A 57671-nucleotide genomic window follows, 5' to 3' on the forward strand; every position below is an offset into this window, starting at 1 on the left:
ATGGAAAGAAGTCGTTACCGATTCCGGTAACGGCTTTTTTTTGTTTGGGGAAAAAGAGAGTAGTAACCAATAAAGGTTTAGATGAAATTTAGGATTGAATATGTATTGGAATGGGAAAAGCAAGAGAGAGGTGAAAATTATGAAGCCAGGTATATATAAAGTAGAAGCTATTGATAAAAGAACAGTCTTATTAAAGGGTATAGAAGAAAGTGAAGAACAGTATACCTTTCCTTTAGTTGATTTTACCCATAATGTCTCTGTTGGGGATGTGGTGGAAATTTGGCAAGAGGGGATTAAGTGGAAAACTAAATATGTAGAAGAAAAGACAGAGTCAGTATCTAGTCATGCTAAGGATTTTGTGAAACGAATATTAGATCAAGAATAAGGTTGAAAAGTCTTTTAGCATCTTAGCTTTGAGGCTTTTTTTATTGATCAATGCTTTCGATACATACTATTTGATATCTGTAAAAACCTTGGTGTATAATTAAGTCAAATATAGTCAAAGTCAATTTTGACATATTATGTATCGAAGAGGTGAAGGCGATGCGCAATATTTCGGACGTAATTGAAGGTTATTTGAAACAGGTTATCGAATTAAGCGAGAGAGACCATATTGAAATTAAACGCAGTGAAGTAGCCGAAAAATTTCAATGTGTTCCATCTCAAATAAACTATGTCATTAATACTCGATTTACTGTTGACCGTGGATATTTGGTAGAGAGTAAACGCGGGGGTGGCGGGTATATTCGTATCAAAAGAATTAGGCTACATCAAAAATCAGATGTCATCGCAGAAGTCATTCAACGTTTGGAACATGGTGCTACCCAAGTAATGGCGGAAGATATCGTTTTCAGACTATTGGATGAAGAGATCATTTCTAGGCGAGAAGCGAAGCTGATTTTAAGTGCTGTTGATCGTGCCACGCTGCTTTTGCCTCTTCCGACACGTGATGAAGTCCGGGCACGCATTCTTATAGCGATGCTTTTCACGATTAAATATCAATCGAACACATAAAGGGGTGAAAAGATGATTTGCGACCAGTGCGGAGAACGTTCTGCATCAGTAGTAGTTAAACAACAGCAACAAGGACAGATAATAGAGCTTCATTTGTGCCATATCTGTGCTGCTGAAAACCATAGTATTAATATTGCTTTTGAACAGGATCCATTGGCTATTCATCAGCTATTATCAAATTGGTTCCCTAATTCGCAGGCATCCATTAACCCAGTTAGAAAGGACGTAGCTACATGCCCTTCCTGCGGTTTCTCTTTCCCTAAATTTTTACAACTAGGAAAATTCGGATGCGCTTCTTGTTACGATGCGTTTTCACCACAGCTCAATGAAATATTCAAACGTTTCCACAATGGGAATACAGAACACACCGGTAAAATACCTGCTTCCTATGGTACTACCTTAAAAATAAAAAAAGAAATTGAAGAACTTCGTAAACAAATGCAGGTGTCAATTCAAGGAGAACACTTTGAAGAAGCTGCAAGATTAAGAGATGAAGTAAAAGTATTGAGTTCTAAGCTCGAGGGAGGTGCTCCAGATGGCAGTTGAACGGTTTCTCCAACCTCGAGCAAGCAGCTGGATGGCAAACGACGGAGAGAATGTCGACATAGCGATGAGTACTAGAATCCGGCTGGCGAGAAATTTGAATGATTTTAAGTTCCCATATTCTTTTACAGAAGACGAAGCGCTTAAAGTCGATAAAGAGATTTCATCTGTATTACTGGATAAAGGCAATGAATTGAACTATACTTTCAGCCATATCAGTATAGAAGAACTTGCTAAATTGCAAAAGGAAGTACTGGTGGAAAAGCATCTAATCAGTCCTTATCTCGCCAATAGCCAACATTCCAGTTCTGTTTTATTGTCTGAGAACGAAGAGCTGAGTATTATGGTAAATGAAGAGGATCATTTGCGGATTCAAAGTCTGCAATCAGGGTTTCATCTTCAAAACGCCTATAAGCTAGCCAACGAGTTAGACTCTCTATTAGAAAAGAATTTGTCGTATGCATTTCACGAAAAATACGGCTACTTAACCAGTTGTCCCACTAATGTAGGTACAGGGATGAGAGCATCGGTCATGCTCCATTTGCCTGCTTTGACGATGTCACATCAAATTCAGCGAATCATACCTGCAATTTCAAGGCTCGGTATGGTGGTTCGCGGTATCTATGGTGAGGGCAGCGAGGCATTAGGGAATGTTTATCAAATATCGAACCAATTGACGCTTGGTAAATCCGAGTACGAAATTCTTCAGGACCTAGAGAATATGACGGAACAGATTATCCAGCAGGAACGCAAGGCGCGGGAGGCAATTGTTCTGAATTCGCCGTTGGTGTTGGAAGATCGTGTCTATCGTTCTCTTGGTACTCTTACCCATTCAAGACTGCTGACGACGGAAGAAGCTGCTACTTGTTTGTCAGATGTTCGATTGGGTATTGATTTAAAGATGATCCAAGATGTAGACATGTCGATTTTGAATGAATTGATGATTTTTATGCAGCCGGCATTCCTGCAGCAATATGCAGATAAGCCGCTGCAGCCGAAAGAACGCGATTTTGCCCGGGCGAAGCTGTTCCGGGAGCGATTGAATAAAGAAGGTATAAATAGTGAAGGAGAGGATCTTGCATGATGTTTAATCGATTTACACAACGCGCACAAAAAGTTCTTCAGTTAGCTCAAGAAGAGGCCATTCGTATGAAACATGAATCAATCGGTACAGAGCATATTCTTCTTGGTTTAATTCGCGAAGGTGGCGGTATTGCCGCTAAAGCTCTGGAAGCGATTGAAGTAAATACACAGTTGATCGAAGAAGGCGTGAAGGAGCTTGTCGGAGTCGGCGAAAAAGATGTTGGCCCGATTGTCCATTACACGCCGAGAGCGAAAAAAGTGATTGAATTGTCAGTTGATGAGTCTCGTAAATTGGGGCATTCTTATATTGGTACAGAGCATTTGCTGTTGGCGTTGATCCGTGAAGGTGAAGGCGTTGCAGCGCGTGTGTTAGGAAATGCGGGTGTCAGCTTGAATAAGGCGCGCCAGCAGGTGTTGCAGCTTTTAGGCAACAATGAGCAGGCATCTACAGGCACAAGCCCAAATGCTTCGGCAAATACGCCGACATTGGATGGTTTGGCACGTGATTTGACGCAGGTAGCCCGTGAAGGCGGATTGGATCCGGTCATTGGCCGTAGTGATGAAATTACGCGTGTGATTGAAGTATTAAGCCGCAGAACAAAAAACAACCCTGTATTGATCGGGGAACCTGGTGTTGGTAAAACAGCGATTGCTGAAGGATTGGCTCAACAGATTGTCAACAATGAAATTCCGGAAACCCTGCGCGACAAACGCGTTATGGTACTGGATATGGGTACAGTGGTTGCCGGAACGAAATACCGTGGTGAGTTCGAAGATCGCTTGAAAAAAGTGATGGACGAAATTCGCCAGGCAGGCAATGTTATCCTTTTCATTGATGAGCTTCATACATTAATTGGGGCAGGTGGGGCAGAAGGTGCGATTGATGCATCCAATATCCTGAAACCGTCGTTGTCTCGCGGTGAGCTTCAATGTATCGGTGCTACGACTTTGGATGAGTACCGCAAGTATATTGAAAAAGACGCGGCTCTTGAACGCCGTTTCCAACCGATTCAAGTGGACGAGCCTACTGTGGACGAGTCCATTCAGATTATCCGTGGACTGCGTGATCGCTATGAAGCACATCACCGTGTGAAAATTACGGATGAAGCGATTGAAGCTGCAGCTAAAATGTCAGACCGCTACATTTCGGATCGTTTCTTGCCGGATAAAGCGATTGATTTGATTGACGAGGCGGGCTCCAAAGTAAGACTTCGTTCGTACACGACTCCACCGGATTTGAAAGAGTTGGAAGAGCGCCTAGAAGCTGCACGTTCAGAAAAAAATGAAGCGGTGCAAAGCCAGGAATTTGAAAAAGCAGCGTCGCTTCGGGATGCAGAACAGAAGCTGCAGAACCAATTAGACAAAACGAAGAAAGAATGGAAAGAAAAACAAGGAAAAGAAGAGTCTGAAGTGACAGTGGAAGATATCGCGAAAGTCGTTTCCATGTGGACCGGCATTCCGGTTTCGAAACTGGCGCAAACAGAGTCCGATAAATTGTTGAACTTAGAGTCCATTCTCCATAACCGTGTCATCGGCCAGAATGAGGCTGTCACATCCATTTCAAAAGCCATTCGCCGTGCACGTGCAGGGTTGAAAGATCCAAAACGTCCAATCGGATCATTCATTTTCCTTGGTCCAACTGGAGTTGGTAAAACCGAGTTGGCTCGAGCGCTGGCTGAATCCATGTTCGGGGATGAAGAAGCGATGATCCGTATCGATATGTCCGAGTATATGGAAAGACATTCGACTTCACGTCTGGTCGGGTCGCCTCCAGGATATGTAGGTTATGAAGAAGGTGGACAGCTGACAGAGAAAGTTCGCAGAAAACCATACTCAGTTGTGCTGCTTGATGAAATTGAAAAAGCTCACCCTGACGTATTCAATATTCTCCTGCAGGTTCTTGAAGACGGACGATTAACCGATTCAAAAGGCCGCAGAGTCGATTTCCGCAACACTGTCATCATCATGACTTCAAACGTTGGTGCAGAAGAGTTGAAATACAACAAATATGTTGGTTTCAATTTAGATGATGCAAAATCGGATTATAAAGACATGAAGGGCAAAATGCTTGCTGAATTGAAAAAAGCATTCCGCCCAGAATTCTTGAACCGTGTAGATGACATGATCGTCTTCCATTCTCTTGAAAAAGAGAACTTAAGAGAGATTGTGAACTTGATGACGAAACAATTGGTTGATCGCTTGAAAGAGCAGGATATCGATTTGGAGTTGACTGACGCAGCGCTTGAAAAAGTGGCCAAAGAGGGATATGACCCAGAGTACGGGGCACGCCCACTTCGTCGTTCTCTTCAAAAAAATGTTGAAGACCGTTTGTCAGAAGAGTTGTTAAAAGGTACAGCATTATCGGGCCAACGTATTATCTTCGATGTAAAGGACGATGACTTCATTGTTCGCACAAAAGAGACAGAAGAAGCGAAAGAAGCGGTAGTGGAAAAACAATAAGAACATTCCGCTCGCCGGGGTTGCTCTCCGGCGAGCGGTTTTTCTATTTAAGGAGAGGTACACTTGGCTAAGAAAAAGACAAAGTTTATTTGTCAGTCGTGTGGCTATGAATCGGCTAGATGGATGGGGAAATGTCCAGGTTGTGCAGCGTGGAATACAATGACTGAAGAAGTCGAAATGGCTGCTCCTAAAGGAACACGCGGTGCTTTTCAGCATAGTGCATCGGTTCCTCAAAAAGCGACCCCGATCAATGCGATTGAAACACAGGATGAACCACGCGTAGAAACAGAATTGAGTGAATTGAACCGGGTGCTTGGCGGCGGTATTGTTCCGGGGTCACTGGTTCTGATCGGAGGGGACCCAGGAATAGGGAAATCCACTTTGCTTTTGCAAGTTTCTGCAATGCTTGCAAATAGTGGGAACCGGGTATTATATATTTCCGGAGAAGAATCCATCCGCCAGACCAAGTTGCGGGCGGAACGTCTGGATGCTTCGTCTTCAGAGCTGTTCATCTATGCAGAAACGAATCTTGAATTAATTCATCATACGATCGAGGATGTAGCACCTGATTTTGTGATTGTCGATTCGATTCAGACGGTTCATCATCCTGAAGTGACTTCTGCACCCGGCAGTGTGACACAGGTCAGGGAAAGTACGGCAGAATTGATGCGGATTGCAAAAACAAAAAATATTGCGATCTTCCTCGTTGGCCATGTTACGAAAGAAGGCCAAATTGCGGGACCACGTATTTTGGAGCATATGGTGGATACGGTTCTGTATTTCGAAGGCGAACGCCATCATACGTACCGGATTTTACGCAGCGTGAAAAACCGTTTCGGCTCAACCAATGAAATTGCAATTTTTGAGATGCTTCAAGGTGGACTCAAAGAAGTGTTGAATCCGTCCGAGTTATTCCTGCAGGAACGGTCAAGCGGTTCAGCGGGCTCGACTGTTGTAGCGTCAATGGAAGGAACGCGTCCAATCCTGGTTGAAATCCAGGCTTTGGTGACACCATCAAGTTTCAACTATCCAAAGCGCATGGCAACAGGCATCGATGTCAACCGAGTGTCGCTGTTGATGGCAGTGCTGGAAAAACGTGTGGGCATGCTGTTGCAGGCTCAGGACGCCTATATTAAAGTTGCGGGCGGGGTTAAGCTCGATGAACCTGCAATCGATTTGGCTGTGCTTGCAAGCATTGTCTCCAGTTTCCGAGACAAGGCGCCGAATGTCTATGACTGTATCATCGGAGAAGTGGGCTTGACTGGTGAAGTCAGACGCGTATCGCGCATCGAGCAGCGTGTTCAGGAAGCAGCGAAGCTTGGATTCAAACGGGCCATTGTTCCCGCGTCGAATTTGGGCGGCTGGGATTATCCGGAAGGGATTCGCGTAGTCGGTGTAGAAAGTGTTAATGATGCATTAAAAGAAATTTTCCCACAGTAAGGAGGCTACATGCCTCCTTTTCTTTCTAAATAGGGGTCATTAAAGCGTTTCAGATTTAAAATGTGTATAATTATAAAAAGGAGGTGGAGCGCGTGTTAAGACCTATTATTCAAATTATGTTTTTGCTTATTGGTGCGACAGTCGGAATTTTATTATTGCCATCTGCATTTGAACTTATTCCCCTTCTCGACAATCCATGGATCAGTAATCCTTACGTAGCAGCAATTGTTGGTGCTCTTGTCTTTTTCCTGTTATCTTTATTATTTGTAGATTCGTTGATCAACTTCATGAAGTGGATGGAAGAGAAATTGCTTCATGCACCAACGCCCGATTTGTTGTTTGGTACAGTCGGAATGATCATTGGTCTTGTAGTGGCGTTCCTGATTGGATTTGCTTTAAGTACGGTTGATATTCCATTGGTAGCGACAATAGCTCCCTTGGTACTTTCAGTAATGCTTGGCTATTTGGGGTTCCAGGTAGGATTCCAAAAACGCGAAGAGATGTTGACCATGTTGACACCTTCCAAATTCACACCGGTGAAAAAGCTGGAAGTTGAAGAACCAGTTGAAAAAGTTTCTTATAAATTACTTGATACCAGTGTCATTATTGATGGGCGGATTGCCGATATCTCGGCAACCGGTTTTATGGAAGGCACGTTTGTGGTGCCGCAATTCGTTTTGTCTGAGCTACAGCATATTGCGGATTCTTCAGATACACTGAAACGGACACGCGGCAGGCGGGGCTTGGATATTCTAAAGCGTCTTCAAAGTGAACGGGTGGATGCCATTATGATCACCGAAGAAAATTTTGATGAAGTCAGCGAGGTCGATCTGAAATTGATGCGCGCTGCGAAAAAAATGGGCGGCCAAGTTGTGACTAATGATTTTAACTTAAATAAGGTATGTGAACTTCATAATGTTCCAGTATTGAATATCAACGACTTGGCGAATGCAGTGAAACCAGTTGTAATCCCAGGAGAAGACATGCATGTAGTGGTCATCAAAGACGGCAAAGAACAAAATCAGGGTGTGGCCTATTTGGATGATGGGACAATGATTGTGATTGAAGACGGCAAAGGGTTTATCGGCCAGGCGATCAATGTCACTGTTACCAGTGTTTTGCAGACTTCTGCAGGCCGGATGATTTTCGCGAAGCCGCGCGACGGCAAACAAATTGCAACAAATTGATAAAGGATGTTATCCAATGAATTATACAGTCGTCTTGCCTGCTGCCGGCAGCGGGAAACGGATGAAAGCAGATAAAAACAAATTATTGCTCGAACTTTTCGGCAAGCCTATTTTTCTCTATACCCTGGAAGTTTTTCAAAAGGACCCGAACTGTGAAGCTATTTGGCTGGCAGTGAAAGAGCAGGAGCGGCAATTGATCGAAGAATATGTAAAACGTTATAACATCACAAAAGTACAAGGTTACGCTGCAGGGGGAACGGAGCGGCAGGATAGTGTCAGAGCCTGTCTTGAAGCGATTCCACCTTGTGGCGTTGTTTTGGTTCATGATGCAGCACGGCCTTTCATCGATAGGGAAGTCATTGCACGTCTTGTGGAAACAGCCAATGCTTCTGGAGCTGCGATTGCTGGTGTGCCAGTCAAAGATACCATTAAAAAAGCGGAAAACGGAGTCATTTCAGAGACTGTAGACCGCAATCAGTTGTGGACGATCCAGACGCCGCAGGCTTTTCGCTATTCATTGATTTTGAAGGCAGCGCAGGCAGCCCGCAATGATGGATTTATGGGAACAGATGAAGCGATGCTCGTTGAGCGCTTAAATTATCCCGTGGCTATCGTTGAAAGTACATACGAAAATATAAAAATGACGACACCGGATGACTTGATCTATGGAAAAGCTATTCTGGAAAGTCGATTACAGGAGGAACAAAAATGATTCGAATCGGACAAGGTTATGACGTACACCAGTTGGCAGAAGGACGCCCTTTTATATTGGGGGGAGTTGAGATTGAGCATGATAGAGGGCTTCTTGGCCACTCGGATGCGGATGTTCTATTGCATACGATTACGGATGCAGCACTTGGTGCAATAGGCGGAGGCGATATCGGCAAGCATTTTCCTGATACGGATCCGGAGTTTAAAGACGCCGATTCCCGCAAGTTATTGACGCATATTTGGGAATATGTCAAAGAGCAGGGCTATGAGCTTGGCAATGTTGATTGCACGGTAATTGCCCAAAAGCCGAAACTGGCCCCTTATATTGAACAGATGCGTGAATCGATTGCAGGCCTATTGGAAGCAGATATTTCACAGGTCAATGTTAAAGCGACAACTTCAGAGCATCTTGGATTTACCGGACGTGAAGAAGGGATTGCTGCATTAGCGGTGATCCTATTGAATAAGCGCCCAGTTTCGCTTGATGTCCCAGAGTGATAGAATAACAAAAGGATACGATAATTTAGGAGGAACTCACATGACACAAGAAGTACGCGTACGTTATGCACCAAGCCCGACAGGTCATCTGCACATCGGCGGCGCACGTACAGCATTATTCAATTACTTATATGCACGACACAATAACGGCAAGTTCATCGTTCGCATCGAAGATACGGACACAGCACGTAATATCGAAACAGGGATCATGTCACAGCTGGATAACTTGAAATGGCTGGGCATCGAGCATGATGAATCGATTGATATTGGCGGGGAGTACGGTCCTTATCGCCAAATGGAGCGTTTGGATACGTATAAAGAGCATTCGGATAAGATGCTCGAAAAAGGCCTTGCCTATAAATGCTTCTGTACACCTGAAGAACTTGAAACAGAACGCGATGCCCAAAAAGCATCGGGCATCGCTGCGCCTCAATACAGCGGCACTTGCCGCAATTTGACTGCTGAAGAAGTTGCTGAAAAAGAAGCGGCAGGCAAGTCGTTTACAATTCGGGCGAAAGTTCCTGCTGCTGTTACGTATGAATTCAATGATTTAGTGCGTGGTCCGATTTCATTCGAATCCAAAGACGTCGGCGATTGGGTGATGGTCAAAACCAATGGTATTCCAACATACAATTTCGCTGTTGTCATTGATGATCATTTGATGAAGATCTCTCATGTGTTCCGGGGAGAAGAGCATTTATCGAATACACCGAGACAGATGATGATCTATGATGCGTTCGGCTGGGATTATCCGGGTTATGGCCACATGACGTTGATCATCAACGAAGACCGCAAAAAACTATCGAAACGTGACGAGTCGATTATCCAGTTTATTTCACAGTACAAAGACCTGGGCTATATTCCAGAAGCTTTGTTTAATTTCTTTGCGCTTCTTGGCTGGTCTCCAGAAGGCGAAGAAGAGATTTTCTCGAAAGAGGAATTGATCCGTATTTTTGATGTGGAACGTCTGTCTAAATCGCCATCAATGTTCGATAAACAGAAATTGATGTGGATGAATAACCAGTACATTAAGCAATTGCCGCTTGAAGAAGTGGTGAAATTATCGCTTCCTCATTTGCAAAAAGCAGGCAGATTACCGGAAGAAATGACACCGGAACAAGCGGAATGGGCGAACAAGCTGATTGCGTTATACCACGACCAACTGAGCTATGGTGCAGAAATCACCGAGCTTTCCGAACAGTTTTTCACGGAGGAATTGTCCTACGGGGAAGCTGAAAAAGAAATTTTAGCAGCTGAGCAAGTGCCTGAAGTGATGACGGCATTCAAAGAGCAATTGGCTTCACTGGAAAACTTCGAACCGGCTGAAATCAAAGCGGCTATCAAGGCAGTCCAGAAATCGACCGGCCATAAAGGCAAAAACCTGTTCATGCCGATCCGTGTGGTCATCACCGGACAAATGCACGGACCTGAGTTGCCGGACTCCATTTCTCTATTAGGGAAAGACAAAGCCATTGCCCGCGTTTCCCAATATGCAAGTGCGTAGCATTGACTTATTGCGCTAACGGTGTAAAATGAATTTACCATTAATAAAACGTTGACGGGAAGAAGTACATGCAGCAAGTTCTCTAGAGAAGATCCCCACCGGCTGAAAGGGATCTGGGCCGCTGCTGCATCGAAATGCCTCTCCGAGTGCTGAGTCGAATCAAGTAGACCAGACGTCTTGCCTGCGTTACGGGCCTTCGAGAGAAAAGGATGGACTATCCTTTTAATCAGAGTGGAACCGCGCAACTATGCGTCTCTGTCATTTACATGACAGGGACGCTTTTTATTTTGGAATAGAAAGGGAGCGATAGAAATGTTCAAATTATTGAAAGACGATGTTGATGTTATTTTCGAACAGGATCCGGCAGCAAGAAATTATTTAGAAGTCATCCTGACCTATTCCGGTCTGCATGCCATCTGGGCACATCGGTTGGCACATTTTTTCTTTAAGAACAAACTGTTTTTCATCGCCCGCCTCATTTCGCAGATCAGCCGCTTTTTCACAGGAATTGAAATTCATCCGGGCGCAGTCATTGGGCGTCGCTTCTTTATTGACCATGGAATGGGTGTTGTGATCGGAGAGACGTGTGAAATTGGCGACAACGTGACGTTGTACCAAGGTGTAACACTAGGCGGTACTGGGAAAGAACGGGGCAAACGCCACCCGACATTGGAAGACAATGTGCTGGTTGCGACCGGCGCCAAAGTTTTGGGTTCCATCGTGATCGGGGCCAACTCGAAAGTCGGAGCGGGGTCGGTTGTGTTGAAGAACGTACCGATGAATTCAACGGTAGTCGGGATTCCAGGTAAAGTGGTGATTCAAAATGGCGTGAAGGTCAAGCCGGATTTGAACCATCAGAATATGCCGGATCCCGTCATGGATAAATGCGATGGCATGGAAATGAAGATTGCCAGATTGCAGCAAGAGGTTGAACAATTAAAAAAAGCTAGGCAGGAAGAAGGGCAACGTTTATGAGTATCCAAATTTTTAATTCATTGTCACGGCAAAAAGAAGAGTTTATTCCTTTGGAAGAAGGAAAAGTGAAAATGTATGTCTGCGGGCCGACTGTTTATAACTACATCCATATCGGCAATGCGCGTCCTGTCATCGTCTATGATACAGTGCGCCGCCATTTGGAATACCGTGGCTATGATGTGAAATATGTATCGAACTTTACAGATGTCGACGATAAATTGATCAAAGCGGCCAATGAGTTGGGCCAGGAAGTTCCGGAAATTGCGGAGCGTTTCATCGCGGCCTATTTTGAAGATACGAAAGCACTGGGCTGCGCAGAAGCGGACGTCCATCCGCGCGTAACGGATCATATGGTGCAGATCATCGAGTTTATTGAAGCGCTGATTGAAAAAGGCTATGCTTATGAGTCGCAGGGGGATGTCTATTACCGGACTCGTAAATTTGAAGGATATGGCAAGCTGTCCCACCAGTCTGTCGATGAATTGAAGATCGGCGCACGCATTGAAACTGGAGACAAAAAAGAAGATGAGTTGGATTTCGTGCTTTGGAAAGCAGCGAAGCCGAAAGAGATTTCATGGGATAGCCCATGGGGCAAGGGACGTCCAGGCTGGCATATTGAATGCTCGGTCATGGCACGTGAGCATTTGGGTGATACGATCGACATCCATGCAGGCGGACAGGATCTGACTTTCCCGCATCATGAAAACGAAATTGCCCAATCCGAAGCATTAACCGGTAAACCTTTTGCGCGTTATTGGATGCATAATGGGTATATTAATATTGATAATGAAAAAATGTCGAAGTCGCTGAATAATTTTGTGCTGGTGAACGATATATTGAAGGAGATGGATCCACAGGTACTGCGTTTCTTTATGCTGTCAGTCCATTACCGCCATCCGATCAATTACTCGCAGCAATTGGTGGAAGATGCCATTGCCGGATTAGAACGGTTGCGTACGGCTTATGCCAACTTGAAACATCGCTTAAGCACTTCGGCAGATCTGGGTGACCACTCCGATATTTGGATCAATAAAATCGAAGCCATTAAAACTGCATTCATTGAAACCATGGATGATGACTTCAATACGGCGAATGCCATTTCAAGCCTGTTCGACTTGTCGCGTTTGTCGAATATGTATTTGTTGGAAAAACAAACAGCGACGACGGTTTTGGAGACTTTCATTGCCGTATTCGATGAATTGGCCGGGGTTTTAGGTGTACCATTCAGCCAACAAGAAGAATTGCTGGATGAAGAAGTCGAGGCATTGATGGCAGAACGCATTGAAGCGCGCAAAAACCGTGATTTTGCCCGCGCTGATGAAATCCGTGATTTATTTAAAGAAAAAAATATCATTCTGGAAGATACGGCACAAGGTACACGCTGGAAAAGAGGGTAATACAGTTGAATGTTTTACGAAAAAATGACGTAGACCAATTGAACGCATTGGCTCTTGCCTACATGGGAGATGCTGTTTATGAGCAGGCGATCCGCGAGCATTTGCTGCGTTCGGGACGCGCCAAACCGAATATCCTGCACCGTCAGTCAACCACTTTCGTTTCTGCTAAAGCGCAGGCGGTCGTTCTGAAGCGATTAACAGAAGAAGGGTTTCTGACGGAAGCGGAACTCGCGATCATGAGGCGGGGGCGCAATGCCAAGTCCGGGTCTGTTCCGAAAAACACCGATGTGCAGACCTATAACTTCAGTACCGCATTTGAAGCGGTACTTGGCTGGCTATATTTAAAAGAAGAGCAAGCGCGTGTGGACGAAATCATTTCCTATGCGATTGAGATTGTTGAAGAGCTGGGAGGCGTATTGAAATGACGGAAGAAGAGTTGGCACCGGAGATCATTGGCGGAAAGAATCCTGTATTGGAAGCATTGCGGGCGGACCGGGACATCAATAAAATCTGGATTGCTGAAGGCGTCCAGAAAAAAGGCATTACAGAATTGCTGCAATTGGCAAAAGATAAAGGCGTCATCGTTCAATCCGTGCCGAAGAAAAAAATCGACGGGCTGACGGATACCAATCACCAAGGCATTGCAGCGGCTGTAGCCGCCTACAACTATGCAAGTTTAGATGACTTGTTCGCGGCTGCAGCGGCAAAAAATGAAGACCCTTTTTTCCTGATCTTGGATGAACTTGAAGATCCGCATAATTTAGGCTCCATTATGAGAACGGCCGATGCAATCGGTGTTCATGGATTGATTATTCCGAAGCGGCGAGCTGTTGGATTGACGGGTGTTGTGGCGAAGGCCTCAACAGGCGCGATTGAGCATGTGCCGGTTGTGCGCATCAATAATTTATCGCAAACGGTGGACGAATTGAAAAAACGGGGTCTTTGGATCGCAGGTACAGACGCCAAAGAGTCGGTTGATTACCGGAAGATGGATGCTTCACTTCCGCTTGCTGTCATCATTGGCAGTGAAGGCAAAGGGATGAGTCGGATTTTGCGTGACAAATGCGATTTCCTATACCAATTGCCGATGGTCGGCCATGTCACTTCACTGAACGCTTCAGTCGCAGCAAGCTTATTGATGTACGAAGTATATAGAAAGCGCAATCCACTGGGTTAATGCCATGAATATTCTGCTGGTTGATGGATACAATATCATTGGTGACTGGATGGAGCTGCAGGAACTGAAAAAAGATAAGTTGGCGAATGCCAGAGATCGCCTCATAGAGCGGATGGCTGAATACCGCAGCTATAAGGGGTGGCGCGTCATCATCATTTTCGACGCCCATCTCGTTCCAGGGATCGAAGCCAAGAATCTGCACCACGATGTTGAAGTCATTTTCACAAAAGAAAGCGAAACGGCAGATGAACGGATTGAAAAACTGGTGGCGATTTTAAACAATCGCCGGGACCAGATTTATGTAGCCACTTCGGATTTAACGGAGCAATGGGTTATTTTCGGCAAAGGGGCATTGCGAATTTCAGCGCGCGAACTCGAAATTGAAATGATTGAAATACAGGAGAACATCACTAAAAAAGTAAAAGAAATCCAGGAGCAGCGCGGGATTTCCAAGATTCCGCTGTCCGGCGAAGTAGCGGAAATTTTCGAAAAATGGCGAAGAGGCTTGAAATGAACGGTTGACGCTCATTTTTTTCTTCCTGTATACTGAAGATATCGAGGCTCACGCAATCGGAGGGATCACCCGTGGAAAATCATGATCAAGTTCAGCCCCAACGATTCACCGACATGACAGATGAGGAACTTGTCAGTTTAGTCCACAGTGGAAACACGGAAGCATTGGATTTTTTGATTACAAAGTTCCGGCCTTTTGTTCGAATGAAAGCGCGTTCGTATTTCCTGATCGGCGCTGATAAGGAAGATATTATCCAGGAAGGCATGATCGGGCTGTACAAGGCGATCCGCGATTTCCGGAGCGATAAATTATCTTCATTCCGTGCGTTTGCAGAATTGTGCATCATTCGGCAGATTATCACCGCCATCAAAACGGCTACGCGCCAAAAGCATATTCCGTTGAATTCCTATGTATCTTTGGACAAGCCGATTTATGACGAAGAGTCTGACCGGACCCTGATGGATGTCTTGACCGGAAACGGAGTGGACGATCCGGAAGACCTGATCATTCATAATGAGGAATTTCAGTATATGGAAGAAAAGATGGGCGAGGTACTAAGTGAACTTGAGCGTGAGGTGCTGGCCCTCTACTTAGATGGCCAATCCTATCAGGAAATTTCAGAAAAGCTCGAACGCCACGTAAAATCGATTGACAATGCACTGCAACGGGTTAAGCGAAAACTGGAGCGCCACTTGCAAATCAATGAGATGCCGAGCTCCTGACGCGCGGTTGACAGGGCTGTTTGAAGGTGATAACCTTGAAAAAGCTGTAAACTTGAATAAGGTGATAACATGGCTAAAAAAATTGTTCTAAGCTGCTCGAAATGTGCATCCCGCAATTATACGGTTCCCGCGAAAGTGGAATCCGGCACACGTTTGGAACTCAAAAAATTCTGTGCTCATTGCAATGGGCATACCGTGCATAAACAAACGATATGAATTTTAACTGAATGCCGGACGATATAGAGTGATTTTGAAATTCGGAGGTTTTTTAAACAATGGGTAACATTGGCAGTTTCTTTAAGAATGTCGTTTCGGAAATGCGGAAAGTCAGCTGGCCGAAACGAAAAGAACTAACTCGTTATACGATCGTTGTTCTTTCTACTTGTATTTTCATGGCTCTCTTCTTCGCGGTAATTGACGCAGGCATCTCGGAAGTATTCCGTTGGTTCTTAGCACTGTAAGCGATTCGACAAGAATAACGCATAAAAAATAGCCCGTCATTCTATGAGAACGGGTTTTTTCATTTGGTAAAAAAGGAGGGATGGACGTTTAGTCCGCACGATTATGGAGAAAAATTGGTATGTAGTCCACACGTATTCCGGATATGAGAACAAAGTGAAGGCAAACCTGGAAAAGCGTGTAGAAACAATGGGTATGGAAGATCTTATTTTCCGCGTCATCATTCCTGAAGAACAGGAAACGGATTTTAAAGATGGCAAAAAACGTACAGTCATGCGCAAAACCTTCCCGGGTTATGTCTTGGTCGAATTGATCATGACAGACGAATCCTGGTATGTGGTCAGAAACACACCAGGAGTTACAGGATTTATCGGTTCATCAGGCGGTGGAGCTAAACCGACGCCTTTATTGGATGAAGAAGTCGATTTCATCCTGAAACAGATGGGAATGACAGAACGCAAGGTGGATATTGACTTTGCGGTTGCCGATACAGTTGAAGTGATGGAAGGGCCATTCGCCAACTTCCAAGGTAAAGTGGAAGAAATCGATGATACAAAAGGCAAAGTTAAAGTGTCGATTGATATCTTCGGCCGCGAAACCAAAATGGAACTGGATTTCGAGCAAGTTCAAAAAGTATAAATGCCCCTTGCTATTCCGAATTATTAATGGTATTATTTCATAGGTCAGACTGTCATAGGACAATCTGTACAATTTAGCTAATTCTATCAACATCGTTGACAGACAGATATTGAGTGGGAGGGGAAACCCTATTACCACATCACGGACTTAAGGAGGTGTGTTTCGTGGCTAAAAAAGTTGTTAAAGTTGTAAAGTTGCAGATCCCTGCAGCAAAAGCTAATCCAGCGCCACCGGTTGGTCCAGCATTGGGTCAAGCAGGTGTTAACATCATGGGCTTCTGTAAGGAGTTCAACGCGCGTACGGCAGATCAAGCAGGACTGATCATTCCAGTTGAGATTTCAGTATTTGAAGATCGTTCATTTACATTCATTACGAAAACTCCACCCGCAGCTGTTCTATTAAAAGTAGCAGCCGGTATTGAATCAGGTTCAGGCGAACCGAACCGCAATAAAGTAGCGACTGTGAAACGCGACAAAGTTCGCGAAATCGCAGAAACTAAAATGCCAGATCTAAATGCTGCTTCAGTAGAAGCTGCAATGTTGATGGTTGAAGGTACTGCTCGCAGTATGGGCATTACAATCGAAGACTAATTCTAGCAGTTGTTTTTGGATGGGTTGCGCAGTTCATCATGAGCCGCGCAGCCTTTAATCGTGGGAGGTTCATTCCGTTATACCACAACAAGGAGGACGTTTAAAATGGCTAAAACAGGCAAAAAGCTGCAAGAAGCAGCAAAATTGATCGACCGTTCAAAACAATACGAAGCTAAAGAAGCGATCGAACTTGCGAAAAAAGCAAGCACAGTGAACTTTGACGCTACAGTAGAAGTGGCTTTCCGTCTAGGGATCGACACGCGTAAGAACGACCAGCAAATCCGTGGGGCAGTAGTACTTCCAAACGGAACTGGTAAAACTCAAAGCGTATTGGTTTTCGCTAAAGGCGAAAAACTGAAAGAAGCTGAAGCAGCTGGCGCAGATTTCGTTGGCGATGCTGAATATATCGAAAAAATCCAAAAAGGATGGTTTGACTTCGACGTGATCGTTGCAACTCCTGACATGATGGGTGAAGTTGGTAAACTTGGACGTGTTTTAGGGCCAAAAGGCTTAATGCCAAACCCGAAAACAGGCACAGTTACATTTGATGTAACAAAAGCTGTTCAGGAAATCAAAGCTGGTAAAGTGGAATACCGTGCAGACAAAACAGGTATCATCCATGCGCCAATCGGGAAAGTTTCTTTTGATGACAGCAAACTTGCTGAAAACTTGGAAGCAATCTATGACGTAGTACAAAAAGCGAAGCCAGCTTCTGCTAAAGGTACTTACATCAAATCGTTAAACGTTACTACTACAATGGGGCCTGCTGTTAAAGTAGATCCAACTAAAGTGGTTGCTAAATAAGATATTGACATCGTATTTTCACTCTGCTATACTAGCGGAGTTGTGAAATACCCATTTGTACCGCAGACAGCAGGGGCGCAAGACGCTTAATTTATCCCTGCCGAGGACATGATGAATTCAGATAACATCTTTTTGATGCTGATTTTATGCCTCTGTGTCTGTAATGGACCAGAGGCTTTTCTTATGGACGGTATAAATGAAAAATCTATAGGAGGTGCCAAAATGAGCAAAGCAGTTGAAACGAAAAAAGTTGTCGTGCAAACAATCGCTGATAAGTTCAGCGCTGCAGCTTCAGTTGTAGTTGTTGATTACCGTGGATTGAACGTTGCGCAATTAACAGAACTTCGTAAACAGCTTCGTGAAGCAGGCGTTGAGTTTAAAGTTTACAAAAACTCAATGACTCGCCGTGCGACAGAAATGCACGGACTTGAAGCGATCAACGAACACTTTACAGGACCAAACGCAATTGCATTTTCTAACGAAGATGTAGTAGCACCAGCGAGAATCATCAATACTTTCGCTAAAACGAACGACGCTCTAGAAATTAAAGCGGGTGTCATTGAAGGTGCGGTTGCATCTGCTGAAGATGTGAAAGCATTGGCAGAACTTCCATCACGCGATGGCTTGCTTTCTATGCTACTCAGCGTACTACAAGCTCCAATCCGCAACTTTGCAGCTACTACAAAAGCAGTTGCAGACCAGAAAGAAGAACAAGGCGCTTAATAAGTTAGCCGGCTAAGCACGACAAAAAATATTACCTATCAATAGGAGGAAACTATAATGACACAAGAACAAATCTTAGACGCAATCAAAGAAATGACAGTTCTTCAACTTAACGACCTAGTAAAAGCAATCGAAGAAGAGTTCGGCGTAACTGCTGCTCCAGTTGCTGCTGCTGCTGGTGGCGCTGCTGCTGAAGAAGAGCAAACAGAATTCGACGTAGTTCTTACTTCTGCTGGCGATTCAAAAATCAAAGTAATCAAAGCAGTACGTGAAGTAACTGGTCTTGGTCTTAAAGAAGCAAAAGCTCTTGTAGACGAAGCTCCTAAAGCAATCAAAGAAGGCGCTACTAAAGAAGAAGCTGAAGAAATCAAAGGCAAACTTGAAGAAGTTGGCGCATCTGTAGAAGTTAAGTAATTTAATGACTTTATCAAAATGAAAGGAAAGCTCGTCAGTGGATAACCGACGGGCTTTTCTTCTTTTTAAATTCATTTGCATAGCGGGCAGTGGCCTGTAATAAGGTGAACGCAAGGAGGGCTTTACATGTCTCAACATTATTATTCTAAAAATCCCCAAACAAAAAGCAATCCTCGAGAATGGACAGACGTGTTGCGTGGCGAAAAATTCCGTTTCCAGACTGACACTGGTGTTTTCAGTAAAAGTGAAGTTGATTTTGGTTCGCGACTATTGATCGAAACATTCGAAGAAGCTGAGCTAGATGGACCGATGCTGGATGTTGGCTGCGGTTATGGCCCAATCGGAATGGCGGTCGCAAAAGCATTTCCTCAAAAACAAGTTCATATGGTGGATGTTAATACACGCGCCATCGAACTGGCAAAAACAAATGTTGAAAAGAATGATATTTCCAATGTCCAGATTTATGAAAGCGATGGTTTAGGTGCTGTTGAAGTTGACGATTTCTCTGCAATTTTAACAAACCCGCCGATTCGGGCAGGAAAAGAAACTATTTTTCGTTTTTATGAAGAGGCTGCTGGAAAGTTAGCGGATGGTGGATCGTTGTGGGTGGTTATCCAGAAAAAGCAGGGTGCTCCTTCTACACAGGCAAAACTGGAAGAGCTTTTCGGTGAAGTAAGAGTGGTCGATAAGAAGAAAGGCTACTTTATTTTTGAGGCCAGAAAAGTTTGACTTGACAAAACGGCTGTGTTATTATAATGAAATGCAAAATTTATTATTTTGAGGTCGTTTGCCCTTTTTCGGGCTTGGCATGACGACAGAGCTAATCACGTGTAAACCGAAAATGGGCTGCTCTTTAGTCTCGTTTTCTTTTTGTCTTTTCGATATCATACACTATTTTGTAGAAATCGCAAAGACCTATAATCGTTTTATTGAGGGGTGAATAAGTTGGTAGGTCAACTAGTTCAGTACGGTCAACATCGTCAACGCAGAAGTTTTTCGAGAATCAGTGAAGTGCTGGATCTTCCGAACTTGATTGAAATTCAATCATCATCTTACGAATGGTTCCTTGAAGAAGGGCTTCGCGAAATGTTCCGGGATATCTCGCCGATTGAAGATTTCACAGGAAATCTGTCACTCGAGTTTGTTGATTACAGTCTCGCGGAACCGAAGTATCCAGTCGATGAATCGAAAGAGCGCGACGTTACTTATGCAGCACCTTTGCGCGTCAAAGTACGTCTGCACAACAAAGAAACAGATGAAGTGAAAGAACAGGATGTCTTTATGGGAGATTTCCCATTAATGACAGAAACGGGTACTTTCGTCATCAACGGCGCAGAACGCGTCATCGTTTCCCAATTGGTTCGTTCGCCAAGTGTTTATTTTCACGACAAGACAGATAAAAATGGTAAAAAAGGTTTCGGGGCAACTGTTATTCCAAACCGTGGCGCATGGTTGGAATATGAAACAGATGCGAAGGATGTCGTGTACGTCAGAATTGACCGCACACGTAAACTGCCAGTAACAGTTCTTTTGAGAGCGCTTGGTTTCGGATCTGACCAGGAAATTATCGATTTACTTGGAGACAACGAATTCCTTCAAAACACGCTTGAAAAAGATAACACAGAAAGCACGGAAAAAGCGCTTCTTGAAATCTACGAACGCTTACGCCCTGGTGAGCCGCCAACAGTTGAAAGTGCGAAGAGCTTATTGTACTCACGCTTTTTCGACCCAAAACGCTATGACCTAGCAAATGTCGGCCGTTATAAGATGAACAAGAAGCTTCATATTAAAAATCGTCTCTTCAATCAGACCATTGCTGAAACTTTGGCGGATCCTGAAACAGGCGAAATTTTGGTGGAAGCTGGCACATTGATTGATCGCCGTGTACTCGATCGCTTGATTCCAAACTTGGAAAATGGAGTTGGTTTCCATACTGTTTCCCAAGTAGGTGGTGTCCTGGAAGGTGAAGTTACCTTGCAGTCGATCAAAATCTACGCGCCAAACAATGAAGACCAAAAAGAAATTACTGTCATCGGTAATGCTTATATAGAAGACAAGATCAAACATGTCACACCGGCTGATATTATTTCTTCTATCAGTTACTTCTTTAACCTTCTTTATGGTGTCGGAAACACGGACGATATCGATCATCTTGGTAACCGCCGTCTCCGTTCAGTAGGTGAATTGCTGCAGAACCAGTTCCGTATCGGATTATCCCGTATGGAGCGCGTGGTACGTGAGCGTATGTCGATCAACGATACACAAGCAATCGTTCCTCAGCAATTGATCAATATCCGTCCGGTTATTGCATCGATTAAAGAGTTCTTCGGCAGCTCTCAGCTTTCTCAGTTTATGGATCAAACCAATCCATTAGCTGAATTGACGCATAAACGCCGTCTATCGGCGCTTGGACCCGGTGGTTTAACGCGTGAACGCGCAGGCTTTGAAGTGCGTGACGTTCACTACTCCCACTATGGCCGTATGTGTCCGATTGAAACGCCTGAGGGTCCGAACATTGGCTTGATCAACACGCTTTCAACATTTGCGAAAGTGAATAAGTTCGGTTTCATTGAAACTCCTTATCGCCGTGTAGATGCTGAAACCGGAGTGGTCACAGAACACATTGACTACTTGACTGCTGATGAAGAAGATAATTATGTAGTGGCCCAGGCCAATTCGAAGTTGAATGACGATGGTTCATTCGTTGAAGAAGGCGTTGTTGCACGTTTCCGCGGTGAGAACACCGTTTACAAACGCGGCAGCATCGACTACATGGACGTTTCTCCGAAGCAGGTCGTTTCAGTAGCGACAGCCTGTATCCCGTTCCTTGAAAATGATGACTCCAACCGAGCATTAATGGGAGCGAACATGCAGCGTCAAGCAGTTCCGTTATTAAACCCGGAAGCTCCTTTTGTAGGAACCGGAATGGAACACTTGGCAGCGCGTGATTCTGGGGCAGCTGTCGTAGCGAAAAATGATGGTATTGTGGAATATGTGGAAGCTAAGGAAATTTCTGTCCGTCGTATCGAAGTTGTCGATGGCAACGAAGTCCGAGGCGACCTTGATACTTACAGACTGCAGAAATTCGTCCGTTCCAACCAAGGGACAAGCTATAACCAACGCCCGATCGTTAAAGTTGGAGACCGTGTTTCCAAACGCGATATTCTTGCTGACGGACCTTCAATGGAACGCGGAGAGATGGCATTAGGAAGAAACGTACTGGTAGCCTTCATGACATGGGATGGTTTTAACTACGAAGATGCGATCATCATGAGTGAACGTTTAGTAAAAGACGATGTTTACACATCTGTCCATATCGAAGAGTATGAATCCGATTCACGTGATACGAAACTGGGGCCTGAAGAAATTACGCGTGATATCCCGAACGTCGGGGAAGACGCATTGCGTAACTTGGATGACCGCGGAATTATCCGTGTCGGAGCTGAAGTGAAAGATGGAGATATTCTGGTTGGTAAAGTAACACCTAAAGGCGTTACTGAATTGACTGCTGAAGAACGTCTTCTTCATGCGATCTTTGGTGAAAAAGCACGTGAAGTGCGCGATACTTCATTGCGGGTGCCTCACGGCGCTGGCGGTATTGTACTGGATGTTAAAATCTTCAACCGTGAAGATGGAGACGAATTGCCACCGGGTGTTAACCAACTGGTTCGTGCATATATCGTTCAAAAACGTAAAATCTCTGTTGGCGATAAAATGGCTGGACGTCACGGAAACAAGGGTGTTATTTCAAGAATTCTGCCTGAAGAAGATATGCCATTCATGCCAGACGGCACACCGGTCGACATCATGTTAAACCCGCTAGGTGTACCATCCCGTATGAATATCGGCCAGGTACTTGAATTACATCTTGGAATGGCTTCCCGTTCACTTGGAATTCATATGGCTTCATCTGTATTTGATGGAGCGAATGAAGAAGATGTGCTGGAAACAATGGAAGAGTCAGGTATGCCGCGCGATGGCAAAACGATTCTTTATGATGGCCGTTCTGGCGAATCCTTCGATAACCGTGTGTCTGTAGGTATCATGTACATGATTAAACTTGCCCACATGGTCGATGATAAATTGCACGCCCGCTCAACTGGGCCTTACTCACTGGTTACACAACAGCCATTGGGTGGTAAAGCGCAATTCGGCGGACAGCGTTTTGGTGAAATGGAAGTATGGGCACTTGAAGCATATGGTGCCGCGCATACATTGCAGGAAATCTTAACGGTTAAGTCGGATGATGTCGTAGGCCGTGTTAAAACTTATGAAGCAATTGTTAAAGGCGAAAGTGTACCGGAACCAAGCGTACCGGAATCATTTAAAGTTTTGATTAAAGAACTTCAAAGTTTAGGCATGGATGTTAAGATGTTGACGATTGATGATGAAGAAATTGAGTTGCGCGATTTGGATGAAGAAGAAGATCTTCAGCCTGCGGATTCATTGAACATCCTCCCGATTGCAGATACAGAAGCACCGGTTGGAACAATTGATTAATACCTATTGGATTCGAACGGCTTTAACCGGCCGTTTTCCATTTATTCACTTAGCCATTACCGAGGAAGAGCCGTACAGAAACTCGAGACAAAAGGGAGGTAGGCTCCTTGATAGATGTTAATAATTTTGAGTATATGAAAATCGGATTAGCGTCACCCGATAAAATTCGCTCATGGTCTTATGGAGAAGTCAAAAAGCCAGAAACAATCAATTACCGTACACTGAAACCTGAAAAAGATGGTTTGTTCTGTGAACGTATTTTCGGTCCTACAAAAGACTGGGAATGCCATTGTGGTAAATACAAGCGTGTTCGTTATAAAGGCGTCGTCTGCGATCGCTGTGGCGTTGAAGTCACACGTTCAAAAGTTCGTCGTGAGCGCATGGGCCACATTGAACTAGCAGCTCCTGTATCTCATATCTGGTATTTTAAAGGGATTCCGAGCCGCATGGGACTTATCTTAGATATGTCTCCGCGTTCACTTGAAGAAGTTATTTATTTTGCTTCTTATGTAGTCATCGATCCTGCGGATACACCGCTTGAGAAGAAACAACTTCTTTCTGAAAAAGAATACCGCGCTTACCGTGATAAGTTTGGGAAAAAATTCCAAGCTGCTATGGGAGCAGAAGCAATCAAGCGTCTATTGCAGGAAATCGACCTTGAACGCGAAACGGATTCTTTAAAAGAAGAATTGAAAACAGCTCAAGGCCAACGCCGCACCCGTGCGATCAAACGCCTTGAAGTGGTTGAGTCATTCCGTAACTCAGGGAATAATCCTGATTGGATGATTCTTGATGTTCTACCTGTTATTCCACCCGAACTTCGCCCGATGGTTCAATTAGACGGGGGCCGCTTTGCGACTTCTGATTTAAATGATCTCTATCGCCGCGTAATCAACCGGAATAACCGCTTGAAGCGTCTTTTAGACCTTGGAGCACCAAGTATCATTGTTCAAAACGAGAAACGCATGCTTCAGGAAGCTGTTGATGCATTGATCGATAACGGCCGTCGCGGTCGTCCGGTCACAGGACCTGGTAACCGTCCATTGAAATCTCTTTCTCATATGCTGAAAGGGAAGCAAGGGCGTTTCCGTCAGAACCTTCTTGGTAAACGAGTGGATTATTCGGGCCGTTCGGTTATCGTAGTTGGACCTAACCTGAAAATGTATCAATGTGGTTTGCCGAAAGGTATGGCAATTGAATTGTTTAAACCTTTCGTTATGAAAGAATTGGTTGAACGTGGATTGGCCCATAACATCAAGAGTGCAAAACGCAAAATCGAACGTCTTCATTCTGAAGTTTGGGATGTATTGGAAGATGTCATCAAGGAGCATCCGGTTCTACTGAACCGAGCACCGACTCTTCACAGATTGGGTATCCAGGCATTTGAACCGACACTAGTTGAAGGTAAAGCAATTCGTCTGCATCCGCTTGTATGTACTGCATACAATGCCGATTTCGATGGTGACCAAATGGCTGTTCACGTACCTCTATCATCTGAGGCTCAGGCAGAAGCTAGATTATTGATGCTTGCAGCTCAAAACATTTTGAATCCAAAAGACGGAAAACCTGTTGTAACACCATCTCAGGATATGGTTCTAGGAAACTATTACTTAACACTTGAGCGTAAAGGTGCTACAGGAGAAGGCGCAACTTTCTCAGGACCTGAAGAAGTGATGATCGCTTATCAAACAGGCCATGTGCACTTGCATACACGTATTGCAATCCAAGCTAGAGCCGTCAACAACCCGACATTCACAGAAGAACAGAACAAAATGCTTTTATTGACAACTGTCGGTAAAATTATTTTTAATGAAATTCTGCCGAAGTCATTCCCATATATCAACGAACCGACTGATTACAATCTGCAGGTGGAAACACCATCGAAATATTTCGTCGCGACAACGACGGATATTCGTAAGCATATTGAAGAAGCGGAACTTGTGACACCGTTCAAGAAGAAAATTCTTGGTGAAATCATCGCAGAAGTATTCAAACGTTTCCATATTACGGAAACTTCTAAAATGCTTGACCGCATGAAGAGCCTTGGATTTAAATATTCGACACAAGCCGGCATCACTGTTGGTGTGGCGGATATCGTAGTTCTTCCGGATAAGGGAGAAATTCTGGTCGATGCCCAAGAAAATGTAGATAAAGTAATGAAACAATTCCGGCGCGGATTGATTACAGAAGAAGAGCGATATGCACGTGTCATTTCGTATTGGAGTAATGCAAAAGACATCATCCAGAGCAAACTGATGGCGTCTCTTGATAACTTGAATCCAATCTTTATGATGAGTGATTCCGGAGCTCGTGGTAACGCATCTAACTTTACGCAGCTGGCGGGTATGCGTGGATTGATGGCCAACCCGGCTGGGCGCATTATCGAACTTCCGATTAAATCTTCCTTCCGTGAAGGATTGACAGTACTTGAATATTTCATCTCTACCCACGGTGCGCGTAAAGGTCTTGCCGATACAGCACTTAAAACAGCCGATTCTGGTTACTTGACCCGTCGTTTGGTAGATGTTGCACAAGATGCAATCGTCCGCGAAAATGACTGTGGCACTGACCGAGGCTTGCTGGTAGGAGCGTTGATGGAAGGCACAGAAGTGATTGAAGAGCTTGATGAGCGTATCGTTGGCCGTCATGCTAAGAAAACAATCCGCCATCCGGAAACAAAAGAAATAATTGTAGCAAAAGATGAATTGATTACACAGGATTTGACTCGCCTCATTGTTGAAGCGGGAATCAAAGAAGTAACGATTCGCTCTGCGTTCACATGTAATACAAAACACGGCGTTTGTAAGAAATGTTACGGCACTAACCTGGCAACTGGAGACGAAGTTGAAGTGGGCGAAGCAGTAGGTATTATTGCAGCTCAATCAATCGGTGAACCAGGAACTCAGCTTACGATGCGTACATTCCATACAGGCGGGGTTGCAGGAGACGATATTACACAAGGTCTTCCGCGTATCCAGGAAATATTCGAATCGCGTAACCCGAAAGGCCAGGCAGTAATTTCAGAAATTACAGGTACAGTTACTGAAATCGATGAAATCCGCGAAGGCCAGAAAGAAGTAACGATTCAAGGTGATGTTGAAACACGTAAATACCTGGCTCCTTATAATGCGCGCATCAAGGTTCAAGTTGATGACGTCATCGTTCGAGGTGAAGTATTGACGGATGGTTCAATCGATCCGAAACAATTGCTTCAAGTAAAAGACGTTCAGGCTGTTCAAGTGTATCTATTGAAAGAAGTTCAGAAAGTATACCGTATGCAAGGGGTAGAAATCGGTGATAAGCACGTAGAAGTTATGGTCCGTCAAATGTTCCGTAAAGTACGTGTCATTGAAGCCGGCGATACTGAATTGCTGCCAGGTTCACTTTTGGATATTCACCAATTCACTGAGGCCAATGTCAAAGCTGTGCTCGAAGGCAACTTGCCGGCGACAAGCCGTCCTGTAATCTTGGGTATCACGAAAGCTTCTCTAGAAACAGAATCATTCCTATCAGCCGCGTCTTTCCAGGAAACGACCCGCGTCTTAACAGATGCAGCAATCAAAGGGAAACGTGATGAGCTTCTGGGATTGAAAGAGAATGTGATCATCGGTAAACTTGTTCCAGCCGGAACAGGAATGCAACGTTACCGTCAAATTAAAATTGCACAAAGCGAAAAAGCTGCGAAGCAGGAAATCGTTGGAACAGAGTCATAAAATAGATAGATGGGTTCCGGGGAGCTTTTGAAACCTCCCCGGGATTTTTTAAGAATTCAGTTGACAGCACTGTCATAGAATGATAATATGTTGAGGGTTGATGGTTAACGGTCTGACACTTTGGAGGATATGCAAATGTCTAATGAAAAAGTAAAACAGGCAAGTCAAATAATCATCGGTACAAAGCAGACAGTAAAAGCATTAAAAAGCGGTATTGTCCAAGAGATAATAGTGGCAAAAGACGCGGACGATCGAATGACCGAACAGATTATCCAACTAGCCTTAGAAAAAGGTATTCGGATCGAATTTGCAGATTCACGATTGAAGCTTGGCAAAGCATATGGCATTAATGTCGGTGCAGCTGCTGTGGCTATTACTGGATAACAGTTTTTGTGTAAAACACAAAGACTTTGTTTTTTACCCAAAAATGAACCACCTGGATATGTGGTATTAGAACACCTTTTGAGAGGAGGAAAAATCGATGCCTACAATTAACCAATTAGTTAACAAGCCTCGTAAACCAAAGAGCACGAAATCAGATTCACCAGCGTTAAACAAAGGGTATAACAGCTTTAAAAAGTCTCAGACTAACGTGACATCACCACAGAAACGTGGAGTATGTACTCGTGTTGGGACGATGACACCTAAAAAACCAAACTCCGCATTGCGTAAATATGCGCGTGTACGTTTGACGAACCAAATTGAGGTTAATGCTTACATCCCTGGAGAAGGTCACAACCTTCAAGAGCACAGTGTAGTTCTTCTTCGCGGCGGACGCGTAAAAGATTTACCGGGTGTGCGTTACCATATCGTACGTGGAGCACTTGATACAGCTGGAGTTAACGGCCGTATGCAAAGCCGTTCTAAATACGGAACTAAACGTCCTAAAGTAAAAAAATAATAAGTTAAATAAACGAAGAGATTTCGTTGAAAGGAGGAACATACATGCCTCGTAAAGGTCCTGTAGCTAAACGTGACGTGTTGCCAGATCCAATTTATAATTCAAAATTGGTGACACGCTTAATTAATAAAATGATGGTTGACGGAAAAAGAGGTACTTCACAAAAGATCCTATACGGAGCGTTTGAGTTAGTTAAAGAACGCAGCGGTAAAGATCCGATTGAAGTATACGAACAAGCATTGACTAACGTTATGCCAGTTCTTGAAGTACGCGCTCGCCGTGTTGGTGGAGCTAACTACCAAGTACCGGTTGAAGTTCGTCCTGAACGCCGTACAACTTTAGGTCTTCGCTACCTTGTAAACTATTCACGTCTTCGTGGAGAGAAAACAATGGAAGAGCGTTTGGCTAATGAAATTTTAGATGCAGCTAACAACACTGGTTCGGCTGTTAAGAAACGTGAAGATATTCATAAAATGGCGGAAGCAAACAAAGCGTTTGCTCACTATCGCTGGTAATTTCTTTCGAGATGTTTACATCTTAATCCGAAACGGAAGGAGAAAAACAACATGGCTAGAGAGTTCTCCTTAGACAAAACACGTAATATCGGGATCATGGCACACATTGATGCTGGTAAAACGACTACTACGGAGCGTATTTTATATTACACTGGTAGAATCCACAAAATTGGGGAAACGCATGAAGGTGCTTCTCAAATGGACTGGATGGAGCAAGAGCAGGAACGCGGAATCACGATCACGTCTGCTGCTACAACTGCTTCATGGAAAAACCACCGTGTTAACATCATCGATACTCCAGGACACGTAGACTTCACTGTAGAAGTTGAACGTTCATTGCGCGTACTTGATGGTGCTGTTACAGTTCTTGATGCTCAATCAGGTGTTGAGCCTCAGACTGAAACAGTTTGGCGCCAAGCTACAACATACGGAGTTCCACGTATCGTATTCATCAACAAAATGGATAAAATCGGTGCTGATTTCCTTTACTCTGTAGGTACTTTACATGATCGCCTACAAGCAAATGCTCACCCGATCCAATTGCCAATCGGCGCAGAAGACGAGTTTTCAGCAATTATTGACCTTGTTGAAATGAACGCTCGTTTCTATGCAAACGATTTGGGAACTGAAATCACAGAAGGTGAAATTCCTGAAGAGTACAAAGAGCTTGCTGAAGAGTGGCACACTAAACTAGTGGAAGCTGTTGCTGAGCTTGATGAAGACTTAATGGAAAAATACCTGGGTGGGGAAGAAATCACTGTAGAAGAACTTAAAGCTGGTATCCGTAAAGGAACACTAGATGTTGAGTTTTACCCAGTGGTTTGCGGAACTGCATTTAAAAATAAAGGGGTTCAATTAATGCTTGATGCAGTAATTGATTACCTGCCATCTCCACTTGATGTACCACCAATGACTGGTGTTCTTCCGGATTCAGATGAAGAAGTATTGCGTAAACCTAGCGAAGACGAGCCATTCTCTGCGTTGGCGTTTAAAGTAATGACAGATCCATATGTTGGGAAATTGACTTTCTTCCGTGTGTACTCTGGATCTCTTAAATCTGGTTCGTATGTTCAGAACTCTTCTAAAGGCAAGCGTGAGCGCGTAGGACGTATCCTTCAAATGCACGCAAACTCCCGTGAAGAAATCGCTGAAGTATATTGCGGAGATATTGCTGCTGCTATCGGCCTTAAAGATACATCAACTGGTGATACTTTAAGTGACGAGAAACAACAAGTAATTCTTGAACGTATGGTATTCCCAGAGCCTGTTATCTCACTTTCTGTGGAACCTAAGTCAAAAGCGGATCAAGATAAAATGGGTCAAGCCCTTGCAAAACTGCAAGAAGAAGATCCAACTTTCCGTGCGCATACTGACCAGGAAACTGGCCAAACGATCATCGCAGGTATGGGTGAGCTTCACCTTGATATCCTAGTTGACCGTATGCGCCGTGAATTCAACGTAGAAGCTAACGTGGGTGCACCTCAGGTATCTTACCGTGAGACATTCCGTGAGTCTGCTAAAGTTGAAGGTAAATTCGTACGCCAATCTGGTGGACGCGGACAATTCGGACACGTTTGGATTGAGTTCTCTCCAAACGAAGAAGGAGCAGGTTTTGAATTTGAAAATGGTATCGTTGGTGGTGTTGTTCCACGTGAATACATCCCAGCAGTTGAAGCGGGTCTGCGCGACTCTCTAGACAACGGTGTTATTGCCGGATATCCTTTGATCGATATCAAAGCACGCTTGTTCGATGGCTCTTACCATGATGTTGACTCGAATGAGATGGCATTTAAAGTTGCTGCTTCTATGGCACTTAAAAATGCAATTTCTAAAGTTAGACCGGTTCTTCTTGAGCCAATTATGCGTGTTGAGGTTGTTATCCCTGAGGAATACCTCGGAGATATCATGGGTGACATTACGTCACGCCGAGGCCGTGTAGAAGGTATGGACGCTCGCGGAAACGCACAAGTAGTTCGTTCTATGGTACCTCTTGCAGAAATGTTCGGTTATGCAACTTCATTGCGTTCAAACACGCAAGGCCGTGGTGTATTCTCAATGCACTTCGATCACTATGAAGAAGTACCGAAATCAATTTCTGAAGAAATCATCAAAAAAAATAAAGGTCAATAATTGAATTTTGATCTTTAATCAAGTATAAATAGTTTGTATGCTCGGAATAATAGGGCCCTATTATTCCAGCACTTCAAGCGAACATTCACTTACATTTTGAGGAGGATTTTTCTAATGGGAAAAGCTAAATTTGATCGTTCTAAAACGCACGCGAATATTGGTACAATTGGTCACGTCGACCACGGTAAAACAACTTTGACTGCAGCAATCGCTACAGTTCTAGCTAAAAAATCAGGCGGGGAAGCTCGTTCTTACGCTCAAATCGACAACGCTCCTGAAGAAAAAGAGCGCGGTATCACAATCAATACTTCACACGTTGAGTATGAAACTGAAACACGCCACTATGCACACGTAGACTGCCCTGGACACGCCGATTATGTTAAAAACATGATCACTGGTGCTGCTCAAATGGACGGCGGGATCTTAGTAGTATCTGCTGCTGACGGCCCAATGCCACAAACTCGTGAGCACATTCTTCTTTCACGTCAAGTTGGTGTTCCTTACCTAGTAGTATTCATGAACAAATGCGATATGGTAGATGACGAAGAACTTCTTGAACTAGTTGAAATGGAAGTTCGTGATCTTCTTTCTGAATATGACTTCCCTGGCGACGATATTCCTGTCATCAAAGGTTCTGCTCTTAAAGCTCTTGAAGGAGAAGCAGAATGGGAAGATAAAATCGTTGAATTGATGAACGCGGTTGATGAGTATATCCCTACTCCACCACGTGATACTGACAAGCCATTCATGATGCCTGTTGAGGATGTATTCTCAATCACTGGCCGTGGTACTGTTGCTACTGGACGCGTTGAACGCGGACAGATCAAAATCGGTGATAACGTTGATATCATTGGTCTTACTGAAGAGCCAAAATCTACTACTGTAACAGGTGTAGAAATGTTCCGTAAATTGCTTGACTATGCTGAAGCTGGCGACAACATTGGTGCACTTCTTCGCGGGGTTTCTCGTGATGACGTACAACGTGGACAAGTATTGGCTAAACCAGGCACAATTACTCCACACACTGAGTTCAAAGCTGAAGTTTACGTTCTTTCAAAAGAAGAGGGTGGACGTCACACTCCATTCTTCACAAACTACCGTCCACAGTTCTACTTCCGTACAACTGATGTAACTGGCGTTTGTAACCTTCCTGAAGGTGTAGAAATGGTTATGCCTGGAGATAACATCGAAATGATCGTTTCTCTAATCTCTCCTATCGCACTTGAAGAAGGAACTAAGTTCTCTATCCGTGAGGGTGGACGTACTGTAGGCGCTGGCGTTGTTGCTACAATCACTAAGTAATAACTGCTAAGTGTTGATTAAAGACCTTGTCTCATTAAACTGAGACAAGGTCTTTTTTTGCTTTAAAATGAAGTATTAAAAGAAATTTCAGCTAAATCAAAGGGTTGTTCATAAAATATTCAAACTTTTTAAAAAATCTACTTAACCCAGTGATAGCAACAATGAAAACGGATACATAGTTTACGAATATTCAAAATTAATAAAAATATAGCAGGAAGTTGATTGACACGCCTTCAAATAGGCGATATGATAGCAACAATTTACAAGACGCAAACTGAATTCGATATATTGCATATTATAAAACTTTCGAGAAAGAAGTGGACATCATGAGCGAACAATTAATTTATTTAAATGGTGAATTCGTTAAAAAGGAAGACGCTAAAATTTCAGTTTATGATCACGGTTTTTTATACGGTGATGGTGTATTTGAAGGAATCCGTTCTTACAACGGTAATGTCTTTCGGCTGGAAGAACATTTAGAGCGGCTTTACGATTCAGCAAAATCCGTGATGCTCGAGATTCCACATACTTTTGAAGAAATGACTAAAATAGTCGTTCAAACATTAAGGGAAAATAAATTTAAAGATGCCTATATTCGTCTTATTGTTTCACGAGGTGTCGGAAATCTTGGATTAGATCCTTATAGCTGTTCTCATCCGAGTGTGATTGTAATCGCTGAACCTTTATCGCTGTTTCCGAAATCGATGTATGAAACAGGGATTGAAATTGTCTCGGTTGCTACACGCAGAAGCCGTTCGGATGTGTTAAGCCCTAAAGTTAAATCATTGAATTACATGAATAATATTTTAGTTAAACTTGAAGCCCACTTGGCGGGTGTTTCTGAAGCGCTTATGCTGAATGACCAAGGTTATGTAGCTGAAGGGTCAGCGGACAACATTTTTATTGTCCGTAAAAATAAGTTATTGACACCTCCAGGCTATGTAGGAGCACTGGAAGGAATTACACGCAATGCAATTATGGATGTAGCTGTTGAAAAAGGCTACGACATCCAAGAAGGCGTTTTTACAAGACATGATGTGTATGTAGCAGATGAAGTTTTCCTTACCGGAACTGCTGCTGAAGTAATTGCGGTAGTTAAAGTGGACGGCCGAGTGATCGGCGAAGGAAAGCCAGGTCCGGTTACGAATGACTTACTAGAATCATTCAGAGAGTTAGTTCAGAACGATGGCGTAAAGGTGTATAGCGATCATTTAAACGCAGTATAAAAAAATAGAAGTTAAACTCAATGACGAGGTTAAAGTAGATGGAAACTGTATTCACAGAGAGCCGGTACAGGTGGAAGCCGGTAATACAACCATTTGCGACATCCCCTCTGAGTGGATTGCTGAAAAGCTTCGGCTGTTTAGGTAGTCCCGGTGGTTTGCAAGTTAGAAATCATCGTTATCAGCGGATAAGCAAGACTTATCCATGAGGCTGCGGTTGCGCAGTGAAATAGGGTGGTACCATGAAACTTTTTCATCCCTATGCGAAGAACATGTTTCTTTGTGTAGGGATGGAAAAGTTTTTTTGTTTTATTCCACCGGAGACTTAGAAAAGGAGGCGGAAGGATTGGGAGTAAACGTACAGGTTAGAGAAGAAGTTAAACAGAAGCTGACAGGTAATGGTGCAGACGTACTGATTCAATCTTTAAAAGGTCAAGGTGTAGACATCATTTTTGGATATCCAGGAGGCGCGGTGCTGCCAATTTACGATGCCTTGCACAAAAATCCAATACGCCATGTATTGGCTAGACACGAACAAGGTGCAATCCATGCCGCTGAAGGCTATGCAAGAGTATCCGGGAAAGCCGGAGTTGTTCTTGCTACATCAGGTCCTGGAGCTACAAACTTAGTGACCGGCATAGCGGATGCCATGCTAGATTCCTTGCCACTGGTCATCTTCACGGGCCAAGTTGCAACTTCCGTAATTGGAACCGATGCTTTCCAGGAAGCGGACATCATCGGCATCACACAACCGATTACAAAGCATAATTATCAAGTGAAAAAAGTGGCGGATCTTCCTAGAATCATTAAAGAAGCATTCTATATTGCTTCCACAGGTCGTCCTGGTCCGGTTCTGGTCGATATCCCTAAAAATATTGCAACCGAATTGTTCATGTCCAATAAAGAAGAAGAGGCCGTGTATCTACCCGGTTATCAACCGACAACAAACCCGAATTACCTGCAAATCCAAAAAGCTGCACAATTATTATCACAGGCGAAAAAGCCATTGATCTTAGCTGGGGCTGGTATACTGGCTGCAAAAGCGACAGAAGAGCTGAAAACTTTTTCTGAAAGGCACCAAATTCCAATCACGAACACATTACTCGGTTTGGGCAGTATCGCTGGCGAACACGAACTATTCCTAGGAATGGCCGGCATGCACGGAACTTATACAGCGAATACAGCGATTTGTGATTGTGATGTGTTATTGAACGTGGGCGCACGGTTTGATGATCGGTTGACGGGGAATCTTGCAAGCTTTGCTCCAAACGCACAAGTCATCCATATCGATATCGACCCTGCAGAAATCGGCAAAAATGTTCCAACAGCGATCCCGATTGTAGCGGATGCTAAAGAAGCGTTGTCTCAATTGCTCAATCAAACGTTTGAAAGCCCGGATACCGCTGAATGGCTAGCGAAGCTATCCGGTGACAAAGTGGAATACCCACTTCAGTATCATTTGAAAGGCCGGGAAGGTATTCTCCCTCAACAAGCGGTTGAGTTGATACATCGCTTGACCGGAGGCAATGCAGTCGTAACAACGGATGTAGGGCAGCACCAAATGTGGGCGGCTCAATACTACCGCTTCAACAACCCGCATAATTGGGTGACATCGGGTGGCCTTGGTACAATGGGCTTTGGTTTCCCGGCAGCCATCGGGGCACAATTGGCAAAACCGGATGAGCAAGTTATCTCTATTGTAGGAGATGCAGGATTCCAAATGACTTTACAGGAATTATCGTTGCTTCAAGAGCTGCGGCTTCCGGTGAAGGTTGTTATCTTGAACAACCAAAGCCTCGGTATGGTCAGACAATGGCAGGAAACATTCTACGAAGGGCGTTATTCCCAATCGTTGATTCCTGTACAACCTGATTTTGTGAAGCTGGCTGCAGCTTACGATATCAAAGGCTATAAAGTGGAAACGATGGAAGAAGCAGAAGCGGTTTTCGCAGAAGCATTTAATTCAAACGAGCCAGCCTTGATCGATTGCCGCGTGGTGCAGTTGGAATGTGTTTATCCGATGGTTGCGCCGGGCAAAGGCTTGGATGAAATGATCGGAGTGAAAGGCGAATGAGACGAGTCATTACAACGACAGTGATCAACCAAAGCGGGGTGTTGAACCGCGTTACTGGGTTGCTGATGAAACGGCAGTTCAACATCGAAAGCATTTCGGTAGGCCATACAGAGCAACCTGGTATATCAAAAATGACTTTTGTGGTGAATGTAGAAGATAAAGGCAAATTGGAGCAGTTATTAAAGCAGCTGCAAAAACAAATTGATGTACTCAAAGTGAATGACATTACCGATAAGGCGATGGTGATGAGGGAGCTGGCACTGGTCAAAGTGGTCGTTCCTCCAGCAGTCCGAAATGAGGTTCTCAGCATCGTTGAGCCGTTCCGGGCGACAGTGGTCGATATGAGTAAAAATGTAACAACATTCCAAGTAACAGGCGACCCAGAAAAAATTGAAGCATTTATTGATCTGATGAGACCGTATGGTGTGAAAGAGCTGACCCGAACTGGGGTATCCGCTTTTGTCAGAGAAACACAAAAAGCACAAACACCGCAATTGAACATCCTATAAAAAACCCAAACCCGAGGAGGAAATTAAAATGGCGAAAATGTATTATAACCAAGATGTAAACGAACAGGTACTTAAAGGAAAGACAATCGCGGTGATCGGCTATGGTTCTCAAGGTCATGCACATGCTCAAAACTTAAAAGAATCCGGTTTTGATGTAGTAGTTGGAGTTCGTCCAGGTAAATCATTCGATCAGGCTAAAAATGACGGCATGAAAGTCGTTACCGTAAAAGAAGCGGCAGAAGCGGCAGACGTCATCATGATCTTAGTACCGGATGAAAAACAGACGCAAATCTACAACGCAGAAATCAAACCAGCATTAACGGCAGGTAAATCACTTGTTTTTGCACACGGTTTTAATGTTCACTTTAACCAGATCGTTGCACCTGCAGATGTGGATGTATTCCTAGTAGCACCAAAAGGCCCGGGACATCTTGTTCGCCGTACGTACGAAGCGGGTGCTGGAGTTCCTGGATTGATCGCAATCCATCAGGACGTTTCAGGGAAAGCTCAAGAAGTTGCACTGGCTTACGCAAAAGGAATCGGAGCTACACGTGCAGGCGTTTTGGAAACGACATTCAAAGAAGAAACGGAAACAGATCTATTCGGAGAACAAGCAGTCCTTTGCGGCGGTGTGACTTCACTTGTAAAAGCTGGGTTCGAAACGCTTGTTGAAGCTGGATACCAACCGGAAGTTGCATACTTCGAATGTATGCATGAATTGAAATTGATTGTTGACCTTATGTATGAAGGCGGCTTGTCAGGAATGCGCTACTCAATTTCCGATACAGCTCAATGGGGAGATTTTGTTTCAGGACCACGTATTGTTGACGCAGATACAAAAGCCCGCATGAAAGATGTACTTACGGATATCCAAACAGGGAAATTCGCAAAAGGCTGGTTGCTTGAAAACCAATTGAACCGTCCGGAATTCACTGCAATCGAAAAAGCGGAAGAATCCCATCAAATTGAACAAGTTGGACGTGAATTGCGTGCGATGATGCCATTCGTTAATGAAGGCAAAAAAGCTAAACAAAAAGAGGTGGTTGCCAATGTCACAAATTGATATTTTCGATACGACATTACGAGACGGGGAACAGTCGGCCGGGATCAACTTGAACACAGCAGAGAAAATCGAAATCGCCCGCCAGCTTGAACGTCTGGGAGTGACGATTATCGAATCAGGGTTTCCTGCTTCATCTCCAGGAGACTTTGACGCTGTGCAGCGAATCGCAGGCACGGTGAAGAATTCAATTGTAACGGGTTTGGCCCGTTCGATTGAAAGTGATATTGATCGGACATGGGAAGCGTTAAAAGGAGCGGAACAACCGCATATTCATATCTTTTTAGCGACATCACCCATCCATATGGAAACAAAATTATTCAAAACACCGGAGCAGGTTGTGGAATTGGCAGTAGCATCGGTAAAATACGCGCGTAAGTTCTTCCCGTTGGTCCAATGGTCAGCGGAAGATGCTTCCCGTTCAGATCCGGAATTCCTGGCTCATATTATCCGCAAAGTCATTGAAGCCGGCGCCACAACCATCAACCTTCCAGACACGGTTGGTTATGCAACTCCTCATGAGTACGGTGCCATGTTCAAATACATGACAGAAAATGTGGTGGGCATCGAAAATGTGAAGCTCTCAGCACATTGCCATAATGATTTGGGAATGGCCACAGCCAATACATTGGCCGCCATTGAAAATGGCGCTACTCAAATTGAGGGAACCATCAATGGCATCGGTGAACGTGCCGGAAATGTCGCACTTGAAGAAATTGCGGTTGCTTTGCATATCCGCAAGCAAATCTTCAATATCGAAACGGGCATCAATCTTCATGAAATCAAACGCACCAGCCAACTGGTCAGCCAGTTGACAGGAAGCCTGATTCAGCCGAATAAAGCGGTCGTCGGTAAAAATGCGTTTGCCCATGAATCCGGTATCCACCAGGATGGCATGCTGAAGAACCCGTTGACTTATGAAATCATTACACCGGAATTGATCGGCGATGCGGCAACTGAATTGGTACTTGGTAAACATTCGGGACGCCACGCCTTTAAAGATCGGGCCATCAAGATGGGCTTTGATTTATCTGATGAGAAGTTAAATAAAGCATTTGTTGAATTTAAGAAATTAGCCGACAGCAAGAAAGAAATTCTGGAAGATGATCTTTACGTATTGCTGACCGATCAACAAATCCATGACACTGAAACACCGGTTTATAAACTGGAGAGTGTACAGGTGCAATATGGTACAGCAAACATTCCGACAGCCACTGCTTCTGCTTATCACCCAAATGGGGAATTGATCAACGAAGCAGCTACTGGAGCCGGTTCTGTTGAAGCAATCTTCAACACGCTAGAACGAATTGTCGAAGGAAAAGTCCATATTCTTGATTACCGTGTGACGTCCATCGGTAAAGGGCGCGATGCCTTAGGGGAAGCGGTTATCAATATGAGTTATAACGGCGAGACAGTCACAGGCCGCGATGTTGCACAGGATGTTCTCGAAGCAACAGCAAAAGCATATTTGAATGCAGTCAATCGTCAAATCGTCCAAGTCGGGAAAAAAGTCAGGATGTCTGCAGTGTAAAAAGAACAGATTGAAAGAGGAGGAATTTAAAATGAAAAAAACAATAGCGGTATTGCCAGGAGACGGAATCGGACCAGAAGTAACAGATGCAGCGGTAAAGGTGCTGCAATCCATTGCAATGCGTTATGGACATACTTTTCATTTAAAGCACGCGGCAATCGGTGGCACAGCGGTTGATCAATTTGAAAACCCACTGCCTCAGCAAACCATTGAGGTTTGTGAAGCGAGCGACGCGATTCTCCTCGGTGCTGTCGGAGGAACGAAATGGGACAGTAACCCTGCTCATCTGCGTCCTGAAAAAGGGCTTTTGAACATCCGGAAGCATTTTGATTTGTTCGCCAATATCCGTCCGGTCAAAGCCATACCGTCCTTGCTGGCTTCGTCTCCTTTAAAGGAAGAAGTAGCAAAAGAAGTGGATATGGTCATCGTCCGCGAATTGACGAGCGGCTTGTATTTCGGAGAACCGAAACGCCGCTCAGAGAAATCGGCAGTGGATACATTGGTTTATACGAGACAGGAAATCGAGCGCATCGTTAATCAGGCGTTTGAAATCGCCCGTACACGCAGAGGCAAAGTGACTTCGGTCGATAAAGCCAATGTACTGGAAACCAGCAAACTATGGCGCGAAGTCGTGGAAGAACGCCGTAAAGCGTATCCAGATATCGAAGTGGAGCATATGTTGGTCGATTCGGCAGCGATGAAACTGATTACGGATCCACGTGCTTTCGATGTCATGGTAACAGAGAATATGTTCGGTGATATCTTGAGCGATGAAGCTTCGGTCATCACAGGTTCACTTGGCATGCTGCCATCTGCGAGCATCCGTTCAGACGGCTTCGGCCTTTACGAACCGGTACATGGATCAGCGCCGGATATCGCTGGACAAAACAAAGCGAATCCATCTGCTGCTATCTTGTCAGCTGCGATGATGCTGAAGCATTCATTCGGCCTTCATACGGAAGCTGCTGCGATTGAAAAAGCAGTAATGAGCGTTCTGGAAGATGGCTATTGCACGGGAGACCTGGCTGGGCACGGAAAACGTGTAGTTTCAACCGATCGATTTGTAACGAAAGTTGTGGAAGAGTTGGAAAGAGAATTTGTATCAGAACACATCATGTATTCTTATGTGTAAGTGAAAGGAGCGGTTCGCATGGCAAAAACAATCATAGAAAAAATTTGGGAACAACATATCGTCTTCGAAGAGCAAGGAAAGCCGGACCTGCTATATATCGATCTTCATTTATTGCATGAGGTGACATCTCCGCAAGCGTTTGAGGGGCTTCGGCTGAATGGACGGAAAGTCCGCCGTCCGGATCTTTGCTTCGCTACGATGGACCATAACGTTCCAACACGGAACCGGGAGACGATCACAGATCCCATTTCGCGAAAACAGATCAAAACTTTGCAGGATAATTGCGACGAGTTCGGTGTTCCGCTTGCGGGCATCAACCATCCAGACCAAGGGATCGTCCACGTGATCGGACCAGAACTAGGTTTGACCCAACCCGGCAAGACCATCGTCTGTGGGGATAGCCATACCTCAACGCACGGTGCCTTCGGTGCTTTGGCATTTGGTATCGGCACCAGCGAAGTGGAGCACGTCTTGTCCACTCAAACGCTATGGCAATCAAAGCCGAAAACCATGGAAGTTCGGATTGACGGAAAATTGGGCTTTGGTGTTTCTTCTAAAGATGTTATCCTGGCTATTATTTCGAAATTTGGCATCGACATGGGAACTGGCTACATCATGGAGTATACAGGTGAAGCCATCCGTGGGTTGTCGATGGAAGAACGCATGACGATCTGCAATATGTCGATTGAAGCAGGCGCACGGGCTGGGTTGATCAGTCCTGATGAAAAGACAGTGGAATACTTGAGAGGGCGCAGAAACGTGCCTGAAGGTGATGCGTTTGAAAAAGAAGCCGCGCGTTGGCTGGCTCTTGCAACAGATGAAGGCGCACAGTATGATGCGTATGTGACGATTCATGCGGATGAGATTTCTCCATTCGTTACATGGGGCACCAATCCTTCAATGGGATCAGGCATTGCGGAAAGCGTTCCATCTGAAGCGGACTATGATAAACAGTCGGATAAAGATGCGTTGAAGCAAGCTTTGGCTTATATGCACCTGGAAGAGGGGACACCACTTTCTTCGATTGATATCCAGCATGTCTTTATCGGCTCTTGTACGAATGCCCGTCTTGGCGATTTGCGTGCAGCCAGTGAAATTGTCAAAGGCAGAAAAGTGCATCCATCCGTGACTGCAATTGTTGTTCCTGGATCTGAAACGGTCAAACGTGCAGCTGAACAAGAAGGCTTGGATCAGGTATTTCTTGAAGCCGGCTTTGAATGGCGTGAGACAGGATGCAGCATGTGCCTGGCGATGAATGAAGACTCGGTGCCTGCAGGCGAACGTTGTGCGTCCACATCCAACCGGAATTTTGAAGGACGCCAAGGAGCGGGATCGATGACGCATCTGGTAAGCCCTGTAATGGCAGCAGCCGCTGCGATTGAAGGCCATCTGACAGATGTCCGCAATTACATGAAAGAGTCCGTACCATCAGCATGACAGTCGGAAATGAGGAGGCCCATCGATGAAACCGATCAATAAAATTTCAAGTGTCCTAACGCCACTTGAACGTAAAAACGTAGATACTGATCAAATCATTTCAAAAGAGTTTCTAAAACGTATTGAACGAACAGGATTCGGCAAATATCTATTCTATCATTGGCGCTTTCATGCCGATGGTACACCAATAGAAGAATTTGTTTTGAACGATCCTCGATTCGACGGCTCCGAGATTCTGGTCGCACAAGAGAATTTCGGCTGCGGTTCTTCTCGTGAACATGCCCCGTGGGCGATTTTGGATTACGGATTCCGCGTAGTCATCGCTCCCAGTTATGCAGACATCTTCTATAACAACTGCGTGAAAAATGGCATCTTGCCGATTCGTTTAAAAGATGAGGAAGTCAATGCCTTGATTGATAAGGGACAGCGCGAGGAATTCAAGTTGGAAATCAATTTGGAGGACCAGACTGTCAACAGCCAGGACGGCATACGCTATGAATTTGATATCGATCCATACTGGAAGGAAATGCTGTTGAAGGGCTGGGACGAAATTGCCTTGACGTTCCAGTACGATGACTACATCGCAGCCTATGAGGAAAAACAGCGGCAGGCTTAATGTGAATATGTCTGAACAAGTTGTTTTTCATGAGAAGACCCTTTACGTAACCGTAAAGGGTCTTTATTTTTTGGACTTTTTTGTATTTAAAGGATTCATCAATCCGTTGTTGACAAGCAATTCGTGTTTTGTTAATTTAAAGTGTGTACTTTAACGCTTTAGCAAACTAAAGGAGAGTTTACTTATGAATGCAGTTGTTGTCGCTGTCTTAGTCATGCTCGTATTGAGCTTATTGCGCGTGAACGTCGTCTTCGCTTTATTGATCGGCGCACTTGCAGGTGGGTTGAGCGGTGGATTATCATTTATGGATACATTAACATCATTTACAGACGGTTTAGGTGCAGGCGCGACGATTGCGCTCAGCTATGCCATGCTCGGCGGCTTTGCCGTAGCGATTTCACGCACCGGCATACCGGAGCTGCTCGTGTCAGGCGTCCTGAAGCTGGTCAATAAGGACGGAGAGGCGACGCGGGAGAATTTGGCGAAAGCTCTCATCATCATTGCGCTTTTGGCAATGGCTATCTTCTCGCAAAACCTGATTCCGATCCATATCGCTTTCATCCCTTTATTGGTTCCACCAATTTTGCATATTCTAAATGAACTGCGGATCGACCGCCGCTTGATCGCTGCGGTCCTGACGTTCGGCCTGACGGCGCCTTATATTTTATTGCCGTATGGTTTTGGGTTGATTTTCCATGAGATCGTCTTTACTCAAATGGAACTGGCCGGCCTAACAATTGATATGGCTGACATTCCGAGAGCGATGGCGATTCCTGTAGCAGGCCTGTTAATGGGATTGATCATTGCGGTGTTCATTTCTTACCGCAAGCCGAGGGAATATCGTAAAACATCTTCTACTATAGAAGGAACTCTGAAAAAGACGGCTTCAACCAAAGATGTTCTGGTGACGATTGTCGCATTGATCGCTGCACTAGTTGCACAGATCCAGACAGATTCGATGATCATTGGTGCACTTGCAGGAATTCTTGTGCTTTATGTTTTTGGAGCAATGAAATGGCGGGAAGCTGACGATGTCTTGACAGAAGGGATGCGCATGATGGCATTTATCGGTTTTGTCATGATTACAGCGAACGGCTTTGCATCGGTCATACAAGCGACAGGAGCCATCGAGCCGCTTGTTGAAAGTGTATCGGACTTGTTTGCCGGCAATAAAGGCATTGCAGCTCTAGCCATGCTTATCGTCGGTCTGTTCGTGACGATGGGCATCGGCTCATCGTTCGCAACGATTCCGATCATTGCGGCGATTTTCGTCCCGCTGAGTCTCGAGTTCGAATTCTCCACCATGGCGATCATCGCTTTGATCGGTACGGCAGGAGCATTGGGTGATGCAGGGTCGCCGGCGTCCGATTCGACATTGGGGCCGACTGCCGGATTGAACGTCGATGGACAGCACAATCACATTTGGGATACGTGTGTTCCGACCTTCCTTCATTACAATATCCCGTTGGTGATTTTCGGCTGGGCAGCCGTGATGTTGCTTGGATAAGCTCGAAATGTTCGGACTATTATCGTCTGACTTGATGTTCTAATAAATCCTGTTATAATAAAAAAAGCGAATAAGAAAGAATTTCGTGGAAGTACTTGCGGAATTCTTTTTTCTTTTGTATAATGGTGAATGTTGGTCTTTGACTGCGATGAAGCGAGAGGTTACCGATACACCCGGCCGCTTTGCCATGGCGAGTGATTGGAAAATTTTCGTGGAGAATGTCTATCAAAAATAGGCGAAAAGGAGGGAAAATAATGGCAAAACAAAAAATTCGTATCCGTTTAAAAGCATATGATCACAGAATTCTTGATCAGTCTGCCGAGAAAATTGTAGAAACCGCTAAACGTTCAGGTGCAAGCGTATCGGGTCCGATACCGTTGCCGACTGAAAGATCGGTCTACACAATCTTACGTGCTGTCCATAAGTACAAAGATGCTCGTGAGCAGTTTGAAATGCGTACACACAAACGTCTAATCGATATCGTTAACCCGACACCACAAACTGTCGATGCGTTGATGAAACTTGATTTACCGTCAGGCGTTGACATTGAAATTAAACTTTAATCGGTAAACGAAATAGAAAAACATAAATAACCACAGGAGGTGTGACAACATGACCAAAGGAATCTTAGGTAGAAAAATCGGTATGACGCAAGTTTTTGCTGAGAACGGTGATTTAATCCCTGTAACTGTTATTGAAGCTGCTCCAAACGTAGTACTTCAAAAGAAGACAGTAGAGGTTGACGGCTACGAAGCAATCCAATTAGGTTTTGAAGACAAGCGTGAAAAGCTTTCAAACAAACCTTCTAAAGGACACGTAGCAAAAGCGAACACTGCTCCTAAGCGCTTCATTCGCGAACTTCGCAATGTAAACTTAGCTGATTACGAGATTGGTCAAGAAGTCAAAGTAGATGTATTCGCAGAAGGCGATGTAGTAGATGTCACAGGAACAACAAAAGGTAAAGGTTTCCAAGGTGTTATTAAACGCCACGGACAATCTCGCGGACCAATGTCTCACGGTTCACGTTACCACCGTCGTCCTGGTTCAATGGGTCCGGTTGCTCCTAACCGCGTATTCAAACAGAAGAAATTACCTGGTCAAATGGGTGGCACGACAATTACGATTCAAAACCTTTCCATCGTGAAAGTTGATCTTGAACGTAACCTGCTTCTTATTAAAGGTAATGTTCCTGGTTCTCGCAAAGCATTGATCCGTGTTAAAACGGCAATTAAAGCGAACTAATAATTTTTAGAGAAAGGAGGAAACAAGAATGCCTAAAGTAGCTTTATTAAATCAAACAGGTTCACAAGTGGGCGACATCGAATTGAACGATTATATCTTCGGTATCGAGCCAAATGAATCAGTGTTATTTGACGCAGTAGTGTCTCAACGCGCTTCACTTCGTCAAGGTAACCATAAAGTAAAAAACCGTTCTGAAGTAGCTGGTGGTGGTAAAAAGCCATGGCGTCAAAAAGGAACTGGACGTGCTCGTCAAGGGTCGATCCGTTCACCACAATGGCGCGGAGGCGGTATCGTATTCGGTCCAACTCCACGTAGCTATAGCTACAAACTTCCTAAGAAAGTCCGTCGTTTAGCTCTACGTTCTGCACTTTCATCTGCAGTAATCGGAGAAAACCTGATGGTACTTGAAGGATTGACATTTGATGCACCGAAAACAAAAGCTTTCAACCAGTTGATCCAAGACCTTTCAATTGGCAAAAAAGCATTGTTCGTAACTGCTGACCTTGATGAGAACGTTGCAAAATCTGCACGTAACCTTCACGGAATGACAGTAGTAGCAGCAGATGGCATTAACGTTTTAGACTTGCTTGGACATGACAAAATTGTCATGACAAAAGCAGCGATTGAGAAAATTGAGGAGGTGCTTAGTTAATGGAAGCACGTGATGTAATAAAGCGTCCGGTCATTACTGAGCAATCATCTGAAGTAATGGCAGAGAAAAAGTACACTTTTGAAGTGGACACTCGCGCAAATAAAACCCAAGTTAAACAAGCCGTACAAGAGATCTTTGGCGTGAAAGTTGAGAAAGTCAACATCATGAACTACAAAGGCAAATTCAAACGTATGGGCAAACATGCAGGATACACAAACAAACGCCGTAAAGCGATTGTTAAATTGACTGCTGAATCTAAAGACATCGAGCTATTCGAAATTTAATTTCCATAAGTTCTTAAAGAACTATTAAAGAAGGAGGGAAACAACGTGGGCATAAGAAAATATAAACCTACCACTAACGGTCGTCGTAACATGACGAGTTCAGATTTCGCTGAAATCACAACGAACAAACCTGAAAAATCGCTTTTACGACCTGTAAAGCGCAAGGGCGGCCGTAATAACCAAGGTAAAATAACTGTACGCCATCACGGTGGTGGACATAAACGCCAATACCGTGTTATCGATTTCAAACGTAACAAAGATGGCATTCCAGGACGCGTTGCTACAATCGAGTACGATCCAAACCGTTCTGCAAACATCGCTTTGATTCACTACGCTGATGGTGAGAAACGTTACATCCTCGCTCCTAAAGGAGTTGAAGTTGGAACTCAACTTATGTCAGGTATTGAAGCAGATATCAAGGCAGGTAACGCTTTGCCGTTGTCAAACATCCCAATGGGTTCTACAATCCATAACATCGAATTGAAGCCAGGCGGCGGCGGACAACTAGTTCGTTCTGCAGGAACTTCAGCTCAGGTATTGGGTAAAGAAGGAAAATACGTAACAGTTCGTTTGCAATCAGGCGAAGTTCGCATGATTCTTGCTACTTGCCGCGCTACTATCGGTGCAGTAGGAAATGAGCAACACGAATTGATCAACATTGGTAAAGCAGGACGTAATCGCTGGAAGGGCAATCGCCCAACAGTCCGCGGATCTGTAATGAACCCTAACGATCACCCACACGGTGGTGGTGAAGGACGCTCGCCAATCGGACGTAAATCACCAATGTCTCCTTGGGGCAAACCTACTCTTGGATACAAGACACGTAAGAAAACGAACAAGTCAGATAAATTTATCGTGCGTCGTCGTAAAAAATAATTTGATTCCGCTACGGTTCGTTGAAAGAACCGTGGTGCAATCACGAAGGGAGGATCCCACATGGGCCGCAGCTTGAAAAAAGGACCTTTTGTTGATGATCATCTTATGAAAAAAGTTGAAGCACAAAAGGATTCTGAGAAAAAACAAGTGATCAAAACTTGGTCTCGCCGTTCTACAATTTTCCCGACATTCATCGGACAAACAATCGCAGTATACGATGGTCGTAAACACATCCCTGTATATGTGACTGAAGATATGGTGGGCCATAAACTAGGCGAATTCGCACCAACACGCAAATACGCTAGCCATGGTGCAGACGATAAGAAAACAAGACGTTAATTGAGAGGAGGATTTCCCTATGCAAGCAAAAGCTGTCGCTAGAACAGTACGTATTGCTCCTCGTAAAGTCCGTTTAGTTGTAGATTTAATTCGAGGCAAGCAAATTGGCGAAGCTGTTGCGATTTTGAACCACACTCCGAAAGCAGCATCTATTGTTGTTGAGAAGTTATTGAAATCTGCAGCTGCTAACGCTGAACACAACTACGAAATGGACCTGAATGACTTGATCATCAGCGAAGTATTCGTTGACGAAGGACCAACACTTAAACGTTTCCGTCCACGTGCAATGGGACGCGCAAGCGCAATTAATAAACGCACAAGCCACATCACACTAGTGGTATCTGACCAGAAGGAGGGGTAATTCGTGGGACAAAAAATACATCCAATTGGGATGCGTATCGGAATCATTCGTGATTGGGAATCTAAATGGTACGCTGAGAAAGATTATGCGACGCTTCTTCACGAAGATATTAAAATCCGTGAATATGTTGAAGCACGTTTGAAAGAAGCTTCAGTTTCTAAAATCGAAATTGAACGCGCTGCAAACCGTGTCAACGTAACTATTCACACCGCGAAACCAGGTATGGTAATCGGTAAAGGTGGATCTGAAGTAGAAGTACTTCGCAAACAGCTTAACTCTATGACTGGCAAGCGTGTACACATCAACATCATTGAAATCAAAAGAGCTGACCTTGATGCAAGATTGGTTGCTGAAAGTGTTGCACGTCAATTGGAAAACCGAGTATCTTTCCGTCGTGCACAAAAACAAGCGATCCAACGCACTATGCGTTCTGGCGCTAAAGGAATCAAAACTCAAGTATCTGGACGTCTAGGCGGCGCTGACATTGCGCGTGCTGAACACTACAGTGAAGGTACTGTTCCGCTCCATACGCTCCGCGCTGATATCGATTATGCGCATGCTGAAGCAGACACAACATATGGTAAGCTTGGCGTAAAAGTATGGATCTACCGCGGTGAAGTCCTTCCAACTAAGAAGAAATCTGAGGAAGGAGGCAAATAATATGTTATTGCCAAAACGCGTTAAATATCGTAGAGAGCACCGAGGCAAGATGCGCGGCGAAGCTAAAGGCGGTAAAGAAATCGCATTCGGCGAATTTGGTCTCCAAGCACTAGAATCATCTTGGATCACTAACCGTCAAATCGAAGCAGCACGTATTTCCATGACTCGTTACATGAAACGTGGCGGTAAAGTCTGGATTAAAATATTCCCGCATAAACCATATACGAAAAAGCCTCTAGAGGTTCGTATGGGATCTGGTAAAGGTTCACCTGAAGGCTGGGTAGCCGTTGTCAAAACTGGTAAAATCATGTTCGAACTTGGTGGAGTATCTGAAGAAGTGGCACGCGAAGCATTACGCCTTGCATCTCACAAACTTCCAATCAAAACGAAGTTCGTAAAACGCGAAGAAATTGGTGGTGAATCGAATGAAAGCTAATGAAATCCGTGACCTAACCACTGCTGAGATTGAACAAAAAGTGAAATCACTGAAAGAAGAGCTTTTCAACCTTCGCTTCCAATTGGCTACTGGTCAATTAGAAAATACTGCTCGCATCCGCGAAGTACGTAAAGCGATTGCCCGTATGAAAACTGTGATTCACGAAAGAGTACTCAGTGGCAATAACTGATAAATCGAGAGGAGGTTTGCAAGTATGACTGAGCGTAACCAACGCAAAGTATACACAGGCCGTGTTGTGTCTGACAAAATGGACAAAACCGTTACAGTAATGGTTGAAACTCAAAAGAAGCATGCATTCTATGGCAAACGTGTAAAATACTCTAAGAAATATAAAGCTCATGATGAGCTAAACGAAGCGAAAATGGGCGACGTAGTTCGCATCATGGAAACTCGTCCGTTATCAGCTACAAAACGTTTCCGCGTATTGGAAATTGTAGAAAAAGCGGTTATCATTTAATTTAAATAATTTCGGAACCTAAGAAATTCCGGAGGGAGGTTACCTAAGTGATCCAACAGGAAAGTCGTTTAAAAGTTGCAGACAACTCGGGTGCTCGTGAAGTACTAACGATTAAAGTACTTGGTGGTTCTGGTCGCAAGACTGCAAACATCGGAGACGTAATCGTTTGTACCGTGAAAAAAGCAACACCAGGTGGCGTTGTTAAGAAGGGTGAAGTCGTTAAGGCTGTCATCGTTCGCACGAAAAGCGGAGCTCGCCGTAAAGACGGTACTTATATCAAATTTGATGAAAACGCATGTGTCATTATCCGTGACGACAAAGGTCCACGCGGAACTCGTATTTTCGGACCTGTTGCCCGCGAACTTCGCGATAACAGCTTCATGAAAATCGTATCACTTGCTCCTGAAGTTCTTTAATAAATCAATGTGCCATACCAAGGAGGTGCGACAGAATGCATGTTAAAAAAGGCGATACAGTTAAGGTAATCTCAGGCAAAGACAAAGGCAAAACAGGCGTTGTTTTGACTGCTTTACCTAAGAAAGACCGTGTGCTTGTTGAAGGTGTCAACATCATCAAAAAGCATACAAAACCGAACCAGGCAAATCCGCAAGGTGGAATTGTCAGCCAAGAAGCAGCAATTCACGTTTCTAACGTAATGTTACTTGACCCTAAATCCGGCGAGCCGACTCGTGTTGGATACAAGGTTGAAGATGGTAAAAAAGTTCGTGTTGCAAAAAAATCCGGCGAAAAATTAGATAAATAAAATTCCTGAATGAAGGGAGGTACACACATGAACCGCCTAAAAGAAAAATATGTCAATGAAATCACTCCTGCTCTAGTGAGCAAGTTTGAATATAAATCGGTAATGCAGGCACCTGAAGTAAACAAAATCGTCATCAACATGGGTGTAGGCGAAGCTGTTCAAAACACGAAGTCACTTGACTCCGCGGTTGAAGAACTACAAACAATTACTGGCCAAAAGCCAATCATCACTAAAGCTAAGAAATCTATCGCTGGCTTCCGTCTACGTGAAGGTATGCCAATCGGATGTAAAGTTACACTACGCGGAGAGCGTATGTACGACTTCCTGGATAAATTGATTGCTATCTCACTTCCACGTGTTCGTGACTTCCGTGGCGTATCGAACAAATCGTTCGACGGACGCGGTAACTACACACTTGGCGTGAAAGAACAATTGATCTTCCCTGAAATCGACTATGATAAAGTTAACAAAGTACGCGGTATGGACATCGTAATTGTAACAACTGCGAACTCTGATGAAGAAGCTCGTGAGTTATTAACACAATTCGGAATGCCGTTCCAAAAGTAAACGTGAGGGAGGCGTAAACGTGGCTAAAAAATCTATGATCGCAAAACAAAAACGCACGCCAAAGTTTAAAGTACAAGAGTACACACGCTGTGAACGATGCGGACGTCCGCATTCAGTATTACGCAAATTTAAACTTTGCCGTATTTGTTTCCGTGAACTTGCATATGTGGGACAAATTCCTGGCGTCAAAAAAGCCAGCTGGTAATCCCCTAATTTGGGAAGGAGGTAAAAGTAATGACAATGACAGATCCGATTGCAGATATGCTGACACGCATTCGTAACGCAAACATGGTTCGTCACGAGAAATTAGAGCTTCCGGCTTCTAATGTGAAAAAAGACATCGCTGAAATCCTTAAGCGTGAAGGTTTCGTTCGTGACGTAGAATATGTTGAAGATGATAAACAAGGCATGATCCGGATTTTCCTTAAATACGGAGCTAACAACGAACGCGTTATTACTGGATTGAAACGTATTTCAAAACCAGGATTACGTGTTTACGCTAAAACTAACGAGGTGCCACGTGTACTAAACGGTCTTGGAATCGCTTTAGTCTCAACATCACAAGGTTTGGTAACTGATAAAGAAGCCCGCGCGAAACAAATCGGCGGAGAAATCATAGCATACGTTTGGTAACAAGCAACAAACGAATGGAGGTGCAACAGAATGTCACGTGTAGGTAAAAAACCAATCGAGGTTCCTGCTAACGTTACCGTTACTCTTGGAGACAAGAACACCGTAACTGTTAAAGGACCTAAAGGCGAGTTGACTCGCGTATTTAACAAAGATATTACAATCGCACAAGAAGAAAACGTGCTAACATTGACACGTCCTTCAGATTCTAAAGATCACCGCACAAACCACGGTACGTCTCGTGCTTTGCTTGCGAACATGGTCACTGGAGTTTCAGAAGGATTCCAACGTTCACTTGAACTAGTTGGTGTTGGTTACCGTGCTCAATTGCAAGGACAGAAATTGGTGCTTAACGTAGGTTACTCTCACCCGGTTGAATTCACACCGGAAGATGGCGTAACAGTTGAAGTTCCAGCTAACACTAAAGTCATTGTTAAAGGCATCGATAAAGAACGCGTTGGAGCTCTTGCTTCAAACATCCGCCAAGTACGTCCACCAGAGCCATATAAAGGCAAAGGTATTCGTTACGAAGGGGAAGTAGTTCGCCGCAAAGAAGGTAAAACAGGTAAATAATGCTGCTTAGGCAGGCTGAAAGGAGTGACCTCAGTGATTACGAAACTCGATAAAAACGCATCTCGTAAAAAACGTCATGCACGCGTACGTTCTAAAATTACGGGTACAGCACAACGCCCGCGTTTGAACGTATTCCGTTCGAATAAATACATCTACGCTCAATTGATCGACGATATGAATGGCGTTACACTTGCAAGTGCATCATCTATGGAGAAGGATTTCTCAGTAGAATCAACTGGCAACGTGGAAGCTGCAGCTAAAGTCGGCGAAACAATCGCAAAACGCGCTACTGAAAACGGCTTGAAATCGGTTGTTTTTGACCGCGGTGGTTATTTATATCATGGACGCGTAAAAGCATTAGCAGAAGCTGCACGTGAAAATGGTTTAGAATTCTAAAAAAAGGAGGGACACATTTCATGAGTCGTATTGATTCAAACAAACTTGAACTTGAAGAACGCGTAGTTACAATCAATCGCGTAGCTAAAGTTGTAAAAGGTGGACGTCGTTTCCGTTTCTCCGCATTAGTTGTTGTAGGCGACAGAAATGGTAATGTTGGTTTTGGTACTGGTAAAGCTCAAGAAGTTCCAGATGCTATCCGCAAAGCCATTGAAGATGCGAAGAAAAACCTTATTGAAGTACCAATGGTTAAAGGTACTACTCCACACTTAGTAATCGGTCGTTTTGGCGCAGGCCAAATTCTTATCAAACCTGCTTCTCCAGGTACTGGTGTAATTGCTGGCGGACCTGTTCGTGCGGTACTTGAATTGGCTGGGGTACAGGATATTCTATCTAAATCTCTAGGTTCAAGCACACCAATCAACATGGTACGTGCAACTATTAACGGTTTAACTCAATTGAAGAGTGCCGAAGAAGTCGCAAAACTTCGCGGTAAATCAGTTGCAGAACTGTTAGGATAAGGAGGGAAAATCACATGGCAACTAAATTGGAAATTACCCTCACAAAATCTGTGATCGGTTCTAAACCGACACAACGTAAAACTGTTCAATCATTGGGATTGCGCAAAATGCATCAAACAGTTGAGCACCAAGACAATGCAGCCGTTCGCGGTATGCTTGATAAAGTCGCTCACTTAGTAACTATCAAAGAAATTTAATTACGGATTTCTATAGAAGGAGGTGCCAACCAAATGAAACTTCATGAATTAAAACCGGCAGAAGGTTCACGCAGCTCAAGAAAGCGTATCGGACGCGGTATCGGTTCAGGTACTGGTAAAACAGCAGGTAAAGGTCATAAAGGTCAAAACGCACGTTCAGGCGGCGGTGTTCGTCCTGGATTCGAAGGTGGTCAAAACCCTTTGTTCCGTCGTTTGCCTAAACGTGGATTTACCAACATCAACCGCAAAGATTATGCAGTAGTGAACGTGGAAGTGCTTAACCGTTTCGACGAAGGCACAGAAGTAACACCTGCATTGTTAATTGAAACAGGTGTTGTGAGCAATGAACGTTCTGGAATCAAAATTCTGGGCAATGGTAGCCTAGAAAAGAAATTGACAGTAAAAGCTCACAAATTCTCTGGATCAGCTAAAGAAGCGATTGAAGCTGCCGGCGGACAAACCGAGGTGGTTTAATGTTTCAGACAATCTCTAATTTTATGCGCGTGACTGATATTCGAAATAAAATATTCTTTACATTACTGATGCTCATCATTTTCCGTATTGGAACTTTTGTTCCAGTACCGAATGTTGACGCTTCGGTTTTGCAAGCTACTGACCAGATGGGTCTGGTTGGATTCTTAAATACTTTCGGTGGAGGTGCCCTTGCTAACTTTTCGATTTTAGCGATGGGAATTATGCCATACATTACAGCATCAATCATTGTGCAATTATTGCAGATGGATGTTGTACCGAAATTTGCAGAGTGGGCGAAACAAGGTGAAGTCGGAAGACGGAAACTTGCTCAATTCACTCGCTATTTCACAATCGTTCTTGCCTTTATTCAAGCAATCGGTATGTCTTATGGATTTAACCAAATGTACGGCGGTTCTTTAATTCAGAATGACACGATTTCAACTTATGTTGTCATCGCTATTGTATTGACTGCGGGTACGGCATTTCTACTGTGGCTTGGTGAGCAGATTACGGCAAAAGGTGTGGGGAACGGTATTTCGATTATCATCTTCGCAGGGATTGTCGCTGCAGTACCAGGTGCTGTCAACCAATTATATGCACAGCAGATCCAAGGAGCTGGAGATCAGCTGCCGATCAATATTGCCATTATGGCATTGCTTGCATTAGCTGTTGTTGCCATTACAGTTTTGGTCATTTACGTTCAACAAGCGTTGCGTAAAATACCGATTCAGTATGCGAAGCGAGTTGCTGGCCGTGGCCAGACAACAAGCGGGCAGCAAACACACTTACCTTTGAAAGTGAACGCGGCCGGAGTTATCCCGGTAATCTTTGCAGTAGCGTTTATCATAACGCCGCAAACCATTGCTTCTTTCTTTGGTGCCAACGCGTTTACAGAAGCGATTCAGAATACGTTCGATTATACGCGCCCTGTCGGCATGATCATTTATGTCGCTTTGATCGTAGCATTCACGTACTTCTACGCATTTATTCAGGTTAATCCTGAGAACGTGTCGGATAACCTGAAAAAGCAAGGTGCATATATTCCGGGGATCCGTCCGGGTAAAAATACACAGGATTATTTAACAAGCGTGTTATACCGATTGACATTCGTTGGTGCCATTTTCCTTGCAGTCATTGCCATTCTACCGATTTTCTTCATCAACATTGCGAATTTACCGCAATCGGCGCAAATCGGCGGAACGAGTCTTCTGATTGTTGTTGGGGTAGCACTTGAAACGATGAAGCAATTGGAATCTCAGCTTGTAAAACGTCATTATAAAGGCTTTATGAAATAATCAGTAGGATTTAAAAGGGGCGTGAAAGCGTCTCTTATCCAATTGTCTGAGGGGGAAAACGTATGAATATCGTATTAATGGGTCTACCGGGTGCCGGAAAAGGTACTCAAGCAGACGAAATTGTTAAGAAGTACGACATCCCTCATATTTCTACAGGTGATATGTTTCGAGCTGCTATTAAAGGCGGAACGGAACTGGGCTTGAAAGCAAAATCATTCATGGATCAAGGTGCTCTAGTGCCTGATGAAGTGACAATCGGCATTGTCCGGGAACGATTAAGCGAAAAGGACTGTGAAGAAGGCTTCTTATTAGATGGCTTTCCACGCACGGTTCCTCAAGCTGAAGCGTTGGAATCTCTTTTGGCCGATCTTGATAAGCGAATCGAGCATGTCGTAAATATCCAAGTTGAACAAGACGAACTAATTGCACGTTTAACAGGCCGATGGATCTGTAAAGTTTGTGGAACTGCTTACCATACTGTGTTTAACCCGCCGGCAATAGCTGGTGTGTGCGACAAAGATGGCGGAGAACTCTACCAGCGTGAAGATGATAAGCCTGAAACCGTCACTAAACGTTTAGAAGTAAATATGCAACAAACACAGCCGCTTCTTGATTTCTATGAAAGCAAGAACGTGCTGCAAAATATAGATGGACAGCAGGACATTCAAAAAGTATTTGCTGACATTGATGCTCTTCTAAAGGGCGACCGAGGCTAATCCCCGGCGCCGGGCGCAGTTAGTTGCCTCCATGTGGCTTTAAGGGGCACCGGAGATATGAATTTTCGAGAGCTGCAAAAGCAAACAAGGCTCAGGATATGAAAGTTGATGCAAAATGCGCTTTAGTGCAATTGAGCATTGAAACGAGTATAATGGGTTTCGTGGAAGCATCTGTGTAACGGGTTTGGAACTCATCCAAAGCAGTCCGGGCAGTCGAGGATACATGAGACAGACTGGCTTTGCCGGATTAACCCCGGCCCGCATATCTGCGGGACTCGGAGAATGTCTTTCGAATGTCACTCATGCATTTCTTGTGAATGAATGTACTACTACTATTCAATCAGCAAATACTGTTTGAAGATGAGAACCTGATTTGTATACAGAAGGGAGACTGGGTCGATGGCGAAAGACGATGTAATTGAAATCGAAGGAACTGTCGTTGAGACTTTGCCTAACGCGATGTTTAAAGTGGAATTGGAAAACGGCCATACGATTCTTGCGCACGTATCAGGCAAGATTCGCATGCATTTCATCCGCATTCTGCCAGGAGATAAAGTGACAGTGGAACTTTCTCCTTATGATTTAACACGCGGTCGTATCACATACCGTTTTAAATAATCTTTTGCACTCCGGACTATAAGGAGGTTGGGTTAGATGAAAGTGAGACCATCTGTAAAACCGATCTGTGAAAAATGTAAAGTTATTCGCAGAAACGGTAAAGTAATGGTAATCTGTGAAAATCCGAAACACAAACAAAGACAAGGCTAATTTTGAAGGAGGTGCATCGCACACATGGCACGTATTGCTGGTGTTGACATTCCGCGCGACAAACGCGTTGTTATTTCATTAACATACATTTTCGGTGTTGGTAAAACAACTGCACAGAAAGTTCTTTCTGCTGCTGGTATCTCTGAAGAGACACGCGTTCGTGATCTTACAGAAGACGAGTTGAACAATATCCGTGAACAATTAGATCAATACAAAATCGAAGGTGACCTTCGCCGTGAAGTTTCAATGAACATCAAACGCTTGATGGAAATTGCTAGCTTCCGAGGAATCCGTCATCGTCGTGGACTACCTGTCCGCGGTCAAAATACGAAGAACAATGCGCGTACGCGTAAAGGTCCTCGTAAAACTGTAGCTAACAAGAAAAAATAATCAGTAAAGGAGGTTTCTTCTTAACATGGCACGTAAACAACAAACTCGTAAGCGTCGTGTGAAAAAGAATATCGAATCTGGTATTGCTCACATCCGCTCAACATTCAATAACACAATCGTTACTATCACTGATATGCAGGGTAACGCTGTTTCATGGTCAAGTGCAGGAGCTCTAGGATTTAGAGGTTCACGTAAATCTACTCCTTTCGCTGCGCAAATGGCTGCTGAAACTGCTGCTAAAACATCAATCGAGCACGGTCTTAAAACTCTAGAAGTTACAGTTAAAGGTCCTGGTTCAGGTCGTGAAGCTGCTATCCGTGCGCTTCAAGCTGCTGGACTAGAAGTTACAGCTATCAAAGATGTAACTCCAGTTCCTCATAACGGTTGCCGTCCGCCAAAACGCCGTCGCGTATAATCGTTAATCTGAATAGGATTTTTGAACATCACGACTTACTGGATGGGTTCTGAATCGTAGCGAAAGTCTGTGACTATCGAATTCTTTGATGAAGCGAAAAAAAACCGACGTTTTGAAGGAGGGTAAACTGAATGCTCGAAATAGAAAAACCAAAGATTGAAACGGTTGAGATCGACAGCAATTCCAAGTTCGGAAAATTTGTTGTTGAACCTCTTGAGCGTGGATATGGAACCACTTTAGGAAACTCCTTACGTCGAATCTTACTTTCATCTTTACCTGGCGCAGCTGTTACTTCAATTCAAATTGATGGCGTTCTGCACGAATTCTCCACTGTCGAAGGTGTTGAAGAAGATGTAGCTACCATTATTTTGAATATCAAGAAGCTGGCTTTGAAAATTTACTCTGACGAAGAAAAAGTCATTGAAATTGATGTAAAAGGTGATGGAACGGTTACGGCTGCAGATATCACGCACGACAGTGACGTGGAAATTCTGAATCCGGATCTATATATTGCAACAATCGCTAAAAATGGCCACTTACGTATGCGTATGTATGCAAACAGAGGCCGTGGATATGCCCGTGCAGATCAGAACAAACGTGAAGATCTTCCAATTGGTGTTATTCCGATTGACTCTATTTACACTCCAGTTTCACGCGTTAATTTCCAAGTGGAAAACACTCGTGTGGGTCAACTGGCTCATTTCGATAAATTATCTCTTGATGTATGGACAGATGGCAGCATTGGTCCAAAAGAGGCAATTGCGCTTGGCGCAAAGATTTTTACTGAGCATTTAAATATCTTCGTGGGATTAACAGATGAGGCACAAACGGCTGAAATCATGGTTGAAAAAGAAGAAGACCAAAAAGAAAAAGTATTAGAGATGACTATCGAAGAACTTGATCTTTCGGTTCGATCTTACAACTGCTTAAAACGTGCGGGTATCAACACGGTACACGAACTGGCAAGCAAGTCGGAAGACGACATGATGAAAGTACGCAACCTCGGACGCAAATCACTTGAAGAAGTTAAAGTGAAGTTGGAAGATTTAGGCCTTGGGCTTCGTAAAGAAGACTGAGAGTTAAGATCGGATCCGAACTATTCAACAAAGGAGGGAAACTTCAATGAGAAAGCTTCAACGTACAAGTTCTCAACGTAAAGCACTATTACGTGACCTTACAACAGACTTAATCGTACATGAACGCATTCAAACGACTGAAGCTCGTGCGAAAGAAGTGCGTTCGACTGTAGAAAAAATGATTACGCTTGGTAAACGTGGAGATATTCACGCTCGCCGTAAAGCAGCAGCATGGATGCGCCGTGAGTTGGTAACAACTGCAGACGCTGAAGGCAACGAAACAACAACTTTTGCTTTGCAGAAATTGTTTGATGATGTTGCACCACGTTACGCTGACCGTCAAGGCGGTTACACACGCATTATGAAAATGGGGCCTCGTCGCGGAGATGGCGCACCTATCGTTATTATCGAATTGGTTTAATTTGAATCTATAGATTCAAATTAAAGCCTCCGGCGGGTGTCACGGATTTTGAAAGGAATTAATTGCGCTAGCGCAATTCAAAATCCGGACGCAATTATGCCGAGGCATAATTGATTTACTTGAAGGGGGTCAACAGC

69 protein-coding genes and 2 other annotated features are annotated in these 57671 nt (G+C 44.2%); all 69 genes read left to right on the forward strand.

Annotated features, from left to right (window positions below; genetic code table 11):
* The first annotated feature begins 139 nt into the window (after nt 1–139).
* The 69 genes from K8U60_RS17355 to rplQ all read left to right on the forward strand — a co-directional run bounded on the left by K8U60_RS17355 (nt 140) and on the right by rplQ (nt 57534).
* A complete protein-coding gene (locus tag K8U60_RS17355; protein WP_223643110.1) occupies nt 140–385 on the forward strand; it encodes a hypothetical protein in 246 nt (81 codons plus the stop codon).
* Between the two features lie 158 nt (nt 386–543).
* On the forward strand, nt 544–1014 hold the full coding sequence (locus K8U60_RS17360; protein ID WP_223643112.1) for a CtsR family transcriptional regulator: 471 nt from the start codon (nt 544–546) through the stop codon (nt 1012–1014).
* A 12-nt stretch (nt 1015–1026) separates the two neighbouring features.
* Nucleotides 1027–1560, forward strand: a complete 534-nt coding sequence (locus K8U60_RS17365) for a UvrB/UvrC motif-containing protein (protein ID WP_223643114.1) — start codon at nt 1027–1029, stop codon at nt 1558–1560.
* The gene (locus K8U60_RS17370) at nt 1550–2641 is read left to right on the forward strand and encodes a protein arginine kinase (RefSeq protein ID WP_223643116.1); all 1092 of its coding nucleotides are present in this window, start codon (nt 1550–1552) and stop codon (nt 2639–2641) included. The genes K8U60_RS17365 and K8U60_RS17370 overlap by 11 nt, the downstream gene beginning before the upstream one ends.
* A complete protein-coding gene (locus K8U60_RS17375; protein WP_223643118.1) occupies nt 2638–5100 on the forward strand; it encodes an ATP-dependent Clp protease ATP-binding subunit in 2463 nt (820 codons plus the stop codon). The genes K8U60_RS17370 and K8U60_RS17375 overlap by 4 nt, the downstream gene beginning before the upstream one ends.
* A gap of 63 nt (nt 5101–5163) precedes the next feature.
* Nucleotides 5164–6540, forward strand: a complete 1377-nt coding sequence (radA, locus tag K8U60_RS17380; protein WP_223643121.1) for a DNA repair protein RadA — start codon at nt 5164–5166, stop codon at nt 6538–6540.
* Between the two features lie 92 nt (nt 6541–6632).
* Entirely contained in the window at nt 6633–7727 is a 1095-nt protein-coding gene (locus tag K8U60_RS17385; RefSeq protein ID WP_223643123.1) for a PIN/TRAM domain-containing protein, read from the forward strand.
* Nucleotides 7728–7743: 16 nt separating this feature from the next.
* Nucleotides 7744–8439, forward strand: a complete 696-nt coding sequence (gene ispD / locus K8U60_RS17390; RefSeq protein ID WP_223643125.1) for a 2-C-methyl-D-erythritol 4-phosphate cytidylyltransferase — start codon at nt 7744–7746, stop codon at nt 8437–8439.
* Nucleotides 8436–8936, forward strand: a complete 501-nt coding sequence (gene ispF / locus K8U60_RS17395) for a 2-C-methyl-D-erythritol 2,4-cyclodiphosphate synthase (protein WP_223643127.1) — start codon at nt 8436–8438, stop codon at nt 8934–8936. The genes ispD and ispF overlap by 4 nt, the downstream gene beginning before the upstream one ends.
* A gap of 40 nt (nt 8937–8976) precedes the next feature.
* Nucleotides 8977–10440 carry a glutamate--tRNA ligase gene (gene gltX / locus K8U60_RS17400; protein WP_223643129.1) on the forward strand — a complete coding sequence of 488 codons (1464 nt, stop codon included), beginning with the start codon at nt 8977–8979 and terminating at the stop codon, nt 10438–10440.
* Between the two features lie 42 nt (nt 10441–10482).
* Nucleotides 10483–10700, forward strand: a binding site (T-box leader).
* 52 nt (nt 10701–10752) lie between these two features.
* Nucleotides 10753–11415: a serine O-acetyltransferase EpsC gene (epsC, locus tag K8U60_RS17405; RefSeq protein ID WP_223643132.1), complete on the forward strand. Its 663-nt coding sequence runs from the start codon at nt 10753–10755 to the stop codon at nt 11413–11415.
* Nucleotides 11412–12812: a cysteine--tRNA ligase gene (gene cysS, locus K8U60_RS17410; protein ID WP_223643134.1), complete on the forward strand. Its 1401-nt coding sequence runs from the start codon at nt 11412–11414 to the stop codon at nt 12810–12812. Before epsC ends, cysS begins: the two co-directional genes overlap by 4 nt.
* 5 nt (nt 12813–12817) lie before the next feature.
* Nucleotides 12818–13237 (forward strand): Mini-ribonuclease 3, encoded by a 420-nt coding sequence (locus tag K8U60_RS17415; RefSeq protein WP_223643136.1) that lies wholly within the window; start codon nt 12818–12820, stop codon nt 13235–13237.
* On the forward strand, nt 13234–13989 hold the full coding sequence (gene rlmB, locus K8U60_RS17420) for a 23S rRNA (guanosine(2251)-2'-O)-methyltransferase RlmB (RefSeq protein WP_223643138.1): 756 nt from the start codon (nt 13234–13236) through the stop codon (nt 13987–13989). Before K8U60_RS17415 ends, rlmB begins: the two co-directional genes overlap by 4 nt.
* A 4-nt stretch (nt 13990–13993) precedes the next feature.
* Complete coding sequence (locus K8U60_RS17425) at nt 13994–14503, forward strand: NYN domain-containing protein (RefSeq protein WP_223643140.1); 510 nt, start codon at nt 13994–13996, stop codon at nt 14501–14503.
* A 71-nt stretch (nt 14504–14574) separates the two neighbouring features.
* Nucleotides 14575–15225 carry an RNA polymerase sporulation sigma factor SigH gene (gene sigH, locus K8U60_RS17430; protein WP_223643142.1) on the forward strand — a complete coding sequence of 217 codons (651 nt, stop codon included), beginning with the start codon at nt 14575–14577 and terminating at the stop codon, nt 15223–15225.
* A 69-nt stretch (nt 15226–15294) separates the two neighbouring features.
* Nucleotides 15295–15441, forward strand: a complete 147-nt coding sequence (rpmG, locus tag K8U60_RS17435; protein ID WP_223643144.1) for a 50S ribosomal protein L33 — start codon at nt 15295–15297, stop codon at nt 15439–15441.
* Between the two features lie 59 nt (nt 15442–15500).
* Nucleotides 15501–15686 carry a preprotein translocase subunit SecE gene (secE, locus tag K8U60_RS17440; RefSeq protein ID WP_223643146.1) on the forward strand — a complete coding sequence of 62 codons (186 nt, stop codon included), beginning with the start codon at nt 15501–15503 and terminating at the stop codon, nt 15684–15686.
* A 103-nt stretch (nt 15687–15789) separates the two neighbouring features.
* Nucleotides 15790–16323 (forward strand): transcription termination/antitermination protein NusG, encoded by a 534-nt coding sequence (gene nusG, locus K8U60_RS17445; RefSeq protein WP_142830501.1) that lies wholly within the window; start codon nt 15790–15792, stop codon nt 16321–16323.
* A gap of 164 nt (nt 16324–16487) precedes the next feature.
* Complete coding sequence (gene rplK / locus K8U60_RS17450) at nt 16488–16913, forward strand: 50S ribosomal protein L11 (RefSeq protein WP_006828906.1); 426 nt, start codon at nt 16488–16490, stop codon at nt 16911–16913.
* A 105-nt stretch (nt 16914–17018) separates the two neighbouring features.
* Nucleotides 17019–17717, forward strand: coding sequence for a 50S ribosomal protein L1 (gene rplA, locus K8U60_RS17455; RefSeq protein WP_223643148.1), 699 nt, complete (start codon nt 17019–17021; stop codon nt 17715–17717).
* Nucleotides 17718–17759: 42 nt separating this feature from the next.
* Nucleotides 17760–17908: a sequence feature (ribosomal protein L10 leader region), on the forward strand.
* 31 nt (nt 17909–17939) lie between these two features.
* Complete coding sequence (gene rplJ, locus K8U60_RS17460) at nt 17940–18440, forward strand: 50S ribosomal protein L10 (RefSeq protein ID WP_223643150.1); 501 nt, start codon at nt 17940–17942, stop codon at nt 18438–18440.
* Nucleotides 18441–18497: 57 nt separating this feature from the next.
* The gene (gene rplL / locus K8U60_RS17465; protein ID WP_223643152.1) at nt 18498–18854 is read left to right on the forward strand and encodes a 50S ribosomal protein L7/L12; all 357 of its coding nucleotides are present in this window, start codon (nt 18498–18500) and stop codon (nt 18852–18854) included.
* A 126-nt stretch (nt 18855–18980) separates the two neighbouring features.
* The gene (locus tag K8U60_RS17470) at nt 18981–19583 is read left to right on the forward strand and encodes a class I SAM-dependent methyltransferase (RefSeq protein WP_223643154.1); all 603 of its coding nucleotides are present in this window, start codon (nt 18981–18983) and stop codon (nt 19581–19583) included.
* A 216-nt stretch (nt 19584–19799) separates the two neighbouring features.
* On the forward strand, nt 19800–23354 hold the full coding sequence (gene rpoB / locus K8U60_RS17475; RefSeq protein ID WP_223643156.1) for a DNA-directed RNA polymerase subunit beta: 3555 nt from the start codon (nt 19800–19802) through the stop codon (nt 23352–23354).
* A 107-nt stretch (nt 23355–23461) separates the two neighbouring features.
* On the forward strand, nt 23462–27067 hold the full coding sequence (gene rpoC, locus K8U60_RS17480) for a DNA-directed RNA polymerase subunit beta' (protein WP_223643158.1): 3606 nt from the start codon (nt 23462–23464) through the stop codon (nt 27065–27067).
* Between the two features lie 135 nt (nt 27068–27202).
* Entirely contained in the window at nt 27203–27451 is a 249-nt protein-coding gene (locus tag K8U60_RS17485) for a ribosomal L7Ae/L30e/S12e/Gadd45 family protein (protein ID WP_223643160.1), read from the forward strand.
* A gap of 97 nt (nt 27452–27548) precedes the next feature.
* Nucleotides 27549–27968, forward strand: a complete 420-nt coding sequence (gene rpsL, locus K8U60_RS17490; protein ID WP_049694534.1) for a 30S ribosomal protein S12 — start codon at nt 27549–27551, stop codon at nt 27966–27968.
* 44 nt (nt 27969–28012) lie between these two features.
* Nucleotides 28013–28483 (forward strand): 30S ribosomal protein S7, encoded by a 471-nt coding sequence (gene rpsG, locus K8U60_RS17495; RefSeq protein WP_223643162.1) that lies wholly within the window; start codon nt 28013–28015, stop codon nt 28481–28483.
* Nucleotides 28484–28534: 51 nt separating this feature from the next.
* Nucleotides 28535–30613 (forward strand): elongation factor G, encoded by a 2079-nt coding sequence (fusA, locus tag K8U60_RS17500; protein WP_223643164.1) that lies wholly within the window; start codon nt 28535–28537, stop codon nt 30611–30613.
* 114 nt (nt 30614–30727) lie between these two features.
* Entirely contained in the window at nt 30728–31915 is a 1188-nt protein-coding gene (gene tuf, locus K8U60_RS17505; protein ID WP_146559433.1) for an elongation factor Tu, read from the forward strand.
* Between the two features lie 326 nt (nt 31916–32241).
* Nucleotides 32242–33141, forward strand: coding sequence for a branched-chain-amino-acid transaminase (gene ilvE / locus K8U60_RS17510; RefSeq protein WP_223643166.1), 900 nt, complete (start codon nt 32242–32244; stop codon nt 33139–33141).
* 343 nt (nt 33142–33484) lie between these two features.
* Nucleotides 33485–35212 carry a biosynthetic-type acetolactate synthase large subunit gene (ilvB, locus tag K8U60_RS17515; RefSeq protein WP_223643169.1) on the forward strand — a complete coding sequence of 576 codons (1728 nt, stop codon included), beginning with the start codon at nt 33485–33487 and terminating at the stop codon, nt 35210–35212.
* Entirely contained in the window at nt 35209–35721 is a 513-nt protein-coding gene (gene ilvN / locus K8U60_RS17520) for an acetolactate synthase small subunit (RefSeq protein WP_223643171.1), read from the forward strand. The genes ilvB and ilvN overlap by 4 nt, the downstream gene beginning before the upstream one ends.
* 28 nt (nt 35722–35749) lie before the next feature.
* The gene (ilvC, locus tag K8U60_RS17525; protein WP_223643173.1) at nt 35750–36784 is read left to right on the forward strand and encodes a ketol-acid reductoisomerase; all 1035 of its coding nucleotides are present in this window, start codon (nt 35750–35752) and stop codon (nt 36782–36784) included.
* Complete coding sequence (locus K8U60_RS17530) at nt 36771–38312, forward strand: 2-isopropylmalate synthase (protein ID WP_223643175.1); 1542 nt, start codon at nt 36771–36773, stop codon at nt 38310–38312. Before ilvC ends, K8U60_RS17530 begins: the two co-directional genes overlap by 14 nt.
* A gap of 31 nt (nt 38313–38343) precedes the next feature.
* A complete protein-coding gene (leuB, locus tag K8U60_RS17535) occupies nt 38344–39444 on the forward strand; it encodes a 3-isopropylmalate dehydrogenase (RefSeq protein ID WP_223643177.1) in 1101 nt (366 codons plus the stop codon).
* 18 nt (nt 39445–39462) lie between these two features.
* Nucleotides 39463–40881 carry a 3-isopropylmalate dehydratase large subunit gene (gene leuC, locus K8U60_RS17540; RefSeq protein ID WP_223643179.1) on the forward strand — a complete coding sequence of 473 codons (1419 nt, stop codon included), beginning with the start codon at nt 39463–39465 and terminating at the stop codon, nt 40879–40881.
* Nucleotides 40882–40906: 25 nt separating this feature from the next.
* A complete protein-coding gene (gene leuD / locus K8U60_RS17545; protein WP_223643181.1) occupies nt 40907–41497 on the forward strand; it encodes a 3-isopropylmalate dehydratase small subunit in 591 nt (196 codons plus the stop codon).
* A 184-nt stretch (nt 41498–41681) separates the two neighbouring features.
* Nucleotides 41682–43004, forward strand: a complete 1323-nt coding sequence (locus K8U60_RS17550; RefSeq protein WP_223643183.1) for a Na+/H+ antiporter family protein — start codon at nt 41682–41684, stop codon at nt 43002–43004.
* Nucleotides 43005–43258: 254 nt separating this feature from the next.
* Nucleotides 43259–43567 (forward strand): 30S ribosomal protein S10, encoded by a 309-nt coding sequence (gene rpsJ / locus K8U60_RS17555; RefSeq protein WP_006828927.1) that lies wholly within the window; start codon nt 43259–43261, stop codon nt 43565–43567.
* A 49-nt stretch (nt 43568–43616) separates the two neighbouring features.
* Nucleotides 43617–44246, forward strand: coding sequence for a 50S ribosomal protein L3 (rplC, locus tag K8U60_RS17560; protein ID WP_223643185.1), 630 nt, complete (start codon nt 43617–43619; stop codon nt 44244–44246).
* A 28-nt stretch (nt 44247–44274) separates the two neighbouring features.
* The gene (rplD, locus tag K8U60_RS17565) at nt 44275–44898 is read left to right on the forward strand and encodes a 50S ribosomal protein L4 (protein ID WP_223643187.1); all 624 of its coding nucleotides are present in this window, start codon (nt 44275–44277) and stop codon (nt 44896–44898) included.
* Nucleotides 44898–45182 (forward strand): 50S ribosomal protein L23, encoded by a 285-nt coding sequence (gene rplW / locus K8U60_RS17570; protein ID WP_006828930.1) that lies wholly within the window; start codon nt 44898–44900, stop codon nt 45180–45182. Before rplD ends, rplW begins: the two co-directional genes overlap by 1 nt.
* Before the next feature lie 45 nt (nt 45183–45227).
* A complete protein-coding gene (rplB, locus tag K8U60_RS17575; protein ID WP_142830547.1) occupies nt 45228–46058 on the forward strand; it encodes a 50S ribosomal protein L2 in 831 nt (276 codons plus the stop codon).
* Between the two features lie 60 nt (nt 46059–46118).
* A complete protein-coding gene (gene rpsS / locus K8U60_RS17580; protein WP_006828932.1) occupies nt 46119–46397 on the forward strand; it encodes a 30S ribosomal protein S19 in 279 nt (92 codons plus the stop codon).
* Nucleotides 46398–46416: 19 nt separating this feature from the next.
* On the forward strand, nt 46417–46758 hold the full coding sequence (rplV, locus tag K8U60_RS17585; protein ID WP_223643189.1) for a 50S ribosomal protein L22: 342 nt from the start codon (nt 46417–46419) through the stop codon (nt 46756–46758).
* Nucleotides 46759–46761: 3 nt separating this feature from the next.
* Entirely contained in the window at nt 46762–47418 is a 657-nt protein-coding gene (gene rpsC, locus K8U60_RS17590; protein WP_006828934.1) for a 30S ribosomal protein S3, read from the forward strand.
* 1 nt (nt 47419) lies between these two features.
* Complete coding sequence (rplP, locus tag K8U60_RS17595; protein ID WP_223643191.1) at nt 47420–47854, forward strand: 50S ribosomal protein L16; 435 nt, start codon at nt 47420–47422, stop codon at nt 47852–47854.
* Nucleotides 47844–48044 (forward strand): 50S ribosomal protein L29, encoded by a 201-nt coding sequence (rpmC, locus tag K8U60_RS17600; protein ID WP_006828936.1) that lies wholly within the window; start codon nt 47844–47846, stop codon nt 48042–48044. The genes rplP and rpmC overlap by 11 nt, the downstream gene beginning before the upstream one ends.
* 24 nt (nt 48045–48068) lie before the next feature.
* Entirely contained in the window at nt 48069–48332 is a 264-nt protein-coding gene (gene rpsQ, locus K8U60_RS17605; protein WP_008432511.1) for a 30S ribosomal protein S17, read from the forward strand.
* A 47-nt stretch (nt 48333–48379) separates the two neighbouring features.
* Nucleotides 48380–48748: a 50S ribosomal protein L14 gene (gene rplN / locus K8U60_RS17610; protein ID WP_006828938.1), complete on the forward strand. Its 369-nt coding sequence runs from the start codon at nt 48380–48382 to the stop codon at nt 48746–48748.
* A gap of 35 nt (nt 48749–48783) precedes the next feature.
* Nucleotides 48784–49095, forward strand: a complete 312-nt coding sequence (rplX, locus tag K8U60_RS17615) for a 50S ribosomal protein L24 (protein ID WP_058386721.1) — start codon at nt 48784–48786, stop codon at nt 49093–49095.
* Between the two features lie 27 nt (nt 49096–49122).
* Nucleotides 49123–49662: a 50S ribosomal protein L5 gene (rplE, locus tag K8U60_RS17620; protein ID WP_223643193.1), complete on the forward strand. Its 540-nt coding sequence runs from the start codon at nt 49123–49125 to the stop codon at nt 49660–49662.
* A gap of 19 nt (nt 49663–49681) precedes the next feature.
* Nucleotides 49682–49867, forward strand: coding sequence for a 30S ribosomal protein S14 (gene rpsN / locus K8U60_RS17625; protein WP_006828941.1), 186 nt, complete (start codon nt 49682–49684; stop codon nt 49865–49867).
* Between the two features lie 29 nt (nt 49868–49896).
* Nucleotides 49897–50295: a 30S ribosomal protein S8 gene (gene rpsH / locus K8U60_RS17630; RefSeq protein ID WP_006828942.1), complete on the forward strand. Its 399-nt coding sequence runs from the start codon at nt 49897–49899 to the stop codon at nt 50293–50295.
* A gap of 30 nt (nt 50296–50325) precedes the next feature.
* Entirely contained in the window at nt 50326–50865 is a 540-nt protein-coding gene (gene rplF, locus K8U60_RS17635) for a 50S ribosomal protein L6 (RefSeq protein ID WP_223643195.1), read from the forward strand.
* Between the two features lie 33 nt (nt 50866–50898).
* Nucleotides 50899–51261, forward strand: coding sequence for a 50S ribosomal protein L18 (gene rplR, locus K8U60_RS17640; protein ID WP_191716883.1), 363 nt, complete (start codon nt 50899–50901; stop codon nt 51259–51261).
* Between the two features lie 20 nt (nt 51262–51281).
* Nucleotides 51282–51782, forward strand: a complete 501-nt coding sequence (rpsE, locus tag K8U60_RS17645; protein ID WP_223643197.1) for a 30S ribosomal protein S5 — start codon at nt 51282–51284, stop codon at nt 51780–51782.
* A gap of 14 nt (nt 51783–51796) precedes the next feature.
* The gene (gene rpmD, locus K8U60_RS17650; RefSeq protein ID WP_223643199.1) at nt 51797–51979 is read left to right on the forward strand and encodes a 50S ribosomal protein L30; all 183 of its coding nucleotides are present in this window, start codon (nt 51797–51799) and stop codon (nt 51977–51979) included.
* Between the two features lie 33 nt (nt 51980–52012).
* The gene (gene rplO, locus K8U60_RS17655; protein WP_008432523.1) at nt 52013–52453 is read left to right on the forward strand and encodes a 50S ribosomal protein L15; all 441 of its coding nucleotides are present in this window, start codon (nt 52013–52015) and stop codon (nt 52451–52453) included.
* Complete coding sequence (secY, locus tag K8U60_RS17660) at nt 52453–53748, forward strand: preprotein translocase subunit SecY (protein WP_223643201.1); 1296 nt, start codon at nt 52453–52455, stop codon at nt 53746–53748. Before rplO ends, secY begins: the two co-directional genes overlap by 1 nt.
* A 62-nt stretch (nt 53749–53810) precedes the next feature.
* Nucleotides 53811–54464 (forward strand): adenylate kinase, encoded by a 654-nt coding sequence (locus K8U60_RS17665; RefSeq protein ID WP_223643203.1) that lies wholly within the window; start codon nt 53811–53813, stop codon nt 54462–54464.
* 399 nt (nt 54465–54863) lie between these two features.
* Nucleotides 54864–55082 carry a translation initiation factor IF-1 gene (gene infA / locus K8U60_RS17670; protein WP_006828950.1) on the forward strand — a complete coding sequence of 73 codons (219 nt, stop codon included), beginning with the start codon at nt 54864–54866 and terminating at the stop codon, nt 55080–55082.
* Nucleotides 55083–55118: 36 nt separating this feature from the next.
* A complete protein-coding gene (gene rpmJ, locus K8U60_RS17675; protein WP_006828951.1) occupies nt 55119–55232 on the forward strand; it encodes a 50S ribosomal protein L36 in 114 nt (37 codons plus the stop codon).
* A gap of 24 nt (nt 55233–55256) precedes the next feature.
* Nucleotides 55257–55622 carry a 30S ribosomal protein S13 gene (gene rpsM / locus K8U60_RS17680; protein ID WP_006828952.1) on the forward strand — a complete coding sequence of 122 codons (366 nt, stop codon included), beginning with the start codon at nt 55257–55259 and terminating at the stop codon, nt 55620–55622.
* 25 nt (nt 55623–55647) lie between these two features.
* The gene (gene rpsK / locus K8U60_RS17685) at nt 55648–56037 is read left to right on the forward strand and encodes a 30S ribosomal protein S11 (protein WP_006828953.1); all 390 of its coding nucleotides are present in this window, start codon (nt 55648–55650) and stop codon (nt 56035–56037) included.
* A gap of 131 nt (nt 56038–56168) precedes the next feature.
* Entirely contained in the window at nt 56169–57113 is a 945-nt protein-coding gene (locus K8U60_RS17690; protein WP_146559466.1) for a DNA-directed RNA polymerase subunit alpha, read from the forward strand.
* Nucleotides 57114–57159: 46 nt separating this feature from the next.
* Complete coding sequence (gene rplQ, locus K8U60_RS17695) at nt 57160–57534, forward strand: 50S ribosomal protein L17 (protein ID WP_223643205.1); 375 nt, start codon at nt 57160–57162, stop codon at nt 57532–57534.
* Nucleotides 57535–57671 lie beyond the last annotated feature (137 nt).

The sequence above is a fragment of the Planococcus circulans genome (assembly GCF_020023385.1).
Classification (GTDB): Bacteria; Bacillota; Bacilli; order Bacillales_A; family Planococcaceae; genus Planococcus.

Coding starts and splice junctions, on each gene's coding strand:
- secY (WP_223643201.1), top strand. CDS start 52,453: ATGTTTCAGACAATCTCTAATTTTATGCGCGTGACTGATATTCGAAAT.
- leuB (WP_223643177.1), top strand. CDS start 38,344: ATGAAAAAAACAATAGCGGTATTGCCAGGAGACGGAATCGGACCAGAA.
- tuf (WP_146559433.1), top strand. CDS start 30,728: ATGGGAAAAGCTAAATTTGATCGTTCTAAAACGCACGCGAATATTGGT.
- rplF (WP_223643195.1), top strand. CDS start 50,326: ATGTCACGTGTAGGTAAAAAACCAATCGAGGTTCCTGCTAACGTTACC.
- rpsL (WP_049694534.1), top strand. CDS start 27,549: ATGCCTACAATTAACCAATTAGTTAACAAGCCTCGTAAACCAAAGAGC.
- K8U60_RS17550 (WP_223643183.1), top strand. CDS start 41,682: ATGAATGCAGTTGTTGTCGCTGTCTTAGTCATGCTCGTATTGAGCTTA.
- rpsQ (WP_008432511.1), top strand. CDS start 48,069: ATGACTGAGCGTAACCAACGCAAAGTATACACAGGCCGTGTTGTGTCT.
- rpmG (WP_223643144.1), top strand. CDS start 15,295: ATGGCTAAAAAAATTGTTCTAAGCTGCTCGAAATGTGCATCCCGCAAT.
- rpsM (WP_006828952.1), top strand. CDS start 55,257: ATGGCACGTATTGCTGGTGTTGACATTCCGCGCGACAAACGCGTTGTT.
- K8U60_RS17365 (WP_223643114.1), top strand. CDS start 1,027: ATGATTTGCGACCAGTGCGGAGAACGTTCTGCATCAGTAGTAGTTAAA.
- rpsE (WP_223643197.1), top strand. CDS start 51,282: ATGAGTCGTATTGATTCAAACAAACTTGAACTTGAAGAACGCGTAGTT.
- rplO (WP_008432523.1), top strand. CDS start 52,013: ATGAAACTTCATGAATTAAAACCGGCAGAAGGTTCACGCAGCTCAAGA.
- rpsS (WP_006828932.1), top strand. CDS start 46,119: ATGGGCCGCAGCTTGAAAAAAGGACCTTTTGTTGATGATCATCTTATG.
- rlmB (WP_223643138.1), top strand. CDS start 13,234: ATGACGGAAGAAGAGTTGGCACCGGAGATCATTGGCGGAAAGAATCCT.
- rplA (WP_223643148.1), top strand. CDS start 17,019: ATGGCTAAAACAGGCAAAAAGCTGCAAGAAGCAGCAAAATTGATCGAC.
- rplX (WP_058386721.1), top strand. CDS start 48,784: ATGCATGTTAAAAAAGGCGATACAGTTAAGGTAATCTCAGGCAAAGAC.
- ispF (WP_223643127.1), top strand. CDS start 8,436: ATGATTCGAATCGGACAAGGTTATGACGTACACCAGTTGGCAGAAGGA.
- rpmC (WP_006828936.1), top strand. CDS start 47,844: ATGAAAGCTAATGAAATCCGTGACCTAACCACTGCTGAGATTGAACAA.
- rplJ (WP_223643150.1), top strand. CDS start 17,940: ATGAGCAAAGCAGTTGAAACGAAAAAAGTTGTCGTGCAAACAATCGCT.
- K8U60_RS17370 (WP_223643116.1), top strand. CDS start 1,550: ATGGCAGTTGAACGGTTTCTCCAACCTCGAGCAAGCAGCTGGATGGCA.
- ilvE (WP_223643166.1), top strand. CDS start 32,242: ATGAGCGAACAATTAATTTATTTAAATGGTGAATTCGTTAAAAAGGAA.
- K8U60_RS17485 (WP_223643160.1), top strand. CDS start 27,203: ATGTCTAATGAAAAAGTAAAACAGGCAAGTCAAATAATCATCGGTACA.
- cysS (WP_223643134.1), top strand. CDS start 11,412: ATGAGTATCCAAATTTTTAATTCATTGTCACGGCAAAAAGAAGAGTTT.
- rplC (WP_223643185.1), top strand. CDS start 43,617: ATGACCAAAGGAATCTTAGGTAGAAAAATCGGTATGACGCAAGTTTTT.
- rpsH (WP_006828942.1), top strand. CDS start 49,897: ATGACAATGACAGATCCGATTGCAGATATGCTGACACGCATTCGTAAC.
- K8U60_RS17375 (WP_223643118.1), top strand. CDS start 2,638: ATGATGTTTAATCGATTTACACAACGCGCACAAAAAGTTCTTCAGTTA.
- K8U60_RS17425 (WP_223643140.1), top strand. CDS start 13,994: ATGAATATTCTGCTGGTTGATGGATACAATATCATTGGTGACTGGATG.
- fusA (WP_223643164.1), top strand. CDS start 28,535: ATGGCTAGAGAGTTCTCCTTAGACAAAACACGTAATATCGGGATCATG.
- rplD (WP_223643187.1), top strand. CDS start 44,275: ATGCCTAAAGTAGCTTTATTAAATCAAACAGGTTCACAAGTGGGCGAC.
- rplP (WP_223643191.1), top strand. CDS start 47,420: ATGTTATTGCCAAAACGCGTTAAATATCGTAGAGAGCACCGAGGCAAG.
- ilvC (WP_223643173.1), top strand. CDS start 35,750: ATGGCGAAAATGTATTATAACCAAGATGTAAACGAACAGGTACTTAAA.
- epsC (WP_223643132.1), top strand. CDS start 10,753: ATGTTCAAATTATTGAAAGACGATGTTGATGTTATTTTCGAACAGGAT.
- ilvN (WP_223643171.1), top strand. CDS start 35,209: ATGAGACGAGTCATTACAACGACAGTGATCAACCAAAGCGGGGTGTTG.
- ispD (WP_223643125.1), top strand. CDS start 7,744: ATGAATTATACAGTCGTCTTGCCTGCTGCCGGCAGCGGGAAACGGATG.
- leuC (WP_223643179.1), top strand. CDS start 39,463: ATGGCAAAAACAATCATAGAAAAAATTTGGGAACAACATATCGTCTTC.
- K8U60_RS17665 (WP_223643203.1), top strand. CDS start 53,811: ATGAATATCGTATTAATGGGTCTACCGGGTGCCGGAAAAGGTACTCAA.
- rpmD (WP_223643199.1), top strand. CDS start 51,797: ATGGCAACTAAATTGGAAATTACCCTCACAAAATCTGTGATCGGTTCT.
- infA (WP_006828950.1), top strand. CDS start 54,864: ATGGCGAAAGACGATGTAATTGAAATCGAAGGAACTGTCGTTGAGACT.
- rplE (WP_223643193.1), top strand. CDS start 49,123: ATGAACCGCCTAAAAGAAAAATATGTCAATGAAATCACTCCTGCTCTA.
- K8U60_RS17355 (WP_223643110.1), top strand. CDS start 140: ATGAAGCCAGGTATATATAAAGTAGAAGCTATTGATAAAAGAACAGTC.
- rpsJ (WP_006828927.1), top strand. CDS start 43,259: ATGGCAAAACAAAAAATTCGTATCCGTTTAAAAGCATATGATCACAGA.
- rplV (WP_223643189.1), top strand. CDS start 46,417: ATGCAAGCAAAAGCTGTCGCTAGAACAGTACGTATTGCTCCTCGTAAA.
- K8U60_RS17360 (WP_223643112.1), top strand. CDS start 544: ATGCGCAATATTTCGGACGTAATTGAAGGTTATTTGAAACAGGTTATC.
- rplL (WP_223643152.1), top strand. CDS start 18,498: ATGACACAAGAACAAATCTTAGACGCAATCAAAGAAATGACAGTTCTT.
- rpsG (WP_223643162.1), top strand. CDS start 28,013: ATGCCTCGTAAAGGTCCTGTAGCTAAACGTGACGTGTTGCCAGATCCA.
- K8U60_RS17690 (WP_146559466.1), top strand. CDS start 56,169: ATGCTCGAAATAGAAAAACCAAAGATTGAAACGGTTGAGATCGACAGC.
- K8U60_RS17530 (WP_223643175.1), top strand. CDS start 36,771: ATGTCACAAATTGATATTTTCGATACGACATTACGAGACGGGGAACAG.
- leuD (WP_223643181.1), top strand. CDS start 40,907: ATGAAACCGATCAATAAAATTTCAAGTGTCCTAACGCCACTTGAACGT.
- secE (WP_223643146.1), top strand. CDS start 15,501: ATGGGTAACATTGGCAGTTTCTTTAAGAATGTCGTTTCGGAAATGCGG.
- K8U60_RS17470 (WP_223643154.1), top strand. CDS start 18,981: ATGTCTCAACATTATTATTCTAAAAATCCCCAAACAAAAAGCAATCCT.
- rplQ (WP_223643205.1), top strand. CDS start 57,160: ATGAGAAAGCTTCAACGTACAAGTTCTCAACGTAAAGCACTATTACGT.
- nusG (WP_142830501.1), top strand. CDS start 15,790: ATGGAGAAAAATTGGTATGTAGTCCACACGTATTCCGGATATGAGAAC.
- gltX (WP_223643129.1), top strand. CDS start 8,977: ATGACACAAGAAGTACGCGTACGTTATGCACCAAGCCCGACAGGTCAT.
- rplW (WP_006828930.1), top strand. CDS start 44,898: ATGGAAGCACGTGATGTAATAAAGCGTCCGGTCATTACTGAGCAATCA.
- rpmJ (WP_006828951.1), top strand. CDS start 55,119: ATGAAAGTGAGACCATCTGTAAAACCGATCTGTGAAAAATGTAAAGTT.
- rpsK (WP_006828953.1), top strand. CDS start 55,648: ATGGCACGTAAACAACAAACTCGTAAGCGTCGTGTGAAAAAGAATATC.